This window comes from Nocardiopsis synnemataformans (assembly GCF_965343085.1).
Classification (GTDB): domain Bacteria; phylum Actinomycetota; class Actinomycetes; order Streptosporangiales; family Streptosporangiaceae; genus Nocardiopsis; species Nocardiopsis alborubida.
This window is the reverse complement of sequence record NZ_CBDRFA010000001.1, coordinates 1-56,712: the sequence shown is the minus strand read 5'-3', so window position 1 is coordinate 56,712 and position 56,712 is coordinate 1. Positions and strand designations below refer to the sequence as shown.

Sequence of the window (56,712 nt, the reverse complement as noted above, 5' to 3'; positions counted from 1 at the left end):
GTCGCCGGAACGCCGCTGAGATCTTCCGGAGGAGGCCACGGGGGCCTTCCTCCGGACGCGGACGGGGTTCCCGCCCCGCACGGACGCGGTCGGGCCCGTCCGCGAACCCCCACAGGCGGGGCGTTGAGGCCCCTGGCGCTGCGTCACCGGAGCGGCGATCTGTGGTGGACGTCACCCACCCGGACATCCACCACGGGCTGACGCTCGCCAAAGCAGGCGAGAAGCGGGACGGGGCTGAGCACGTCACGACGGCCCTCAACCCGCTCCCCGCCCCACAACGGTCGTTGACCCTTCGCCGTCTCGCAGCGGAAGTCCGAGCCGTCCAGGGAGTGTTTCTTACAGGCTTTCGGGTGGGTGAGTGGTCGCCAGGCGATCTCTCGCGAGACGGTGTGCGAAGTTCGGCCTGGCCGTGCCGCACGAGTGTGGAAGCGTAGCGAGAGGCGGCCTGGCGCCCGCGAGCCCGAGATGAAGCAGAGAACCCGACCTAGTGTTCTGCGCCTGAAATTCGAAGGCTAAGTTATCACCCTGTTGTCATGTCTCCAGGCCCTCGTGCTGGTGAAGTCGTCCTGTCCGCTGAAGAACGAGCGGAGTTGTCCCGTTGGGCGAGTGGAGCGGTGGCGCCCCGGTTCGCAGAACGGGCGCGCATCGTGCTGGCGTGCGCGGACGGGACACCCCACGCACGTGTGGCGGCTCAGGTCGGCGTCACGGTAGCCACGGTGAGGAAGTGGCGCGGCAAGTTCGCCGCCCAGCGCCTGGAGGGCCTGGCCGACGCCGCCCGTATCGGCCGACCCAAGGCCGACCTGGTCCTGAGCGAGAGCGAGCGGGCCCAACTGTAGCTCTTGCCCGCCGGGCCAAGACCGCGCAGTACCTGGCGCTACGCGCCAAGATCGTGCTGCGCTGCGCTCAGGGCGGGACCAACAAACAGGCCGCGGCCGAGCTGGGGGTGGACACCTCGACGGTGGACCGTTGGCGGGCCCGGTTCATCGCCGATCGTCTGGAGGGCCTGCACGATGAGCCCCGCCCCGGACGGCCGCCCTCGATCCTGCTCGATGCGGTCGAGGACGTGCTCGTGGCGACCCTGGAATCCACACCCGGATTGGACACGCACTGGTCGCGGGCCTCGATGGCCGAGCGCACCGGTCTGTCGAAGTCGACCATCGGGCGGATCTGGGAGCGCTTCGACCTCAAACCGCACCTGCAGGATGCCTTCAAGCTCTCCACCGACCCGCAGTTCGTCGCCAAGGTCGTCGATGTCGTCGGGCTGTACCACAACCCGCCCGAGCGGGCGGTGGTGCTGTGCGTGGACGAGAAGTCCCAGATCCAGGCGCTGGACCGGTCCCAGCCGGTGCTGCCGATGATGCCGGGCCTGCCCGAACGGCGTACCCATGACTACCTGCGGCACGGCATCACCAGCCTGTTCGCCGCGTTCAACATCGCCGACGGCACCGTCATCAGTGCCCTGCACCGCCGCCACCGGGCCATCGAGTTCAAGGAGTTCCTGGTCACGATCGACAAGCAGGTGCCCGCCGGCCTGGACGTGCACCTGGTGTGCGACAACTACGCCACGCACAACACCGCCGAGATCAAGGCGTGGCTGAGCAGGCATCCCCGCTTCCACGTGCACTTCACCCCCACCGGTTCCTCCTGGATGAACCAGGTCGAGCGGTGGTTCGGCCTGTTGACCGACAAGCTCATCCGCCGGGGCGTGCACACCTCCGTGCAGGCTCTGGAGAAGGACATCACCGCGTGGATCGAGACCTGGAACGAGAGCCCGCGGCCCTTCACCTGGACCAAGACCGCCGAGGAGACCCTCAACTCCCTGGCCGACTATCTGACCAAGATCGGGGCGCAACGACAAGAAAAGGAGCAAAACTAACCTGCGGGATTTCAGGCGCAGGACACTAGGTGCATTGGGTAACGCTGTGCTGGGGTCGGTGGGCGTCCGGCTGGCCGCTCAGGCCACCTGTCCTGTGGTCGTGCTCCAGGGCACGCACGGCGAGGACCCCGGCACCGAGCCGAGGCGGATCGTGGTGGGGGTGGACGGTTCCGAGTGCTCCCAACGGGCACTGGTGTTCGCCCTGGAACAGGGGGCCAGGGCCGTGGACGCCTCCCTGGTGGTGGTGAACAGTACGGAGACCCCCACTCCGTTCGCCGTCCAGTCCCTGGTCGCCTTGGGAGAGCGTCCACCGGACGGTTTGCCCGAACGCCTGTCGAAGGACATGATCGCGCGAGCCGAGGAAGGCACCGCCCACGACGTCGACATCACGGTGCTCTGTACGCGAGAGGACCCGGTGCACGCGCTTCTGCCCGAGAGCGCCACGGCGGACCTGGTGGTTCTCGGGTCCCGTAGCCGGGGCGGTATCCGCGGTCTTCTCCTGGGGTCGGTGAGTCAGGGCGTGCTCCACCGGGCCCGCGTCCCCGTTGCCATCGTTCCCCACCACGGCGTCCAAGGGGTGGGCACAGTCGGCCGGGACTGAGGCCCAGTGAAGGCGGAGCGATCCATCCGTGCGTCAACCCGGCCGCACACCCGCCGATGCCCGCGGGTCCCTTCCGGCGCCCGCTCGAATCCAGCCGACAACCGAGGGCGGTGCCTGGACAGGGTTGTGAGAGGCTCTGGTGCCACGGCCCGAACGGGACCCGTGCCAGAGCACTACAGCATCGGAGACGACAGCAGTTATGGAAAGCTACGGGGTTCAACTCGGCCTCGTCCTTGTCCTCGTTCTCGTCAACGCCCTGTTCGCGGGGAGCGAGATCGCCCTGATCACCCTTAGGGAAGGGCAGATCAAACAGTTGGCGGCACGGGGCCCCGGCGGCCGGGCGGTGGCTCGCCTGGCACGGGATCCCAACCGGTTCCTGGCCACCATCCAGATCGGCATCACCCTCGCGGGCTTCCTGGCCTCGGCCACCGCGGCCGTGTCCCTGGCCCAGCCCCTCATCGAGCCCCTGAGCTTCCTGGGCTCGGCCGCCAGCCCGGTGGCGATCGTCCTGGTCACCGTGCTCCTGTCCTTCGTCACACTGGTCTTCGGAGAACTGGCGCCCAAGCGCATCGCCATGCAGCGGGCCGAGACGTGGGCGGTGCTGGTCGCCCGACCATTGGACCTGCTCGCCATGCTCTCCCGCCCTGTGGTGTGGCTGTTGAGCGTCTCCACCAACCTCGTGGTGCGCCTGACGGGCGGTGACCCCTCCGCGGCCAAGGAGGAGATCAGCGAGGAAGAGCTGCGCGACATGCTCGCCACCCAGCGGGGCATGACCCGGGAGCAGCGCACCATCATCTCCGGAGCCTTCGATATCGACGACCGGCGCCTGCGCCAGGTCGTCGTTCCCCGTGGTGAGGTGTTCACCATCCCCGCCCGCACACCCGCGGCCCAGGCGGCGCAGATGCTCGCCGAACACGGGCACTCCCGGGCACCGGTGGTGAACGACGACGACCTGGACGACGTGCTCGGTGTCGTGCACTGGTCCGACCTGGTGCGCGGTGAGGCCGACGCCGGAGAACTGGCCCGCGAACCGCTGCTCCTGCCCGATTCCCTGGTGGTGTCGTTGGCCCTGCGCCGCATGATCGCCGAACACCAGCAGTTGGGCGTGGTCATCAACGAGGTCGGTGGTGTCGACGGCATCGTGAGCCTGGAGGACCTGCTGGAGGAGATCGTCGGGGAGATCTACGACGAGACCGATTCCGACATACGCACCGTGGCCCGCAACGATGACGGGTCCTTCACCCTGCCCGGGACCTATCCCGTGCACGACCTGCCCGACATCGACGTTCATCTGGACGACCTGCCCGAGGGGGACTACGTCACCGTCGCCGGACTGGTCATCGCCCTGCTGGGCCACATCCCCCAGGAGCCAGGGGAAGAGGTGAAACTGAACTCCTGGAAGGCCAGGATCGATCAGGCCAACGGGCGCACCGTCACCCAGGTGACCATGTACCCCGCGACGTAACACCACGCGGCCCGCCCACACGTGCCGCACCGCTGCTGCGGTACCGGTCTGGTGTTTGGCTGAGGCAGAGGAGCGAGCACTGACCTGCCTGTGCTCGCCAACAGTTGTTACTCTCTGTAGTATTCCGCGTGAGGCGAAGGATCGAGGCCTGGCTCTCCATGCCCGTGACTTTTTGCCATCACCCCGCCATCACGGGGTCGCGAAACGATCGGAAGCAACAGGGGCCCACCGGGAACACCGATGGGCCCCTGTTTGGGCGTTATCCGCAGCTCAAAGCGGGTTTCAACCCACAAACCCCTACAGTTGGGGCGTTCGGGCCCTTGGCGCTGCGTCACCGGAGCGGCGATTTGTGCTATCCGCGCACTCCAGGCAGGCTGCGTGACATGGACGAAACGAACAAGAGCCTCGACGACCTGGTCCGCGACGAGCTGGGCGAGGAACCGTCACAGGAGGCCAAGGACTACGCGCGCGAACTCTACGAGCGCTACCGGCTGCCCGCACCCGGCCAGGACGGCGGTGCGGCGGCGTCCCCGAGGACCGGCGCGGAGGAGTAGGCGCGCTCTCCCGGACGCGGCGGCGTACCGGCGCGGTCCCGAGCATTTCGTGCTCCGGGGCTCCGCTCCGCTTCGCTCCGTGTCCGGGGGCTTGGGCGCGCGCCCACGGAGGTGGTCGGCGGCCCGGGAGCCGGGTCAGTCGGAGAGGGCGTCTTCGTCGGCGTCCTCCGCCGAGGTGCCACAGCCGCAGTCCCACACCAGTTCGAACCAGACCTTGCGGCCCATCCCGTCACCGCGGGGCTCGGTACCCCACTTGCTGGAGAGCGCCTCGACCAGATCCAGTCCCCGGCCGTGCTCGGCGGTGTCGTAGGGGTCCCGGTGCTGGGGTTCGGGCGCCTCGGTCACGCTGCCCAGGTCCCGTACCTCCACCCGCGCCCACCCGGGGGCCAGGCGGACACAGACCTCGAACTTGCCGGTGGCCAGGCCCGAGGCGCTGTGCGTGATGGCGTTGGTGGCCAGCTCGCTGGTGAGCAGCGTCGCCGTGGTCAGCTCCGGTGAGGCGACCAGCTGCCGGGCGACGAACCTCCTCGCGTAGGCGATCTGGCTCGGCAGGCCGGGGAAGCGCCGCCGCGCCGGTCTGGAGGCGGTCTCTGTGCTGTACGGGGTGCGCTCTTCCATGGAACTCGCCGGACGTTGAAAGGGACGGGACGAAGACACCGGGACCTGGAGTGCGTCCGGCTGCGAGGAAACGGCCCCGGGGGTGGGGTCGTGCGTGTGGAGCGCGACGGGACGACTGTGGGGTGCTGCGGTTTCACACATTGGGTTCACTCCCCGGGGACGTGTGTTCGCGGCGGGCATGGCAACGAGAGTGCCGGGCCCTCGAAGGCGTCCGTGCCCGTAGGACGGGTCACGGCGCGGGGTGGTCACACGGGCCCGGGCCCCCTGGGACAGGGAGGGGTGCGTCGGTGTGCCACGCGTCACGCGCAAGGGCGGCGACAGGAGGGAGGAGGGAAGCCGCGAGACTTCCTCCGAGGCGGTGGTGGGGCCTGGGAGCGGGCCGGGATGGTGGGTCATGTCGGGTGGCGGATGTGCCCTACGACACTGAAGGGCGTATTCGCGCTTAGCATACGCTCCGTGCCTCCCCGGAAACCCAGCTGACCTGGCTTGGCCAGGATAGCCCCGGCTGAGCTGGAAAAAGGGGGTGTTCGGTCGGATCGCGGGGGCGACCGAGGACGGATATCGGCCGTCTTTCGGAACTGGTGGGGCCTGTGAGCATGGATAACGATTGGGTGAAGCTCTCTGAGAACTTCCGCGTCGTTCGTGAAACCGTCCTGTGACCGGCATCCGGGCCGGGGGAGGGAGGTTTCGACCGTGCTGCGTTATATTACCGTTGAGCGACATTTTTGTGGTCGTATGTCCGAATGTGGAGCCGCCGGAGGCGGGTCTGCTTCGGCCGTGGAGCGCGTTTTCCCAGCTCGCGCGAGTTGTCGATCACTGTGCAGAGCTATTTCATTGCAGTCTGTACAAAACTTGACAAATCGACTGCAATCGGGTGCTTAGTTGGCCACTGTTGTCTTTTCTTGATGCGGTGTTTACCGTCGAGTGTCTAGCTCAGCGCAGACTCTTGACATTCCGGTCACGGATCGTGAACCGGGCGCAAGTGTGTTTCGGCAGTCACCGGGAGCAACCCCCGCCGGTGGTCGCGGGATCGCGAAGGCTTAACGATGCCATCCACCGTTGGCGTCGTCCTCCTGGTGCTTCGGACCCCCGGCCTCGGGCGCCCCCAGTAACGACCGCGCATAACGGGACGAGTGCCGGGCTCGGCTGTGAGGTTCGGAGATAGTTTTGGGCAAGTTCCTGGCCAGGCGGCTGCTGAACTACGTCGTGCTGATCTTTCTCGCGACGAGTTTCGCCTACCTGCTCGCCGCGACGAACCTCTATCCGCGCGGCTACTTCGAGCAGATGCAGCCGCCGCCGACGCCGGAGGCGGTCAACGCCCAACTGGACGCGCTCAACCTCAACGACCAGACTCCGCTCGTCGAGCGGTACGTCACCTGGCTCGGCGGAGTGGTCCAGGGCGACTTCGGCAAGACCATCCAGGGCGGCGACGTCACCGACCAGATGTGGATGAAGGCGGGCGTGACCCTGCGCCTGATCACCGTCGCCACCGTCCTCGGCAGCGTGATCGGCATCGCGGTGGGCGCCTACGCCGCCGTGCGCCAGTACCGGCGCTTCGACAAGGCGGCCACGGCGGCCTCCTTCTTCGTGCTGTCGGTGCCCACGGTCGTCATCGCGATCGTCGTCCAGGTGCTCGCCGTCACGATCAACGACGGACTCGGTTTCCCACTGCTGCGCTACTCCGGCGAGTACGCGGCGGGCTTCGACGGAACGTGGTGGGAACTGCTGCTCAACCGCGTCCACCACGCGATCCTGCCCACGATCGTGCTGGCCGTCGCCCTCTTCGCCTCGTTCGCGCGCTACCAACGCAACATGATGCTGGACGTGCTCAACGCCGACTTCGTGCGCACCGCCATGGCCAAGGGGCTCACGCGCAGGAAGGCCCTGTTCAAGCACGCCCTACGCACCGCGCTGATCCCCACCATCACCTACTTCACCTTCACCTTCGGCGCCTTGGTGTCGGGGGCGACCTTCACCGAGAAGATCTACGGCTGGCACGGCATGGGCGCGTGGCTGATCGACTCCATCTTCCGCCAGGACGTCCACGTGGTCGCGGCTGTCTCCTGGTTCATGGCGATCACGATCATGGCGGCGTCCTTCCTCTCGGACATCCTCTACGCCTGGCTGGACCCGAGAGTGCGGGTTTGACCGTGTCCCCCGCCACCGCCCGCAACGTTCCACCGCGCACGACCGCGCCAGTTCGGCTGGAGAGCACGCCATGAGCACGATCGAGAAAAGCACGGGGCCCGGTAAGGCGACCGTGCCTGCGGCACCCAACCGGCTCAAGGACGTCGTACGCCAGCTCATGGGCACCCGGCGGGTCATCGTCGGTCTCGCCGTGCTCGTGCTGTTGGCGGCCTTCGCCTTCGTCGGCCCCTACGTCAGCGGTTGGGAGGTGGGCCAGCGCGACTTCGGAGCCACACTCGAGGCGCCCTCCGCCGAGCACTGGATGGGAACCAACCGCACCGGCCAGGACATCTTCACCCAGGCCACCGCTGGCTTGCAGAAGTCACTGCTCATCGGCCTGCTGGTCGCGGTGGCCTCGACGGGGGTGGCCGCCCTCGTCGGCGCGTTCGCCGGCTACTTCGGCGGTGTGACGGACCGGGCCCTGATGTGGATCGCCGACCTGGCCCTGGTCCTGCCCAACTTCGTCATCCTGGCCATCCTGTCCAAGCACTTCGTCGGCCAGGGCGGCTGGTTCGTCCTGGTCATCCTGCTGGCGGCGTTCAGCTGGATGGTCACCTCCAAGATGATCCGTGGCCTGAGCATCTCCCTGCGCGAACGCGAGTACATCCACGCGGCCCGGTTCATGGGCGTGCCCTCACACAGGATCATCCTGCGCCACATCCTGCCCAACATGTCGTCCCTGCTCATCGCGGACGCCACGATCACGGTCAGCACCGCCATCATCGGCGAGACCGCCCTGAGCTACTTCGGGCTGGGTGTGCAGTCGCCCGACATCAGCCTCGGCATGGTCATCGCCGAAGGGTCGTCGTTCGCCACCACCGCCCCGTGGATGTTCGCGTTCCCCACGGTTCTGCTGGTGCTGATGGTGCTCGCCGTCAACATGATCGGGGACGGGCTGCGCGACGCCCTCGACCCGCAGTCCAAGTCGCGCCGGTCCTAGGGGGCATTCCATGAGCACTGACACCGTCGCGACCACCGAGACCGTCAGCGGGGCTCCCGTCGGCGACACCCCGGTCCTGGAGGTCACCGACCTCACCGTCACCTTCGGCGGGCTCAACGGCAACCCCGACGTGCGCGCCGTGCGCGGGGTCAGCTACTCCGTCCGCCGCGGCGAGGTGCTGGGCATCGTGGGCGAGTCCGGCTCCGGCAAGTCCGTCTCCTCGATGGCCGCCATGGGACTGCTGCCCGAACACGCCCGGATCACCGGCTCCGTGCGCCTGCACGGCGAGGAGATCCTGGGCCTGGACGACCGCGCCATGGCCCGCAAGCGCGGCAGGGTCATCTCCATGGTCTTCCAGGACCCGCTGTCCGGGCTCACCCCCGTGTACACGGTCGGCGACCAGCTCGCCGAGGCCGTCCTGATCCACGACCCCTCCGCCCCCAAGGCCAGGGCCCGCGCCCGCGCTGTGGAGCTGCTCGAACTGGTCGGCATCCCCAACCCCGCCCAGCGCTACCGCTCCTTCCCGCACGAGTTCTCCGGCGGCATGCGCCAGCGCGTCATGATCGCCATGGCGATGGCCAACAACCCCGACGTCATCATCTGCGACGAGCCCACCACGGCCCTGGACGTCACCATCCAGGCGCAGATCCTCGACCTGCTGCGCACCGCCCGCAGGGAGACCGGCGCGGCCATCGTGATGATCACCCACGACCTCGGCGTCGTCGCCGGGTTCGTCGACCGGGTCCTGGTCATGTACGCGGGCCGCCCGGTGGAGACCGGCCGCGTCGACGACATCTACTACCGCAGCAGGATGCCCTACACCATGGGCCTGCTCGGCGCCGTCCCGCGCATGGACCTGGAGCACCAGGGCGCCCTCGTCCCCATCAAGGGCACCCCGCCGTCGCTGTCGGACCTGCCGCCCGGATGCCCCTTCGCGCCGCGCTGCCCCCTCGCCCGGCCCGAGTGTGACCTGGCCGAGCCCGAACTCCTCACGATCGGCGCCCAGCCCTCGGGCGAGGAGATCCGTGAGGACGGGGCCGCGGCGCGGCCCGGCGCCGGGCGGGAGGCCGACGCCGACGCCCAGCGGGTGGCGTGCGTCCGCTCCGGGGAGATCGCCGCCCAGGGGTGGACCGCCCAGGACATCTACCCGGTGCCGGAGATCCCCGACTCCCCGGCCGCCGCGGGAGACCGTGCGGACCGCGCCGAGATGCTGCGGGTGGAGGACCTGGTCAAGCACCACGCGCTCACCAAGGGCGCGGTGTTCAAGCGCAGGGTGGGCTCGGTGTACGCGGTCGACGGCATCGACTTCGACATCCGCGAGGGGGAGACCCTCGCCCTGGTCGGGGAGTCCGGCTGCGGCAAGTCCTCCACCCTCATGGAGATCATGGACCTGGCCAAGCCCCAGCGCGGCTCCATTTCCATCATGGGCCGGGACGTCGCCACCCTGGGCAGGGCCGACCGGTTCGCGCTGCGTCGGGACATGCAGATCGTCTTCCAGGACCCGATGAGCTCGCTCGACCCGCGCATGACGGTGTTCGACATCATCGCCGAGCCCCTGCGCACCCACGGCAGGCGCACGGACGAGGTCACCCGCCGGGTGTACGAGCTGATCGACCTGGTGGGCCTCAACACCGAGCACGTCACCCGCTTCCCCGCCGAGTTCTCCGGCGGCCAGCGCCAGCGCATCGGCATCGCCCGGGCCCTGGCGCTGGAGCCCAAGCTGCTGGTGCTGGACGAGCCGGTCTCGGCCCTGGACGTGTCCATCCAGGCCGGCGTGGTCAACCTCCTCCAGGAGCTCCAGGCCCGGCTGGGCCTGGCCTACCTGTTCGTGGCGCACGACCTGTCCGTGGTCCGGCACATCGCCGACCGCGTCGCGGTCATGTACCTGGGCCGGATCGTGGAGATCGGCGACACCCGCTCGGTCTACTCCCGGCCCTCCCACCCCTACACCCAGGCGCTGCTGTCCGCCATCCCGATCCCCGACCCGGAGAAGGAGCGCGCGCGCACGCACATCGTCCTGGACGGAGACCTGCCCAGTCCCGCCGACCCGCCCTCGGGATGCCGGTTCCGGACCAGGTGCCAGAAGTTCGCCCTGCTCCCTGAGACCGACCGGGAGCAGTGCCGGAGCGTCGAGCCCCAGATCCTCGCAGTGAACGACGGTGACCAGGCGGCAGCCTGCCACTTCGCGGAGCGCTAGGAGGTCGTCCGACCCCCGACGACCGGCTCGTCACGGCCAGCGCCACCCCGCGCGCTGGCTGCATCACCCCAGAGAGGAAATCCCCATGCGAATCGGGAAGGTGCGCTACCTCGCCCCGGCCGCGGCACTGGTCCTCGTGGCCAGCGCCTGTGGCGGAGGTGGTGACGACCAGGAAGACGCCCAGGAGCAGGTGGCCTCCCTCGCTGCCGAGGACCTGAACCCCGCGCCCCGCGAGGACCTGCGGGAGGGCGGCAGCTTCGTGTGGGCCATCAACGCCTACGACCAGCAGCACAACATGTGGCACACCCAGGGCAACATGGCCAACGTGCGCCGTGTGAGCGCCGCGGTGCTGCCCAATCCGACCCGGTACGACGCCGAGGGACTACCCTCTCCCAACGAGGACTTCGTCCTCGATTTCGGGGTCAGCGACGACGGTCTCGAAGTCTTCTACGAGCTCAACCCCGACGCGGTGTGGTCCGACGGTGAGCCCATCACCTCCGAGGACTACGAGGCCCAGGTCGAGACCGTCAGCGGTTCGCGCGAGGGCGACTGGGAGCTCGGCGGCACCGACGGGTACGACCAGGTCACCGAGTTCGTCCCCGGAGACGACGAGTACTCCTTCACCCTGAGGTTCGACGAGCCCTTCGCCGAGTGGCCGTCCCTGTTCTCCCCGCTGTACCCCAAGGAGTACATGGAGGACGAGGAGCTCTTCAAGGAGGGCTACGTCAAGGACTACCCCGTCACCGCGGGGCCCTTCGGGAACGTGGAGTTCGACGACGTCACCGAGCGCATCACGATCACGAAGAACGAGGACTGGTGGGGCACCGAGCCGCTGCTGGACGAGATCGTCTTCGACGCCATGGGCGCCGACGCCATGGCCGGCGCCTTCAACAACGGTGAGATCGACGGCTTCTACCTCGGTTACGACGCGGCCGGCTACGAGCTGCTCAGAGATCGGGAGGGCACCTACTTCACCCGGGCCGTCAACCACGCCTACCGGTTCGCCTCGCTCAACGGCGCGAGCCCGAACCTGGAGGACGTTCGCGTCCGCCACGCGATCTCCCTGGGCCTGGACACCGGCGCCCTCGCCGAGATCGCCCTGGGTGCGGTCGACTGGCCGATCACCGGTGAGACCAACCGCCTGCTCCGGTCTAGCCAGAACGGCTACCAGGACAACAGCGAGGGGTACGGCGAGTACGACCCCGAGCGTGCGGCGGAGCTGCTCGACGAGGCGGGGTGGACCCTGGAGGAGGGCGCCGAGTTCCGCACCAACGAGAAGGGCGAGACACTGTCCTTGGACTGGGTGGCCTCGGACGACATGGCCATCGCCCAGGACGAGGCTGAGATCGGCCGTGACATGCTCGCTGAGATCGGCATCGAGGTCAAGGTCCAACAGGTGCCGAACAACGCCCTGTTCTCCGAGTACGTCATCCCCGGCAACTACGAGGTCGCCACGTACGTCCTCGCCGGTTCCAACCCCTACGCGGGTGACGCCCAGGAGAACTACGGCATGCCGGACGAGAACGGGGAGTGGGGCAACAACCTCGCTCGTACCTCGACCGAGGAGATCGACCAGAAGTTCGTCGAGATGCGTGCCGAGACCGACCCGGACCGCTACGCCGTACTCGCCAACGAGATCGACCGCCTCCTGTGGGAGGAGGTCGCGACCATCCCCTTCTTCGAGCGTCCCGGCCTCTACGTCATGAACGAGGACCTGCACAACTGGGGGGAGTTCGGTCTGGCCTCCGACTACGTCTACGAGGACATCGGCTGGGCCTCCGAGTAACCCCGTGACGTCACCGCCCGCCGCGTGAGCGGGAGTGTCAGGGCGCCGGCCCCCGTGCGGGGGCCGGCGCCCTTCGCCGTGCGCCGCTCGGGGCTGTCGCGCCTCCCGCGCGGCTCAGCACCGGCCCCGGCCGTGTGCCGCGCCCCGTGCGGATCGGCGCCGTTCCAGCCGTGTGGCCCCCGTGCGGTGTGTCGTCCCCCACACGCCGCGCGTGCGCTGCCTTGGGGCGGGGGCTGGGGTTGGGACCGCGGACCCGGCTGTGGCAAGGTCTAGGCATCGTTTCCGGCCCACCCCGCCCGTCTGTCCGGGTAGGTGGACGACCGGGAACGCCGGGGCCGTCCGCCGGGAGGCCCGTGCTCCCCCCCCCGTGGCCGTGCGACGCCGCCACGGGCCCACGCCGCCGCCCGGCAGCGCCCCAGCCCCCACACCCCCTGTCCCGCTGCGTTGGAAAGCCCTTGATGAGACCTCACCCGATCGCCGCCGCGGCCGCGGCGGCGCTGTTGTGCGCTGCCCTCACCTCGTGTTCACAGGAAGAGGAGGAGGCCGCGACGCAGCCGCAGACCGGTGCCGCCGCCGAGCCGGACACGGAGGCCGACGAGTCCGGATCCCCGGCGGAGCAGGCCCCGGGAGAGACCCCGGACGAAACTCCGGGGGAGACACCGGAGGGGGAACGGGGTGGGCCGGTCGGCTGGGCGGGTGAGCCGCTGGAGCGCGACGGCGAGGAGTACCCGGGCGCGGTCGGCGGTGCGGAGGGGGAGACCGTCACGGCCTCCGACGCCGGGGAGCTGGCCGACCACCTGGCCGCCGAGGAGCCGCTCACCGTCCAGGTCACCGGACCGATCGACCTGGACGGTGCGGTGGAGGTCGGCTCGGACAAGACCCTCGTGGGCGTCGAGGGCGGCGCCGAGCTCACCGGCGGTCGGCTGGTGGTCGACGGGGCCAGCAACGTCATCCTGTCCAACCTGCGGATGGAGGCCGACGGGACCGCGGTGGCCGTGCGCGGCGGGGCCCACCACGTGTGGGTGGACGGCTCCACGTTCTCCGGCGGCGGGGAGGACCCCCTCGTCTCGGTGACCGAAGGCGCCGACCACGTCACCCTGTCCTGGAACCACTTCGCCGACGCCGAGTCGGCGCTCGCCGTCGGCGGCGGGGAGGAGGAGCCGGGCGCGCTGCGGGTCACCGTGCACCACAACTACTTCGACGGGACGGCGGGCCGCCACCCCAGGGCGCGGTTCGCCGAGCACGTGCACGTGTTCAACAACTACTTCCGGGCCAACGAGGAGTACGGGGTGGAGTCGGCCGACGACTCCAACGTCCTGGTGGAGGGCAACTACTTCGAGGGCACCCGGCTCTCGGTGTCCACCGCGGAGGAGGAGCCCGGCAACGTGGTCACCCGCGACAACCTGCTCGTGGACTCCGCGCAGCCCGACCTGCTCGGCGAGGTCGCCGACCCGCCCTACGCCTACGAGATGGACGACACCGCCCGCGTCCCCGACGTGGTCTCGGCGGAGGCCGGGGTCAGTTGAACGAGTGGTACTCGTAGCTCTCCCCGACACCGGTCCCGGTGCGGTAGTCGAACCTGCGCGGGTACCCCTGTTCGTCGATCCACAGCTCGAACTCGGCGTCCCTGACCGTGGTGAGGGTGTTGCGCCCGGTCTCGGGGTCGTAGCCGCCCAGCATCGCCGTGAACGTGCCCGTGTAGTGGTAGGCGCTGTGCGTGCTGCGCAGCTCCGGCCACTCCAGGCTCACCTCCTCCAGTCCCTCCAGCGCGAGGTCGGCGGAGGTGTCGAGTACCTCGCGCAGCTTGGCCGACCCGTACGCGCGCGAGCACAGGTACCGGTCGGCGTGGCTGGGCGGGTCCAGCAGCTCCAGGCCCCGGTCGGCGGTCATCATGAGCTGGCCGCCGCCCACGTCGTAGCGGTACACGCCCAACCCGTCCGCGGTGGAGAAGTAGTGATCGAACTCCGGCTCGGCCCCGGCGTCGTACATGGCCTGCCCGCGGCCCGACGTCGCCGGTCCGGCCGCGGCCGTGGGGTGGGTCGCGGGCGGCTCGGAGAGTGCGTCGGCGGATCCGGCGCCGGGCTCCGGCGCGTCCCGCGGATCGGTCTCCCCGTCGTGCACGGTGAAGGTGAGGTGGAAGGCCGAGGAGTCCTCCACGAGCTCGACGGCGGCCTCCAGGTAGGCCTCGGCGTCCTCGGGGTCCGCCGCGGTACGGGCGAATCCGCTCCGCGGCGGCCGGGACTCGGGGCCCTCCGCGACGTCCAGCGGGGGGAGGGGATCGCCCACGACGAGCCGGGCCGCAGCCCATCCGCTGGCGACCACGGCCAGGCAGACCAGCACCATGAGGAGGGAGACGAGCCAGTTGGGCCGCCCTCCCGGGGAGGGCTGCTCGTCGGGGTCGGAGGGGTGCGGCATCGACGGAACCGACACGGCCTGGGCCTCGTTTCTGCGGATCTTCGCGCGACCGCCGGGGGACGCGGGGGGTTTGCGGATCGTCTTCGTCTGGCATCGGAGGGTGACGGGTGGTACGACGCGGTGACGCAGTGTTTCGTTCGATGGTCCCACGCACGTGCTCACTTCCGACATCCACGAAAGTGAGCACCCAGTCGCGGTGGGGCGACTCCAGGAACGGTTCGAGGAAGCCGAAGGTGCGGGTCCGCGACAGCCGCCGAAGGGTCTCCTCGGCGGCGTGCTCCCACAGCAGCCGGACCGCGGTCCGGGCCGCGGCGGAGGCACCGAAGGACGGGCTGCGGAAGAGTTCGTGCAGATCCTCGCCCTGCAACCGCAGGACGGTGGCCTCCAGCACCCGCGCGTCCAGCAGGCCCAGGAGGGACAGCGCGCAGTCCGTCCGGGCCACCGGCTCGGGGAGGGCACCCGCCCGGGCGCAGCGCAGGACCGCCTCCGCGGCGGCCGCGGGGTCCAGCCTCCAGTTCTCGTCCGGCGCGGGTTCGTGGCCGGTTGTGGCCGTACCGTCACCGGTGTTCGTGCCGTCCGCGGGGCGGGGACCGGGCGCGCCGCCCAGCGCCCGGTGCACGGCTCCCCTCAGCTCCGCGGGGAGCCGTTCCAGCGCTCCGTGCGCGGCGGCCGCCACGAACAGGGACAGCACCGCCAGCAGCAGGGCGGCGTACTCCAGCGGGGTGTTGCCCCGGTCCACGTGTCCACCTCCTGTCGCGTCGTGCCCGGTCGCGGCCCGGGCCCCGCACTGTTGAGCTCCGTAGCGTCTAGAGCGGCCGGGGGTCGAACAGCTGGGGCGGCTCCCTCTCGTAGGCGCGCACGCGACTCCGGATGAGCCGGAGGTGCTCGGGAGGGCACGACCAGCCCTGGCGGGTGAGCGTGTGCAGGATGCGGCGCAGCAGCCGTCCCGGCCGCGACTGGAGGTCGTGCACGCTCGCCGAGACCACCTCCCAGCCCCGTGCCCGCATCGCCGCGTACCGGACCCGGTCGCTCGCCCTGGCCACAGTCGAGGAGGGGAACTCCAGGCTGTCGTACTCCAGTGCCACCCGCTGGTCGGGCCAGCCGAGGTCGGTGTGGAACACGCCCTCCTCGGTGACGACCGGGCACCGCGGGAGGGGAGGGGGCAGGAGCGCCTCCAGGACCAGCACACGCGTCCACGACTCGGCGGGCGACCGGCTCAGCTCCGAGGAGTAGCGCAGGGCGGTGCGCAGCTGCCTCAGCTGCCGCTGGGAGCGGACCCGGTGGGTGGCGCGGACCAGGTCGCCCCTGGTGACCAGCCCCCGGGAGAGGAAGGCGTCGAGGCGGGCCGTGGCCACGAAGACCGAGGGCGCGCGGGCGGCGACGTCGGCGGCCGCGCGCACCGGAGTGGTGACGCGCACGCCCTCCACCACGTCGCGGTCCGCGGCGGGTACGTGCTCCCGGTGGGCGACCACCGGCATGCCGCTGGTGCGCACACCCCGGGGGACCGCCACGTGCGGGCGGGTGCGTGTGGCCCGGGTGCCCGCCGGGTGCAGGTCCACGCCCCAGACGTAGGAGGCGGTGACGTCGCAGACCACCGCGTCGGGGGAGATCGGGCCGACGATCGGCGCGAGCGTGCGCAGGAGGAGGGAACGGTCGGGAAGGGTGTGCTCACGGACTGTCATACCCTCCAGGTTCGGGGGCTGACGCCGCTCCGGCAAGCCCTTCCCGTCACCTGTGGACAACTCCCCGGATCCCCGCGCGGTGCCCGGTCACTGCATCAAACCGACGCCCGCCGCCAGGTGGATGTGGTCGATGTGGTTCTGGGTGTTGCTCTGCCTGTCCTGCATGGGACGGCTCACGCTCGCCCAGGGGCCCACCGGGTCCGGGTTCCCGCCGGTCGCGTTCCAGATGCGCTGCTCGTAGATGATGCCCTTGACCCCGAGCTGGTGGGAGTTCTGGATCACCCAGTCGATCACCGTGATGGCGGTGGCGTGCATCTGCGGAGTGGGGACACTGCCCAGTTCCGCCATCATGTAGTCCACCGCCTCGCCGGTGTGGTGGTCGCTGCCCGGCTCGGTGCGCTGGCCGCCCGCGGAGAGGTAGAAGCCCGGGAACTCCTGCTGGAGGCGCTGGTGCGCCGCGCACATGATGGGGTGCAGCGATCCCAGCGCGGCGCAGTCCACGGTGGGTCCGCCCCCTCCGACGAAGTCGGGGTTGAACCTGTAGCGGCCCTCCTGGTCGACCAGGTGCACGTCGATCAGGCGCTTGGCGGAGGCGAGGTCGTCGACGGTGCCGCCGTCGCAGACCAGCTCGCCCCCGTCGCGCCCGCACTCGTGGGGGATGCGGACGATGGCGATGGCCGAGGCGTTGCCGACGACGGTGCTGGTCTCCTCCTCGCTGCCGTCGCAGACCACGTCGTTCCAGTGCCGGGACCCGTCCTCCTCCAGTTCGCGCTGGCACACGGCGCCGCGCACCTCCACCCGCACGATGTTTCCGCTGCGTCCCATGACGTTGTCGCTGGCGCGGATGTCGGTGAGGACCGCCCCGTTGCTCCGCGCGTACTCCTCGGCACGCGCCTCGGCGGCCTCCTCGTCGAACCAGGGCATGGGGTAGGCGCCGTCGACGATGTCCTGCGCGGCCCGTTCCTGGAGGGCGCCCACCGCCGCCAGCGCGGCGGCGTCGGCCGCGGTCTGGGTCCGCGAGCGCTGGTCGTTGGCGGCGCCCACCCGCACGAACAGCAGGGTCAGCGCGAGCAGGGCCAGGGTGAGCCCGAACAGGAGCAGGACGTTGGCCTGTCCGTCGTCGCCTCTGCCCGGCGTGCGCCGCCCGGTCGGAGGTGCGGTGTGGGGGAGGATCCGTCGCAGTCCCATGCCTTTTCCATCAGGGGAGGGGGCGCCCCCGGGAGGAGGGGAGCGGGGGAGGGGGGAGGACCGGGCCGCGTCGCGCGTGGTGAGCACGCGAACACGCCCGGACAACGTCCCGACCAGCGCAGCTTATCCGGGCATGTCGGGAAGCGGTAGGGCCTGTGGACGACAGTGGCCCCTTCTGGGGCCGGTGTGAGGGGTGTTCGCCCTGTTCGGACGTGAAGTGACGGCGCGACGGGTGGGGAGCCGTCCGCGCCGGACCACGCGGCCGCACGACTTCGTGGGAATTGTCCGGCGTGTTTCTGGCGGGTGTGGGGCCCACGGCGGGTTCCGCACAGGGAGGATGGACACTGTCCGGCGCGTGTCGAGTCGTGGTGCGTGGTCGGATTCGTACCCATCCCACCGCAGAAGAAGCGAAGGCGAGGACATGAGCGCCCGTAAAGCGATGACCCCCGTCGAACAGGACGAGCTCCTCCGCAGGATCGGGACGGACCTGCTCCGGGCGGCCCCCGACGACTGGGTCAAGCTCCGGCTCGTGTACTCCGGACTGGGCGCCTGCGAGACGGCCCTCTTCGAGGTGATGTTCGAGGGCGGGCGCAGCAGCGGCTGGATCCCGCCGCTGTCCACCCTGGAGCGGCTGCGGGAGATCCGCGCGGGGATGTACGCCGAGGGGACGGGTACCTGGTACACCGCCTACTACGAGATCGACCGGCCCGCGAGCTACCGGATCCGCTACGACTACGAGAACGAGCCGCACTTCGACGAGCCGCGGGACGACGCCAGCTACCTGCTCGACCTGGAGCACTTCCCGCGCGACGACGAGCACGTCCCCGCCTGGCTGCGGGACCGGCTCCAGGGCGACCGCGTGCCCGAGGCGCAGGACGGCGGGTCGCCCTGGAGCCTGCTCATCGCCTCGCGTCCCGAGCCGCAGGCGCGGATGTCCCCGGGGGACATGACCCCCGAGGAGATGATGGACACCGTCCAGGAGATCGTGGACCGCACCCTCGACTCGGTCCACGGCCCCTGGAAGGAGGTCGTCGTCGACTACCGGGGCCTGTTCGGGGTCTCCTCGTCACGGGTGAGAGTGCGCAGACCGGACGGCGGCACGGAGTGGGACCTGCTCCTCCCCGAGGTCGGGAGGCTGCTGGACCAGTTGCGCACCGGGATGTACCAGCCGGGCAAGGGCACGTGGTTCACGGCCCGCTTCACGGTGCAGGAGTCGCGGGAGATCGGGGCGCACTTCGACCACGACGCCCCGCCCGAGTTCGACTTCGAACCCGACCCCCGCAACTTCCACCAGGACATCCAGCACTTTCCCCGCGGCGCCGACCACCTGCCCGACTGGCTGCTGGACCGGCTCAGCCTCGCCCAGCGCATGATCCGCACCGGGCAGGCCTGAGGCTCCCCGGGTCAGGGCATCCGTCGCCGGACGGCCTCCCACACGTGGACGTCGGCGACGGTGACCTGGAGGTCACCGGAACCCAGGGGCGTCACGGTCGCCGAGCGCACGTACGGACCGTGGCTCCAGCGGCGCGAGGTGCTGTCCGGGACCGCTGTGGCGCCCAGACGTCCCAGAGCCCCCGACGGCCCCGCCAGCAGCCGCAGCTGCCACGTGGCCCGGATCGCTCCGGGCCCGCCGTACTCCGTCCGCGCCAGCAGCGGCAGGGAGCCCACCAGACGGCCGCCGGAGGCGGAACCGCCCCCGGCGCGGAGCGGGAAGCGCTGGCCCACGTCGGTGCCGCGCACCACCTCCACGGCGTACTCCGCGCCCTCCGGGAGCGGGGAGGCCAGGCGCACCTCGAACCGCAGCCGGCTGCCGCGGCGCCCCGCCGGGCTCGCCCGCACGCCGTCCACATCCAGGGTGGGCGCCAGCGGCGACGTCACGAGCCCCAGGCGGTCGTTGACCGTGTAGTAGGGGCGTACCCGCGAACCGGACCCCTCGTCCCGCTCCACCTTCTGGTCCGGGTACCGGATGATCTTCTGGTAGCCCGCCACACCGGACAGGTGCCGTCCCATGGTGCACTCGGTCCCGTCGGAGAGCACCAGGCGCAGCTCCCACTTCTCCGACTCGCCGTACCGGCCGTGCACCACGACCTCGGGATCCACCACCGCCGTGAAGCGGCCGTCACCGGCCACCGGCGCGGAGAACTCCCGCAGGGCCCCGGGCGAAGTGCGCAGCCGCACCGCCAGGCGCGCGTGGGCGTCCGGGGCGGCGCGGCCCAGCACCCGGCCCTGCACGGTGATCAGCCCGTCGGCCGACTCCACGTGCTCCACCTCGGCGTGGTGTGCCGAGCGCCTCACGTGCAGGACCAGACGGCCCTTCGCCGAACGGGAGGGCAGCACCAGGGACAGGCGTCCGACCCGTTCCGGGTCCAACGGGAAGCCGTGCTGGCGGATCTCCACGTCGTGGACCGGGGTCTCCCGGTCGCCGTCGAGCCGCAGCACCTCCCACGTGCGCGCGGCCAGCCGGGCGCGCGCGGCGTCCACGACCACGTCGCCGCTGCCGTCCGGTTCCAGCTCCACCCGCTTCCCCTCCAGGGTCAGCACCACCCGGTCGGGCAGGTCGGTGAACGACAGCACCGCGACCCCGTCCCCGTCCACGCGCACCCGGCAGGCGGCGGCCGGTTCGGGGCGCGGCGCGGGCACCGACGCCCGCGGCGGAGGCGGTTCGTAGCCGGAGAGGTCGGAGAACAGCTCCTCGTGCATCAGCATGACGTTGGCGGGGTCGAAGCGCTCGGAGCCGGTCAGCGCGGCGGACGACATCCGCTGGCGCAGCTCGTCGTCGGCCATCAGCTGGGCCAGCCCGTCGGCGATCCCCGGGGCGGACCGGTTGGGCACCAGCAGCCCGTCCTCGCGGTCGCGGATGATCGACGCCGGACCGTGCGGGCAGTCGGTGCTCACCACCGGGAGCCCCGAACGCATGGCCTCCACGATCGTCATCCCGAACGGCTCCTCGCTGGAGGTCACCGCCGCGAACGAACCCTGGGCCCAGGCCTCCTCCACGCGGGGGTGCGCGCCCATCAGCCACACACGGTCCTGGAGCCCGAGCGAGTTCACCAGCCGGGCCAGCGCCGCACGCCGGTTGCCGCGCCCGTAGATCCGCAGCGTCCACTCGGGGAAGTCCTCGCTGACCATGGAGAAGGCCTGCACCAGGAGGTCGTGCCGCTTGCTGGGGGCCAGCCGCCCGGCGGACACGATCGTGCGGCTGTTGTGTCCGTTGGCGGTGAACGCGGGCGCGGGCACCGAGTTCGGGATGGACAGCACGCGCACCCGAGGCATCGGCATCCGGTCCCGGTACGTGCGCGCGTCGGCCTCGGTCACGGTCACGAAGGCGTCCAGGTGGGGGTAGGCGTCCTCCATCACCCGGCGCAGCGGCTCGGAGTGCTGGTCGTAGGTCAGGTGCTCCTGGCCGATCTTGACCACCCGACTCGGAGCGGCCCGGGCGATCACCACGTTCAGTCCCGGCCGGGTGCCCACCACCACGTCGGCGTCGGTGGTGGCCAGGTACTCCTCCAACCGGTCGTCGGTCAGGCGGCTGTGTGTGGGACCGCGTGCGTCCTCCGGTGGGAAGAGCAGCGGTGGTACACCGGCCCGTTCCGATCCCTCGTACAGCGGGCGGCCGTCGGTTCCCGTACCGTCAGCGCCGTCGTACCCACGGACGTCCACGAGCGGGCGCAGGCTCACCTGGGCGGGTACGGGCAGAACGGGCTCCGCGCGGTGCCGGAACACCGAGACGATCTCGACCTCGTGCCGTGCGGACAGCGCCGCCGCCTGGTTGGCGACGGTGCGAACGGTTCCGCCGATGCCGTACATGTCGTTGATCAGATAGGCGATCTTCACCGAACCCCCGTGTGGTCAGTGCCGACCCGTGCCCCCACGAGACGGCAGCGGTGCCCGTCTTCCACACCAGAGCCCCCGGCGGGGCGGCGTGGGAACGTTCAGGGTACGAACGCTCCGCAGAGAGAAATGCCCCTTATGTCTGATAAGACCCTGGTATTTACCAATTTCTGTGGGTGTTTTGCGGAACCTTAACATGCCGCGAAGGTGACGCACCCGATTCCGTGAGCGGTGCTCGTGTAAGGGAACGCGGGTGTGAGGAAGCGCGGGCGCAGGGAGAAACGCGGGTGCAAGGAAGCGCGGAGCCTCCGTGCGGAGGTGAGCCGTCCCGCAGGGGAGCGCGTGGGGAGCGCGCGGAGGGTTGACAACCAGAGGCGCGGGCGGCTTAGGGAGACGGGCGGGGGAGGGGGTGGACGGCCCTCAGTAGGTGCCGGTGTCCTCCCAGTACGTCCAGGCGGCGCAGGGCGAACCGTAGGCGTCGTCGATGTGGCTCATCCCCCAGGAGATCTGTGCCGACGGGCTCTCGCGGAAGCCCTCGGGCATGGAGCCGTGCCTGGCCGGGTTGAACCCCGAGATGCCGTGGTCACCGGTCTCGGTGTTGACGAACGTGTGGTCCCAGTGGGAGACGACGTTCCACAGGTTGCTCAGGCACTCCCACTCGTTCTCGGTCCAGCCGCGGTCCGCGGCCATGTCCATCGCGAGCGTCTCGTTCTCCAGGGCGTTGGAGTTGCCCTGGCCCCACTCGTACTCCTCGGGTTCCTCCGGCCGGTCGGCGTCCACCCAGGTCTCGTCACCGCAACCGGGGCCCTCGACCAGGCACACCATCTGCCGGACCCCGCTGTTGAAGGTCTGGCTGAGTTCGAGCTGGTATACCGCGACCATGATCGCCGCGGCCAGCACGGTGACCGCCGCCAGCTCGACGAAAGCCGCGCCCCGGTCGCCCTCCGCTCTCCGGGCAGGGCGGAGCCGTTGCAGGAACCGGCCGCCCCGGTGCCGCCTCGGCGGCCCGTTGCGCTCGCCGGACCGCCCGGGTGGCCCGGTGGGGGAGGGCCGTCGGGTGTCCCCGAGTTCGGGGCGGTGGGGGGTGGGCAACGCCGCCTCCTAGGCGATCTGGGTGGTGGGGGACGTCAGGAGATGGGGATGTCCTCGATGGGGTCGAATCCGGGGATTTCCACGGAGATGGTCTCAAGGTCGCTCGGAACCGAGTACATGGACCAGTATGTCATTTTTTCCTCAGAGTCGACACGCTGCTTGAAATCGTTTGAAACATTGCCCGCGCACAGGCATTCCCCCGCGCCATCCATGATTGGATGATAACGGGTTCCATTTTCTGGAGAAAAGGCGGTGATTCCAGAGAAATAGGCTCCGCCGCTGTATGTATATGACAGATCGGTGAGCCATGTGAGAACTATTGGTTCACTTCCAGAGTTTTCTATGCTCCATGTCACTGCAAGTAGGTTTCCGGACTCGTTTTCTTCCGCGATATTTACCTCTGCGGTCAGGGAAGAGGAGTTTGTTTCGTTTCCGGTGGCTGTGCCGAGGACTTCGAAATCATTTTGGGTGGGTGCTGCTGAGGCGTTTGCACCTATAGAGAAAACGATTGCTGTTATTGAGATGGCCGTGATGGGGCCGAGTTTCCTTGCGGCCTTTCGCATCGATGCCTCCTATTTTTCGAAGGTGACGCTGACTCGTCGGTTGCGCTCGCGGCCCTCTTCGGTATCGTTGTTGGCGATGGGTTCGCTGGCCCCGTGGCCCTCTACCTCAAAACTGATTCCGCTTCTGGTGACCAAATCCGCAAGAACTGATTCGACAGTTTCTGCGCGCTTCTGTGAGAGTGGAAGGTTGATGGACTCGTTGCCGGTGTTGTCTGCGTGTCCATCAATGCTCACTGTGGAGGAGCTTGCGTCATCAATTTCACTGGCGACCTGCTGTATGATTTCCTCTGCGTCGGGGCTGAGGTCCGCGCTGTTTGTCTCGAAGAGTACGTCAGAAGACAGGATGATGCTGACTTCGTCGTTGCTTTCGGTACGTCCGGTTTGGTCCTCGGTATTATCAGAAATCATGGTGAGATCACGGATTTCTGGCTCTGAAATCCCTTGGCTCTCTAAGGTTTCTGATGAAGTGCTTATAGGAATGTCGAGAAAAGGTGGTGTCAGGGGGGTGACTACGGTCATTCTTTCAACTTCAGGTGGGGGTTCGGGGTAAATAACCCAAGTTTCCACGGTTTCCCCACCTTCAATGGAACCTTCAAAGGGAAGGCAAAAGCATGAACCGTCACTCTGGTTGTGACTCAGGTGTCGGGTTTGGTTTTCTGCGTCAATAAGAGTGACCCGGCTGGCTGTGTAGGGATTTTCTGAATCGGCCAGCCCGGCGTAAAGGTAATACTCTTGGTTGGATTTGTTCGTGATTCCCAAGCGAAGTCTGAGTAAGCTGTCTCCGACTCTTTCGAGGGCATAGATATCAACCTGGAGGTTGGATCCTATGTCAGAGGAGCTGCTGGCGCTACTGGCAATTGCCTGCCCTTCATCTTCTTCTTTGGCGGCCGAAGGGCTTGGGTTATTTGGATTTTCTTTCCCCTGGTCGTTTTGGGTAGGGGTTTCTGAGTCAATGACGCAGCCAGAAGTGAGCAAGGCCAGTGAAGTCAGCGCGGCCCCTAAGGGCAGCAAGCTTATAGTTTCTCTTTCCTGGGGGGAGGGTTTTTCCTGATGCATCTATTCCCGACTTTTCTTATGGGAATCCAAGAATCTCTGGTTGATGTGAGTGGCCTTATTCCGCTGGCCCTTGGAGGATTTGGTCAACAGAGGACCCTATGGCCTGCCTGATTTGGTCAGGAATACCCAAAGCCCAGATACCAACCGCGATCGCCGCAACGAGAATGAGGATTGCGGCGTACTCGACGATTCCGGCGCCCTTGTCCTCCTCCTTGGAGGTTGGCACAAGGAAGGTGCTCAGCGTCACCCAGAGTTTGGTCAGGCTGTTCACGGGGCTTAACTCCTTGGGGAGGGGGTCTTACGGCACCACATCTCTGCGGTCCTTGAGCAGGTGGGTCCCCTGCCCGCAGGCCACCGGGGGAGTACGTGGGCGGCGAGTGCTCACGGAGTCCCACTATCCGGCATGAACACCGACGCCATCCCGCCTTCTGACCGGATGTGGCCATCTTCCTTCAGGATGCCCCATGGGCCCTGAAACCACACGTTGTCCACAGGGCTGGATAACGCCCAGGCGGAAGCCGGTGGTCGGGTCGATGCGCGGTCACAGTCCCTCGCCGAGACGGGGTCACGTTTGGTGGTCGGCGGGTCACCATGATGACACGTGTGCTACGGGGGCGCCATGGACGGGCGGGAAATACCAGATCACCGTTGGGTTCTCCGAAGCACCCGGTGTTGGATGGAACCTCGCTTCCGAGCGGAGGCGCCACGGTGACCGGAGAGGGCAGAGGGATCAAAGATGCCTGTGGGAGACACACCGCTCCTCGCTCGGACGCGATCCCCGACCTGCTGGGGCTTCCTCTGGTTTCCGACGGCGCGAGGCAGAACCAGGTGCCTTCGATCAGCATCCCCACAATCAGAACCCCGATCTTCGAAATCCTCGTCTCCTCGTTCCGACTTCGGAACCCCAGTCCAGACCCCGGCTCCGATCCCAGTCCTGGGCCCCATCTCCGCCCCCGATTCTTAGCCCAGCCCACATCCCCGGCCCGGCTCACACACCCCGGCCGGGCACCCTTCCCCGGTCCGTACTTCCTCTCCCCGACTCCCCGATCCCCCCACACCCCCGACCCTCACGATTCCCACCCCCACTTCCACTCCCACCCTCAACCCCCGAGACCGAAGACAAGAGGTGGCGGCTTGGACCCCAGCGTGGCCCTTTCCCTGGTGGCAGCCCTGATCGTGGGACTGGTGATCGGAGGCATTCCGCTCTCCGCGATTCTGAAGGGCAACTCAGCCCTCAGGTCAGCGCTCCGCGCTCCCTCGCCCGCCCACCAGCCCCCGCCCGACCCGGACGAACTCGAACCGAACGAGCTGGCCCTGCTCGCGGGAGGCCCGGTCCGTGTGGGGGAGACCGCGGTCATGGACGCCTTCCTGCACGGCCGTATCCGCCAGCAGTCCACCGGAGGGCTCTTCACCCTCGTCGGCCCCTCCCGCCCCTACACGCACGAGAAAGGCGCCGTCCGCCGAGAGCTGGTGAAGGTCTTTCGCAAGCGCGTCGGCGTCAGCGCCCTGGAGATGCTGCGCCGGATCGTCGCCGGCCAGGGCGTGGAGAAGCTGCGCACCGGCCTCGCCGGGTCCGGCCTGATCGTCGACTCCCCGCGGCTCCGACGGGCGCTGCGGCGTCGCGAGAGGGCCCCGAGGACGATCCGGTGGACGCGGTCCGTCGCGCTCCTGGTCGCCGCCGGGGGCTCGGCCGTGCTCTTCCTCGCGGAGCCCGGTGCCATCGCGCTCGGCCTCCTCGCCGGAGGGCTGAGCGCGTCGGCTGTCCTGGTCGCCTCCCAGGTGGTCATGACGGCGACCGGAGGCCCTTCGCTCAGCCCCAACACCCCCGCCGGGAACGCGGTGCTGGAGCTGGCCCGCCAGAGGTACGGCGCCTCGGCGGCCGGGTCCGCCGGAGCGGACTCCACCGGCACTCACCCCGACGACGGGATGTCCCGTGACCACGCGGTCCGACACACGGCGGTCACGGGCTTTCGCTCGCTGCGCGCGTCCGCGTCCCGCCAGCAGGTCGGCGGGACCCGGTCGGGCCAGGAGTCCGCGCAGCTCCAGCAGGACCCGATCCCCGTCACCGCCCACACGGGAGGCGGGGGAGACCCGAGCGGTGCCGAAGCCACAGGCGGCACGGGCCCCGACTCCGTCAGCCTGGAGACCCTGTGCTCGTTCGCCGATCTGTGCCAGGGACCGGGTGGTTCCGGCGACCGTTCGGGCGGCGGCAGTTCCGGGAGTGAGGGCTGGGGTGGTGACTTCGGTCACTACGGAGACGGCGGAGGTTGGGGAGGTGACGGCGGGTCCGGCGGCAGCGGCTCCGGTGGTGGCTGGGGAGGCGGCGACGGCGGTTCCGGCGGGGGAGACGGCGGCGGTGGTGGCGGGGGAGACTGAACCCCTCCACCCGAACGTCCCAGCCAGGCCCGGAGCCTCACCGCGCTCCGGAACCAGGAGCCGGGCGGGGTTCTGCGCAAACCCCGCCCGGCATCCCCGCACCGGGAAGGCGGCGCCACTGCCTGCCTACAGATTCGGCGCCGCCACCCTTGACCGTCTCCCTGTGCGGGGAGGTGGGGTCAGCCCTGGTCCGGACGCTTGAGGTCGGCCAGTTCCGCCAGCAACTCGAACGAGCGCAGGCGAGCCTTCTGGTCGTAGATCATCGACGACACCATCAGCTCGTCCACGCCCGTGTCAGCGACGAACAGCTCGAGCTTGCGACGGACTGTTTCCGGGGAACCCACGAACGAGTAACGAAGCATGTGGTCCAGTCGTTCCTTCTCCCCCGGGCGCCATGCGGTGTCCAGGTTCTCCACCGGCGGGCGCAGCCGTCCCCGCGCACCGCGCAGGGTGCCGAGGAACGCCTGCTGCATCGTCGTGAACAGGTGCTGGGCCTCCTCGTCGGTGTCGGCGACGAAGGCGTTCACCCCCGCCATGGCGTACGGCTCCTCCAGTTGCTGGGAGGGACGGAAGGTCGTCCGGTAGGCCTTCAGCGCCTCGTACAGCGCGTCCGGGGCGAAGTGCGAGGCGAACGCGTAGGGCAGGCCGAGCTGCGCGGCCAGCTGGGCGCCGAAGAGGCTGGACCCCAGGATCCACAGCGGCACCCGCAGTCCCTCGCCGGGGATGGCGCGTACGGGCTGACCGGGCTCGGCGGGCTCGAAGTAGGCCTGGAGCTCCTGCACGTCGTTGGGGAACGTCGCCGAGGCGCTGTGGTCGCGGCGCAGCGCCATCATCGTGCGGGGGTCGGTGCCCGGCGCGCGGCCCAGGCCGAGGTCCACCCGTCCCGGGTAGAGCGACTCCAGAGTGCCGAACTGCTCGGCGATCACCAGGGGCGAGTGGTTGGGCAGCATGACACCGCCCGCGCCGATCCGGATGGTGGAGGTCCCCTCGGCGATGAAGCCCAGGGAGACGGACGTGGCAGCGCTCGCGATGGCCTGCATGTTGTGGTGCTCGGAGAGCCAGAAGCGCTTGTAGCCCAGCCGCTCCGCGTGCTGGGCGAGTTCCCTGGCGGAACGTAGCGCGTCACCGGGCGTGGACCCCTCGGCGATGCTGGCGTGGTCGAGCACCGACAGCGCGACGTCGGACATGGTGGCTCTTCCCCCTGTTGCGTGGCGGGTCCGGCTGCGAGGCCGTGACGGGAGGATCCGCTTCCCCGGTCGGCCTGCGCGTTCGATATTCGACGAACATCGAATTACGAAGGTACACTTCCGACTGTCCACGAGCCAAATCTCGCCTGGTCCCGGCCGGGCGCCGTACGAGGAGGACCGCCTTGGCTCCCAGGGAGCACGCGCACCCCGCCCTCCACGAGGTGGAACTGGTCACGGTTCTCGCCGCGCTGGCCGAGCCGACCCGGCTGCGGATCGTGCGGATGCTCGCCGACATGGACGGGGAGCACGCCTGGAAGGACATCGACCTGCCCATCGCCCAGTCGACGCTGAGCCACCACCTGAAGATCCTGCGCAACGCCGGTCTGGTGCAGAACCGCACCGAGGGGACGCGGTGCTTCATCTCGCTGCGCGACGAGGAGCTCGAAGGGCGTTTCCCCGGCCTGCTGGAGTCGGTGCTGGCGTGCCGCGACGCCATGGCCCTGCGTTCCGGTGAGGACGGCGCTTCCGTCCGCTAGCGGTTGGGGGCGTAGGCGTGGTCCGTGCCGGAGACGACCACGGGGCGTTGTCCGGTTGCCGGGGCCCGGTCGCCCGGAGCGCGGTTCGCGCCCCGGAACGCTCGTGGATCGGCCCGGCACGGGGTATGCCCGGGAATGTACGGTCGGTACCCAGCAGGTGTACGCAACCATGGGTCGGCGGTCCAGGCAGCGCGCTCCCCCGGCCCAGGAGAGTGGAAGGCGTCCCCCCCATGGCTCCGAACCCGCCAGCCTCCCTTCCGGCGCACGTGCGCCCGCTCACCGGAGGCGATCCCGCCGAGATCGGCGGCCACCGGCTGATCGGTCGCCTCGGCGGCAGCACCATGGGCGTGGTCTACGCCGCCGTGGCCCCGGACGGCGAGGCGGTCGCCCTCAGGGTCGCCCACGCCGAGTGGGTTCCGGCCGCGGACCCCGACCGCAGGATCACCCTCCTGCGCCGGGCCGTCGGGGTGTGTGCCGTGGGCGTCAACGCCAGCGGAACCTTCCACGGGCGGCCGTGGGCATCGGTCCAGTACCTTTCCGGCCCCGACCTGGCCCGCCGTGTGCGCGAGGACGGACCCGTCCCCGAGCCCGCCCTCCTGGTGCTGGCCGCGGGAACCGCCGAGGCGCTGACCTCGGTCCACGCCGCGGGTGTACCGCACGGGGACGTCAAACCCGGAAACGTCGTCCTGACCCCGGAAGGCCCCCGGCTGGTGGACCACGGGATCGCCCGCAGGGTCGACGACGCGGACTCCCTGACCACCGCGGGCAGTGTCGGCTGGCTGGCCCCGGAGCGCTACGCGGGCGCGCGGCCCGACACCGCCTCCGACGTCTTCTCCTGGGCCTGCCTGGTGGTGCTCGCCGCGACCGGGCACGCGCCGTTCGGTACGGACGCCGCACCGCCGGAGGCGGCCCGCCGGGCCAGGGAGGACACCGTCGACCTCGCCGACGTGCCCGACGGGCTGCGTCCCCTGCTGGCTCGGGCGCTGTCGGCGGACCCGGGGCGGCGCCCTCCGGCGGAGGAGGCCTACCTGGAGTGCCTGCTGCTGGCGGGAGTGGAGGACAGCGCCACCCCCGACGTGTGGGCGGACCGCCTGCGAGCGCTCGTCCGCGCCCACTGGCCGCGCGTGGACGCGGACCGCGACCAGCCCGCGGCGTGGATCAGCTCCGCCCTGGACGCCGCCCGGGACGGTGGGACCGGTGAGCACGGAACCGGCGCAAGGGCGACAGGTGGCCAGACGACCGGTGGAAGGGGGACCGGTGGACGGGCGACCGGTGGACGCTCGCGCGGGCGCCGCCGCGCGGGAGTCCGGCGCGGGCTTCCCGTTCTGGTGGTCGCCGCGGCCGTGCTCCTGGCCGTGTCCGTCGGCGGCGGCCACCTGCTCCTGAACGCCCTGTCCGGGGGGTCGGACACCACCACGGCCGACTCCGGCTCCGGGTCGGAGCAGGCCACCGGAGGGAACCCGCCGACCGGACCCCTCAGCGGAGCGGAGCTGGTGGCGGCCTCGCTCGACACCCTGCTGGCCGCGGACTCCTTCGAGCTCACCCTGCTCACCCACGCCGGGAACGGCGGGGGCTACGGCCAGCCGCTTCCCACCGGTACCGACCCCACCCTCTTCGACCGGGTGCTCTACCAGGCGGGACCGCCGGAGGCGCTGCGCTGGACCAGTACCGTCAGCGGCGCGCGCACCAGCGACCTGCTGATGGTCGAGGGCGACCTGCTGCGCGCGGAGAACTCCGCGTGGAACGGAGCGCCGACCTGGTACGGGGCCGAGCCGGGGCTGGCGGAGGAGATGTTCGCGCCGGCGGAGGTCGTCGCACCGCTCGTCCGCGCCGCGGAGGAGGGGACCGTCACCGCGGAGGAGGAGGTGGTCCTCGCCGCGCCCCCGCCCGCCCAGGACGCCTTCGGCCACCTGGGCGGCGCGGCCCCCGACGGCGTGCCCGCGATCCGGGTGGAGGGCACGTTCCCCGCCGCGGGCGGGCCGGGGGAGGCGGACACGTCGTTCGTCCTGGTGGCCACCGAGGACGGGGTCCCGTTGAGCTTCGCCACGGAGGGCGCTGGCGGAGGGGTCCTCAACGGGCGCCCGGTCCCGGAGGAGGTTCCCGCGTCGTTCCTGGGCCCTGCCGCTCCCGAACCGGAGCGGTGGTACACGCGGTACACGTTCGTGGAGCTCGACGGGGCCCCCGACCTGGGTCTCCCCGAGCCCGGACAGGTCCAGCCCGCCGCTCCCGCTCCCGTCGGCGACTGAGCACGGGAGCCGGTCGGCACGGGGACCGGTGGACTCCCGCGCAGGTTGTGACCGTTGACCGTGCTCCGCTTCCCGTTCCCGCGTGTTCGGCCGGAGGCGGGACTCCACACGCTTCGCCGGGGCCGAGGCCCCCGCATGCCGCGCCAGGACCCGGCGCGGGACAGCGGGACGGTCCCCGGGAACCGCTTCCCGGGCCTGCCGGGGGAACGGCCTCCGTCGACCGCGCCTAGGCCCCGTCCCCCAGGGACCCGCGCCACGGCGCGGGCGAGTGCGACGTCCCCGCGTAGGTCAGGCGGCGCAGCAGCGTCTCGGCCGGACCGCGCCGCCCCGACCGGCGCAGCCCCTCCGCCAGGACCACCGTCGCCAGCCACGTGGTGACCGCCACCCCCGCCGCGCCGGTGGTCCCCAGACTCGCCCCCAGCCCCGCGGCGTAGGGGGCGAACACCAGAGTGAACATCACCGACTGCGCCAGATAGCAGGTCAGTGACCGCTGTCCCACCGCCGCGACCGCCGTCACGGCGGTTCCCCGGCGCGTGCCCAGCCGGGCCGCGAACAGCGTGATCAGGGCGGCCCACCCCAGTCCGCCGCCCCACCCGGCCGCCTCGTGCAGGACCGCCAGCAGGCCCTCCGTCAACGGGGAGAGTCCGGTCCAGACCCCGGCGTACACCAGCGCGCTCGGCAGACCGGCGGTGATCCCCAGTCCCAGGCCGAACACGGCCGTGCGGACCAGCAGTACCCGGTGCCCCCCGGGTTCCTCCAGGACGCGCCGGCGCCCGGCCCACACACCCAGGACGATCATGGGCAGTGCCACGGTCAGCATGGTGAACGGCGTGTGCAGCAGCCACTCCTGGAACCGTTCGGCGGTGGCGAGCCAGAAGTCGCCCTCGGCCAGGGACAGCGCGTCGACGGAGGCCTCCCCTTCGGCGTCGGCCAACAGGGCGGTCAGGGTCGTGAGCAGGGCGGTTGAACTCGCGGCCAGCAGGCCCGCCGTCCACAGCAGTGTGGTGTCCCGTGCCCGCACCAGGCCCATGAAGAGCAGCAGCGCCAACCCGTAGGCGCCGACGATGTCCACCGGCAGCAGCAGGACGCCGTGTGCGAAACCGATCACCAGCATCACCCAGCCGCGCCGTCGTAACAGGACCCGCACGTGGATCCACCCGCCCCCGCCCTCGCGCACACGGTGCGCGATCCGCACCATCCCGTACCCGAACAGGAACGCGAACAACGGGATGGCGCGGGCGCTGACCAGTGTCGTCTGGACGACGGTCACCGCCTGGTCGGCGAGGGAGCGCACCGGGTCCGGGCCGACCAGGAAGAACTGGGCGTTGACCAGGGCGATGAACAACAGCATGAAGCCGCGCGCCAGGTCGGGGGCGAGGGCGCGTACGGGGGAGGGCGCCGCAGCGGCGCCCTCGGTGTGGGGACTCACGGTGTCCGACTTCCTCTCAGGTCGTGTGTCCCCGAAACTACGGACCGCGCCGACCCCGTCCCATACGGCTGCTGGGCCTCTTACCCGTGGGGTCTGCCCCACCGCCGGGGTAGGGCTGAGCATGCCCCGGCCGCGGCACGCACGCCCGTACGGCGGGCGTGGGAAGCACACGCGTCCGTGCGACGCACCCGGGTCGCGCCGTACGACGGGCCCGGACAGCCTCCCCGCGTACCTGTGGCGCTCCCTCGCCCGATGGTGTAGGTTCGCCTCCGTGTCGCGTGCCACCGACCACAGAGCAGTGGGCCGGTCGGTAGGTATGGAGGCACCTTGACATCCCGGGAGCGCACTGTGAGCACACACACCGCGGACCGCGTCTAGCCGTTCCGACGGCGCCGGCCCGAGCCGCGCCCGAACGCGCCCAGACCTCTCGCGACCTCCCCGGAGACCTCTTCCGGCCCGGCCATGCCCGGGCTCCCTGTCACGTCCACCCGCCACCCGTGCGCGCACGCGCCTGGGCCGCCGCGGGTGCCTTCGGGGACGGTCGCGCCCATGACCACCACCTCGAAGGAGACCTGTGACCGAAAACCCGCACGTCCGGACCGCTGAACCCCACGTCAGCGACTTCAACATCCCCGTCGTGGCGGAGTTCCGCGCCAACGGAGGCCGCGTCGGCGGCATGTTCGAGGGCGGCGACCTGCTGCTGCTCACCACCGTCGGGGCCCGGTCCGGCCGCGAGCACACCACCCCGCTCGGGTTCGTCCGCGTCGACGGCCGCGTGCTGGTCGTCGGCTCCGCGGGTGGCTCGGACCGCCACCCCGACTGGTACCGCAACGTCCTCGCCCACCCCATGGTGCGCGTGGAACTGGGTACCGAGACCTTCGGTGCCGTCGCCGTCCCCGCCGAGGGCGCCGAACGCGACCGCCTGTTCGCCGAGTTCGTCCGCACGGACTCCGGATACGCCGACTACCAGGCCGGAACCGAGCGGATCCTGCCGGTGGTCGCCCTGGAACGCCCGTACAACGAGGAGAGCGAGGCCGCCAACCTCGCCGACAAGCTCGTCGAGGTCCACACCTGGCTGCGCGATCAGCTCAGGCACGTCCGCGCGGAGGCCGACGCCTACCTCGCCGAACGCGCCTCCGGAACCGGCGGATCCGCGCCGCTGGGGCTCAACCTCCAGCTGCGCCAGCACTGCCTGGCCTTCTGCGAGTCCCTGCACTTCCACCACGACAGTGAGGAGTTCATGTTCCCCCACCTGGGGAGCCAGAACCCGCACCTGGAGGACGTGATCGAGCGGTTGCGGGAAGAACACCGCGCGGTCAACCGCGTCCGCGGTGAACTGGAGGCGCTGCTCGCGGACCTGTCCACGGTCGACCCCGAGCGGTTCGACGCGGAGCTGAACCGGATGACCCGGGAGCTGGAAGCCCACCTGGACTACGAGGAGTCCGAGCTCTTCCCGACCCTGGCCGCCATTCCGTTCCCGCCCACCGCGCCCTGACGCGCTGACCGACACCGTTGACGGCCGGGCACCGGGCGGGCTCCCGCCCGGTGCCCGGCCGCCCTCCGGGAGGGCGCGCCCTACGTATCCCCTCCGCGGTGGAGGAGTTACGTAGTGACCACGTATGGTTCGGTCGCGCTCCGCGACGCATGATGAGTGCCGGGTGGCCACCCGTCCACATCCCCCGTCCCCCAACCCCAGCAAGGCCCCTTCCCCGTCCCCCGGGGAAGGGGCCGTCCGCGTCAGCCGCCCAGGATGAGGCCGAGGTTGACCTCGGTGCCCAGGAACATCGATCCCACGATGAGGATGAGCAGGCCCGGAAGCAGGGTCACCGCGGTCACCATCGTCACCCGGGGGTTCATCCGCTGGGCCTTGCGGCGCATGTACTGGGCGTCGGCGCGCCGCATGTCCTGGCTGATGGCGACCAGGGTGTCGCTGAGCGGGGCGCCCAGCTCCTCCGCCTGCTGGATCGCGGTCACGAACTTGCTCAACGACTCGTTGCGGTTGCGCCGGCGCAGCATCTCGAACGCCTCCCGCCGCGAGGTGCCCAACTCCATCTGCTGGAGCGCCAGCGCGAACTCGTCGGCGAGCACACCCGGCATCGACTCCGCCACCCGGGCCACCGCCGCCCGGAACGACATCCCGGCGCTCACCGTCACCGCCAGCACGTCCAGGAAGTCCGGCAGCTGTGACTGCACCTTGTCACCGCGCTCCTGGCCCTGCACGTACAGGCTCAGGTCGGTCAGCCCCATGAAGGCCAGCACCACCAGCCCGACCAGCGGGTTCCCCGCGGCGAACATCAACAGGCCCAGGACGCCGTACAGCGCCACCTCGCCGACCTTGCGCCGCAGGTAGCGCTCCAGGGTCAGCCCCTCCGGCCGCCCCGCCGCCTCGATGCGCTCGGAGACGGAGACCAGGCGGCGCTGGCTCAGCGACGCGTGCAGCGAACGGGCGAACGGCCGCCCGATCGCCTCGGTGATCCGGTGCAGCACGAACGTGTCGTCGGACCGGGTCCGCGTGGGGCGCGCGGCCGGGTCGGCCACCCGCACCCGGGTCTGAGACATCATCAGGTACAGGCCGTAGCACGCGACCAGCACGACCAGCGCGCTGGCCAGCGCGGCGGCGAGCGGCACCAGCAGGGAGAGGGGGGCGTTCATCGGGGAGCGGTCCTCACAGGTCGAACTTGGTGATGCGGGACACCAGCACGAAGCCGATGGCGAACAGCGCCGCCACCACCAGCAGCACCGTCACCCCCGCCACGGACGTGGTCATGACGCGCATGATGCCCGGCTCGATGGCGTTGATCAGGAACAGGGCGCCCACCGACATGAACCCCAGCGCCCACACGGTGCTCGTGGTCTCGCTGAGGATGGTCTGCACCTCGCGCCGGGTCTCCTTGCGGTTCTCCAGTGTGGTGGAGATGTTGCGCAGCGCCGTGACCAGGGAGCCGCCCGAGCGCGAGGCCACCACCAGTGTGGACAGCAGGACCCCCAGCTCGCGGGAGGGCATGCGCTCGCGCAGCTCCGCGACGGCCTCCTCGAAGCTGGCCCCCAGCTTCATGGACTCGGCCATGCGGCTCAGCTCCTCGCCCGCGGGCCCGTCCAGCTCGTCGGCGGCCATCGCCACGGCCGTGGGCAGGGCCAGGCCCGCCGAGGTCGCGTTGCCCAGCACCCGGGCCAGGTCCGGCAGCTGGGAGGTGAACTCCTCGCGCCGCTTGGCCTCGGCGCGGTTCAGGTAGGAGAAGAACAGGAACGCCACCCCGGCCGCCGCCAGCAGGCCGAAGAAGGGGGCCAGGACCTGCCAGACCACGATCACCGCCAGCAGCGAACCGCCCAGGAGCGCGAGCACGAACGTGGACAGGCGCACCTCCGCGCCCGACCGGGCGATCCTGCGGTACAGCCGCCCGCCCCACTGGGTGCGGTAGATCGCCGCGTCCAGCCGCGCCATGGGCGTGGACGCCTCGTACTCGGCCTGGTTCAGGGCACTGCGGGCGGCGATCATCCGCCGGTGCCGCGCGCTGGCCACGAACTCCCACAGCGCCCACAGCGCCAGGGCCAGCACCACGGCCAGGCCGCCGAGGATCGCCACGAACTGCCAGGTCACCGGAGCTCCATTCCGATCGGGGGACGCGCCAGCCGGGGCGCGGGGGAGGATCTCACCAGCCGTTCCGGGGCCGCTCGTCGGTGACCACCCCGAAGGCCGCCGGAATGGCCTCGCCCACGTGGTAGATCCGCCCGGCGATGTGCCGGGGCAGCGGGAAGTGCCGGAACTCGCCCTCCACGGCCCGGTTGGGGCCCATGGGCAGCGCGGAGAACTGCATCACCGGGTCCAGCCGGAACTCCTCGCGCCGCCGTGAGGAGACCACCGCGATCTCGTTGACCCGCCGCGACCCGTCCGGCCACCGGCCCAGGTGCACGATGGCGTCCACCGCGTTGTTGATCTGGTCGCGGATCGCCTCGTAGGGCACGTTGACGTCGCTCAGGGTGGCCAGGGTCTGCAACCGGTGGATGGCGTCGTCCGCCGAGTTGGCGTGCACGGTCACCAGCGAGCCGTCGTGGCCGGTGTTCATGGCCTGGAGCATGTCGATGGTCTCCGAACCGCGCACCTCGCCGACGATGATGCGGTCCGGGCGCATCCGCAGCGCGTTGCGCACCAGGTCGCGGATGGCGATCTCGCCACGGCCCTCGATGTTGGGCGGTCTGGACTCCAGGCGCACCACGTGGTCCTGCATCAGCTGGAGCTCGGCCGAGTCCTCGATGGTGACGATGCGCTCGTCGGAGGGCACGAACGCCGACATCGCGTTGAGGAAGGTCGTCTTTCCGGTACCGGTACCGCCGGACACCACGATGTTGAAGCGGGCCCGCACCATCGCCGCCAGCAGGATGCCGGTCGGCGAGTCCAGGCTCCCCATCCGCACCAGCTCGTCGATGGGGTAGGGCTTGGGGAAGCGCCGGATGGTCAGCACCGGGCCCGACAGCGACAAGGGCGGGATGATCACGTTGACGCGCTCACCGGTGGGCAGCCGGGCGTCCACCATGGGCGAGGACTCGTCCACGCGGCGGTTGACCAGCGACACGATGCGGTCGATGGTCTGGTAGAGCTGCTCCTCGCCGTTGAAGGTGGCGTCCACCCGCTGCATCCGGCCGCCGCGCTCGATGAACACGTTGTCGGGGCCGTTCACCATGATCTCGGTGACGGTCTCGTCGGCCAGCAGCGGCTCCAGCACGCCCAGCCCCAGGGCCTCGTCCACGACCCGGCGGATGAGCGCCGAACGCTCCCGGTCGGAGAGCACCGGGCCCTCTCGGGTGAGGATGTGTCCCACGACCTTCTCCAGGCGGACCCGGCGCTGGGCCAGGGTCAGCCGGGTGAGGTCCTCCAGGTTGATCTCCTCCAGCAGGCGCCTGCGCCAGTGCGTGACGCTGCTGCGCTCGGAGCGCCCCTCGACGGCGCGGTCCTCCTCCAGACGGTCCTTCAGACCCATGGCCCCGTTCTCCTTCCCCCGGGGGCTGGCGCGGCGGGCACACGCCCCGCCGCGCGGTGCCCCGCCACGACTTCCGCTGCGTTCTCCTCGGGCGCCGGGGCATCGCCCCGACGCGCACGGCGCACCGCTTCGGCCTCACACATCGGGCATCTCCACGCGCCGGGTCAGCGTCAGGTCGAAGCCCGCCGCGGAGAACACGATCGGCAGCGGGTGCGAGACCTCCACGTAGAAACCCTCGTGCTCGTTGGCGCCGCTGGTGACGGTCGCCCCGTCCAGCCACGACGGCAGCGACGCGCGGGCGGCGGCCTCCGCGCCCTCCAGCTGCTCGGCCCCGGCCACCCGCGCCCCGGCGCGGGCCGCGGACTCCAGCCGCTCGACCGCGACGAAGGCCAGGAAGGCCTCGATCGCGATGACCGCGACCAGGAGCAGGATCGGGAAGACCGCGGCGAACTCCAGCAGCGGGCCGCCCCGGTCGCCGTCCCGGCGCGGTCGGCCTCCGAGCAGGAGGCGTCGCGCTCCGCGGTCTGCGGTGCTCCGGCGGGTACCGGCCGAAGCGGTCCGCCCGCCCGACCGCGCGCTCACGGTGTCACTCCCTGCGGCTCGACCTCGGTGACCACACGGGCCTCACCGGTGACGTCCCAGGGCCCCGAGGCCCCGGGCAGGAAGAGCGGCATGGCCATGGTCACCTGGGCGTAGCGCGCGCCGTCGCGCTCCACGATCTCCACGGTCATCACGTCCGCGCCGTCCCACGGAGGTCGTACGCGCTTGCGGGCCTCCTCGTCCACACGCGCCATGTCGTCGGGGGTCACGGCGGCCTGGCGGGCGGCCTCGGCGGCGCCGTGCGAGGCGTACATGGCGGTGATGCCGAGCAGCAGCACCTGCCACACCAGGGCCAGCGCCAGCATCATGAACGGCACCGCCGCGGCGAACTCCACGATGACCCCGCCGCGGTCACCGCGCCGCCGCGGACCGCCGCGCCGCGAGTGCGACCGGACCCCGCGACTCCGCGGGTCCCCGGGTCCTCGCGGCCCTCGTAAGCCCCGTGGGATCCGACGGGGCGGGCGGCCGGCGCGGCCCACACGGCCGCCGTTCCGCGCGGCGCCCTCACTCCGGCCCGGCCCCCGTCGGAGGCCGGACTCAGCTCCCGAAGCCACCGCGGCCCCCTCCGCCCCCGTGCGGACCGGAACCCGGGCGCCCGCCGAAGGGCTGGCCCAGCGGCGGGACGGAGGCCTGCCCGTTGACCGCCGCGCGCGACGGGTTGGGCCCCGACGCGTTGAGGAAGCCGGACACGTCGCGGGTGGACGGTCCGGTGCCGCGCCGCTCGGAGAGGGAGGCGAACCCGCCCAGCCCCGCGGGCGGGGTGGCCGAACCCCCGCCGCCACCGGGCTGCGCGGGCGGGTTCAGCAGGTCCAGCTCTGCGGCCAGCCGCGAGAAGGCCCTGCGCAGACCCTCGTCGGTCACCTTGGTCGGGTCGCCGTTGTTCTCCCCGGGCTCCAGCGCGCGGTAGGCGGCGGGGACCGGTGTGCGCAGCACCCGGGTGCCCAGCAGCTGCTGGAGGAAGTCCGGCTGGATCTCGTTCTTGCGGCTGTGCCGGGTGACCAGCGAGTACACGTCCGTGTGCGCACGCACCTGCAACCGCTCCCACATACTCATCAGCCGCTGGGCGCCACGCATCGCGGGCACGTCCGGGGTGACGGTGACGACCGCGCTGTCGGCCAGCTCGACCGCCATCGCGGTGGCCTCGTTCATGGTGGACCCGCAGTCCACCACCACCAGTTCGTACCGGGACCGGAGCGCGCTCAGCACCCGCCGGGCGGCGCTGGCGCCGACGTCCTCGCCGCGTTCGCCGTGCTCGGGGGCGAGCAGCACGTGCGGACCCCGCGGGTCCACGTACAGGGTCTCCGCGAGCATGCCGGGGGTGATGTTGTCCCCGGCCTCCACGAGGTCGCTGATGGAGCGGCGGTGCCGCAGGTTGAGGAACGCCGGCAGATCGCCGGTCTGTAGGTCCAGGTCGACCAGGCACACCACCCGCCCGGCGGCGGCCGCGGCCATCGCCAGGTGCACCGCGCACGTGGTGGTGCCCACGCCGCCCTTGGCGCCGCTGATCGCCACGACCCGGCCCCGCACGCCCGACGCGGGCAGGTCCATCGACGCCGACTCCAGGTGGCGGCGCAGCGTTCGCGACCACTCGGCGGCCTTGGTGATCCGGCTCTCCAGCTCGGCGATCCCGCAGTCGTCGGGCATCACCCCGCGCGCCCCGGCCTCCATGGCGCCGGTGAACGTGTCGGGGTCCATCGTGGGTGAGACCAGCAGGATCGCCACCTGCGGATGGCGGTGGGACAGGTCGCGTATGGCCTCGAACACCGGTGCGGGGCCCAGATCCTGGTGGATGAGGACCACGTCGATCTCCGGGAACTCCCCGGCGGCGTCGATCAGCGCCGTCGTGGTGGCCCGGGAGGCCACCAGGGCGGCGCTGTCCAGCTCCTCGAAACGCGCGGCGAGCACCATCTCCGACTCCGAGGTCGGCATACCCGCCAGGACACGGAAGTTCAACGCTTACCCCCCATGCGGCACGCGCCGCTCGTCGGCCGCCCCGCCCTCGTCCGGTGTCGTGCTCTCGTCGGCCGTTCCTCCGTCGACGAGGTCGTCGAAGTCCCCGCTACAGAACTCGGTCTCCCCCGGGGTGCCGCCGCCGTCGGCGCTCACCAGGGCCAGCCTGAGCCCGCTGGAGAAGTCCTCGGCGTAGGCGAGCTGGAGCGCCGCCTGCGGGTCCAGGCGGAAGGTCACCGGGACCACCCCGGCCACACCGCCGCCCTCCTCCTCCTGGGTGCGCAGCTCACCGATGTCCAGGACCTCCACCTCGGTGATGACCCGCACCGCGCACGCCTCGCCGTGGTCGCGCGCCGGGAAGGTGCCGTAGATGTCCACGAACGACCCGCGCCGCACCTTGCCCGCCACACCGGTCTCGGCGTTGACCATGATGGCGATCTCCCGCTCCCCGGTGGTGAGGGTGGGCTGGGGCTGCACCATGCCCTGCTGGAGGTAGACGCCCGCCTCCAGGTGGGAGGCGGCGACGAGCTGCTGGTCGGCCGGGGTCTCCACCTCGGACAGGTCACTGAGGAAGACCTCCGGGTCGAAGTACATGCTGGGCACCTCGACCCGTTCCACGGACTCCTCGCCGATGGGCTGGTAGGCGTCCACGGCCTCGGTCAGCCGCAGGACGGTCGCGAACTCGCCGAGGCGCTCCTGCTGGCTGTTGAGGTAGGTGAACACGGAGGCGAACACGGCGACGGCGCCGATAGCGGCAACGACCATGAGCAGGACGCCGCGTCGCTGACGGGGGTTCATAGGGGTTGCTTTTCCGTTTCCAGTGTCGTCGCGGGCCGTCCGCTCGCCTCGGGGGCGCGGTGCCGGTCCCTAACGGGAGTAGGTCCGGGGTGTGTCGGGCCGCGGGGCGCGGCCCGCGAACGGCTGACCCTCCGGTCGGTCGGTGGACGGTGGGGGAGGCGGACCCGGCACACGCCCCCCTTCTACGGGGGGAGGGGCCTGGCCGGGCCCGGCGGTGCTGCCGGGGGAGGGGTTGGCGGTTCTGCCTGGGAGGCCCGGGGAGCCCGGGGCCCTGGGTCCGCCGGGCGGGCGGGTGGCGCCGCCGGGAAGGGGCCCGGCGGCTCTTTCAGCGGAACCCGGAACAGCCGGGGGACCCTGTCCGCCGGACGGCCGGGGGCCGGACCGGGGAGCGGGCTGCCGCGCGGGGGTCCGTGCGGCGGTGGCCGAGCAGAAGGGGCAGGTGCGTGCCGACATGGGCTCGCCGCACCAGGAGCAGGAGGCGGCGCGGATGGAGCTGGCCGCGTAGGCCAGGGCCTGGGGGTGGGCGCTCAGCGCCACGAACTCCACGTACTTGGCGGTTCCCCAGTACAGGGGGCCGAGCGGCTGGGCGGGCAGGGTGCGGGTGGCCACGGGCTGGATGGCCTGCGGGAGGTGGTCGTCGAAGACCCCGGTGATCCCGGGGTCGGGGGTGGAGCACAGCAGCTGGACCGGCTGCACGGGCCGGAAGGGCAGCGTGCGGGAGACGTCGGACGCACGCATGCGTCCCACCTGGTGGGTGGGTGCGCAGTAGGCGAGGAAGGACACGGACGGGGCGTAGGAGCCCATGTGCTGGCGCATCGAGGTCGGGATGGTGGACAGGCCGGAGACGGTCCTGAGCCAGGCACCCGCCAGCAGGTGCCGGGGCAGTTCGTCGCACAGCGCGGCGACCATCCCCGGCGGCAGGTAGGGGGCGAGGTAGGCGAGCTGGTCGGCGACCAGGGACAGGGCCAGGGGCGACAGGTCGACGCCGATCCCGGCGATGTGGTCGGTACGCATCGCGCCGCGGGCGAAGTTGACCGCGCGCTCGGCGTCCGCGGACTGCCACGCGGGGTAGAGCGCCACGACCTTGCGGCCCGCCTCGGTCTGCTCCCTGGCGAAGGCGACGAACGCGGCACTGCGTTCGCCGATGCTCTCGCCGCGCATCGCGAACCGGTGGGCCCCGGCCTCACCCACGTGACCCGTGCTGGGGATGTCCGCCAACAGGGCGACGGTCGTCGCCGACCGAGGTAGGGCTCTGGACACTGGGCAAGCTCCATCGGTTCTGCGCGCTGGGGCGAGACGGCTGAGCGGCTTTGCGAAGGTGGCACTCGGACGCATCGTAACGAATGTGTGGCGGAGCGCGGGAGGCCTCGCGTTTGCCGCCGTGGAACGCGGGGTGCGCGGTGGCGGAGTGGTCGGGGCGCGAGGGCTCGGCGGGGGTGGCGCGGGTGGTGCGGACTCCACGCTGGCCGAAGGGGATCGGATCGTGTCCGTGTGCGCCACCTTCTTCCTGGGCAGACGTGTTTTGTGCTGGCCGCATGTGGCCAACGTGTGGACGGATCGGTATGCGACCGTTTTCGGGTCGTATGGGTTCTGTGTTGGTTCGTGGGGGTTGAGATACCTCCTGGTGACGTTTGATGCCTCTCATCCTTTCTTCTCCAAGGATGCCCTTCCTCTCCCCGTCCCACCAGTCCCCTTCGCGGCCTGTGGACAACCCTCCCGGGACGCGGGCGCTCCGTCCGGGGAGAGGACGGCGGGCGAAGGTGTCGCACCGGTCACGTACGGGATTGGACCCGCGCCACGCGGGAACGAAACAGGAAGGCTTCGCGTCATATCTTGAGAAGCCACGTCCTCACCGAGGAGACCGAACGATGCGTAAGGTAAACCGCGCCGCGGCGGGAGCCGCCGCCTGGCAAGTCGTCCGCAACACCGACAGCGACATGTCCGTCTGGCAGCGGGCCGGAGCCGTCCCGCGGATGATCGGCGCCAAGGTGCGCGGACGCTACCCCGAGCTGAGCAGCGGCAAGCTGCTCGGAATGCTCGCGTTGGTGGCCTACATCCTCTCTCCCGTCGACTTCGTCCCCGAACTGTTCGTTCCGTTGCTCGGACTGGCCGACGACGTCGCCGTCGCCGTGTGGCTGACCACCATGGCGCTCGGCGAGAGCGAGCGTTTCGTGCTCTGGGAGCGCCACAACCAGGCACAGCAGGCCTTCCAGCAGGCCAACCGGCCAGGCGGACACGGCAGCGGCATGTACGACGGTCAGGCGGGACCGGAGCAGGGACACGGCGTCCCCGGCCACGACGGCCACCGCTCCTCCACCGGCCACGCACGCCGCTGACCGGGCGGGCCGCCTCCCCTCCGGAGCGCCCGAGACGGGCTGCCTGAGCTGGGCGCCTCCGATCCGGGGCGCCTCCGATCCGGACCGCCGTCGTCCGGCGGCAACCCGGAATCGCACCCGAGCTGCACACGGGCCCCGCGCGCACCGCGCGGGGCCCGTGGCGTCGGATCCGGTCGAGCCGCGGGGCGTCGGGGGTCACACCGCCGAGCGCGCGACCGGATCCCGCTTGCGCTACCAGCTGGACTTGGTCACCCCGGGCAGCTCGCCGCGGTGGGCCATCTCCCGGAAGCGGATCCGCGAGAGCCCGAACTTGCGCAGATGCCCTCGCGGCCGCCCGTCCACGGCGTCGCGGTTGCGCAGCCGGGTGGCGCTGGCGTCGCGCGGCTGCCGGTTCAGCTCGGCCACCGCCGCCGCGCGCTCCTCCTCGCCGGTGTGCGGGCTGCGGATGATCCGCTTGAGTTCGGCCCTGCGCTCGGCGTAGCGGGCCACCACGCGCCTGCGCTGCTGGTCACGGGCGATCTTGCTCTTCTTGGCCATCAGACCTTCCCTCCGCGGGCGCGGATCTGGGCGACCACCCGTTCGATGCCGCGGGCGTCGATCACCTTCATCCCCTTGGTGCTCACGCGCAGCTTCACGTAACGTCCTTCACTGGGTAGCCAATACCTCTTCGTCTGGATGTTGGGATCGAACCGGCGCTTGGTGCGCCGGTGGGAATGCGAGACCGAGTTTCCGAAGGCCGGAGCCTTTCCGGTCACCTGACAGACACGGGACACGGCGGTCCCTCCTTTCATGCGCGGTCCGGAGCCTGCCGGACCGTTCGGGGCCCCGGTGTTCGGGGCTCCCCCGTCGTGGCGTTCTCCCTCTACAGGGCGTCGGCGAAGGGGTCGGAGCGCAGCGGCCGTCCCGCCTCGTCCTCGGTCATCAGGCACGAGTCCAGCAAGGACACCAGGCGCTGGACGTCCAGGTCCACACCCGTGAACGCCAGGTGCTGGCGGCGGTCGCCCAGCACCGGGTCCCAGTCCAGGAGCGCGGAGACCCGTCGGGTCTCGGAGACCATCTCCACCGCGGCCTCGGGCAGCGCACCCAGCCAGGGGCCGCCGCTCTCCAGCAGCAGGGCGTCGTTGTAGGCGTCCCACACCAGCAGCGTGTCCGGGCGGCTGGCCAGCCAGATCCGGCCCCGGCCGCGCAGGCCCGCGGACACGATCCGCTCCAGTGCCTCGTGCAGCCGCACGGGGTGCAGGGGGCGCCTGCGGGTCCAGGTCACCGTGCTCACCCGCCCGTCCGCGCGGTCGGCGTAGTGCGCCCAGGCCGGGTTGAGCCGGTGCGCGGCCGCCTCGGGGTCGAACCGGCCGTGCGTCAGGTCCGCCAGCCCGCCGCCCGCGGGGACGACCACGGCGGCCGGGTTGAGGTGCTCCACCAGGGCGCGTGCCTCGTCGAGGTGGCGGGCTCCGTGCATGGCGACCGCCGTCGGGTACTCGATCTGGTGGGCGAGCACCTCGGCGACCGTGCGCTCGTCCTCCACCGCGATGTCCAGGTCCCGGTCGCGCAGGTCGTCGTGCCCGGACAGGTCCGGCAGCAGGCGGTCGGCGTCCACCGCCGCGATGACCGCGGCCAGCCGCAGCTCCTCCCGGGCCGCGACGACCTCGGCGACCTGCCGGGGTTCGACCCCGTCCCAGGTCTCCACCACGCACAGGGTGTGCTCGCCCCGCTCAGCCAGCCGCAGCAGTGCGGGCACGAGGTCCTCGCGCAGTGTGCAGGACGCGCACAGGTGGTCCAGGTGAACGCGGCTGTGGTCCACGGGACCCCAGCGGTCACGGGTGACGCGGTGGACGATCCCCTCGGCGATCCCGTCGAGGTCGTGGTGCACGGCCACGGACCCCGGAACCTCCGCCAGCAGGTCGTCCACGCTCCGTCCGCGCGCGTGGCGGTGCAGACCGCAGACCACGGCCACGCGCATGGGGGTTGTCGGCTCCATCGGGGGAGACCCTCCTTTCCAGGAAAACGATAATCATTATCGTATAGCACGCGCACGGCACCCCGAGAGAAAAGCCGGTTGCCACGGTCACTATGCACGTAGTACTTTTCATGGAGTGGTTAAAGGCGATCCCTGGAGGCACCGTGAACATCGAACTCGTCGGCCTGGCCGTGCTCTGCGACGACCCGCGCGCCAGCGCCGCGTGGTTCGCCGAGCACTTCGGCTTCGACGTCAACATCGACCTCGGCTGGTACCTGAACACCCAGCACGAGGACCACCCCAAGCTGTCGATCGACTTCGTGCTGCGCGACCATCCGTCCACGCACGAGGTCCTGCGCTCGGGGAGGGCGGAGTCGCTGATCGCCTTCCTGGTGCCGGACGTGGACGCCGAGGAGAAGCGGCTGCGGGAGGCGGGGGTGGAGGTGATCATGCCGCTGGTCAGCGAACCCTGGGGGCAGCGCCGCTTCCAGGTCTCGGGCCCGGAGGGCCTCTACGTCGAGATCCTCCAGATGGTCGCCCCCGACCCGCAGTGGATGAAGGACAACGGCCTCGCCGAGGAGTGACACCGGGGGCCGCACATGACGCGGGCCGGGACGGAAGCGACTTCCGCCCCGGCCCGCGGTGTTCGCTCAGAAGTGCTCGGCGAGCGGGCCCAGCACCGGGGACCACTCCTTGACGTCCACATCGGAGACCAGGCCCTGGAGGCGGAAGGGATCCTTCTCGGTCAGGGCGATGGCCTCGTCGCGGGAGTCGGCGCGCAAGAGCAGGAGGGCGCCGGGAGCGTCCTCCGGGCCGAAGGGGCCGGAGCAGAGGTTGGCGTCCTGCGCGGCCAGGTACTCGCGGTGCGCGGGGCGGTGCTCGTCGCGCGCGGCGGCGCTGTCGGGGGCGTAGGTGTAGGTGACGGCGAAGATCGCCATGGTTTCCCTCCCAGGGTGTGTGGCGGCTGGCTGGTGCCGCGATCGCCGTCACTGTGCCACAGGCGCAGGTGGGAGGGCGTAGCCGGGGTGGAAGCGTTCCGCCGCGGCCGGGAGGACGGCCGCAGCGGGTGCTGGGGTTCTACCGGGAGCGGGCCACCGAGAGGAAGGTGGACCACTCGGCGGCGGGGAAGGGGAGGTGTCCGGCGGTGGGGTGCTTGGAGTCGCGGACGGCCGCGCCGCAGGGGAGGTCGGCGACCTCCACGCAATCCTGATCCTGGGCGCTGTAGCTGCTCTTGCGGAAGCTGCTGGGGATGTGGGCGACCTCTACGCAGTCTTCGCCGGTGCCGCTGTAGCTGCTCTTCTTGAAGCTGAGAACGGTCATGTAGTGCCCTTCAGCGATGTGATCACGTCCCTGATGAAGCTCACGCTCTGAGCTGCGGTGAGTGCGGCATTGTGAGCCTCGCGCCACAAGGTCTCATAGCGACGAATCTCTTCGTCCTCTTCTGAGAAGATTTTACAGGTTGGTGTCTCCATGTAACCAATGGTGGGGTCCGTTGGTTCTGGGAACTCCAGGATCTGGAAACTTCCGAGGTTCGCTGAGTGCATCCCTGAGGAGAAGGGCAGGACGTGGATGGAGATTCTTGAACGCTTCGCCATGTCTGTGAGGTGGTCCAGTTGCTCCCTCATCACCTCCACTCCTCCCGCGAACCGGCGTAGGGCGGCTTCGTCGATGATCGCCACGTACTCGGGCGGGTAGAGGCGTTCGAGGATCTCCTGCCGTTTCATGCGGCCATCGACATGGCGCTGGATCTGCTCCTCCTGAACCATGCTGGTGCCCGTGAAGACGGCTCGTGTGTAGGCGGTGGTTTGGAGAAGGCCAGGGATCACCTGGGTCTGGTAGGTCCGGATGCACGAGGCCTCAACCTCGAAGGATGGCAGGCCATCAGTGCTGAAGACGTCCTTGTACTTGGACCACCAGCCTCGCTCGCCCGCGTCTTTGGCCAGTTGGTGAAGGCTCTTCCAGGACTCCTCGTCCATGTTGTACAGCCGAGCCAATGCGTCCAGGTGAGCTGTCTGGATGCGTTTCCCTTCGGGGCCTTCGAGTCTCCCGATGGTGCTCCTGGGTACGCCTGACTCCTTAGATGCTGTATCTAGCGTATGTCCGGATTCTTCGCGAAAGTCGCGAAGTATGCGCGCGAGGCGTCGTCGGCGAATTGTGGGGCTGAAGCTGGGTTTCATGGGGCAAGCCTAGCAAAATATAGAGGGATTCTAAGGATCCGCTTGACTTTTGGGATTCTAAGAACTCACCATGGAGATGTGGTCAGTGACCGGTGTATCACCCAGGGTTCATGTCGGTCAGGCTACGCCCTGCCCGTTCCGCGCATCACGGCATCCGTGAGACTCCTCCAACGGGCACCACGAAACCCCTGCTCACGCCAAGGAGTGTGTTCGTCATGCCCGCGAAAGCCCCCGCCCCGATGCCCATGCACGCGCTGGGCGAGGCCACGGTGCCGCTGGCCAGCTTCATCCGGCCGGTCCACCGCCACTACTTCACCCGGCAGCCCGAGCGGCCCAACTACCGGATGCGCCGCTACGACTTCGCCGGAACCCCGGCCGTGATGCCGCTGGTGCGCGCGTTCCTGGACACCTGCGCCGCCGCACGGGACACCGACTACCGCTATCTCTTCACACTGCTGGGATCGGAGCTGGCCAACAACTCGATCCACCACAGCCTCTCCGGCCGACCCGGCGGCAGCTACACCCTTCTCGTCCACCGCCACCGCACCGGACTGCACCTGGCCTGCCGAGACCGGGGCGGCCTGCGCGACAAGGACTCCCACCTGGAACCCAAGGAGAACGGCCTGAACCTGGACGCCGAATCGGGCCGGGGCCTGGCCATGGTGGACGCCTTCGCCACCCAATGGGGCGACAACGGCAACGCCCACTACCGCACGGTGTGGTTCTCACTGGCCTACGACCTGACCGGAAGCCGCTGGAACACCCACACCGACCTCTGACATGTCGCCGACATGAGACGGGCCCAGGAAAGCGTTGCAGCGCTTCTCCCGGGCCCTGAACCCCCAGAAACCAAACAGCTCATATGTAAGGAAAGAGGATCTGATGCAGAACCCTATCCCTTCGCCCCGCCGCTCGGACGACGTTCGCCCCATGCCCCGACCGCTCCCGCGCCGCACCCCGCTCGTCGGCCCGGCCTGCCCGGTCTGCGACCACCCCTCCTGCCGCGTCCGCCGCGCCCAGCGCCTGCCCCGCCTGGGCGGCCACCGCTCCGAGTTCGCCCGCGAGCACACCCAGGCCGCCGAGGTCCAGAAGTGCTACCGCCACCTGATCATCTGGTGGGGTGAGTCCACGCAATCCTTCTGGGCGATCACTCCCACCGGAATGGTCGAAGCCGCTGACGTCGACGCCCTTCTCCTGCTCCTGTGGTCACACAGCACCCAGCGCACCGACCCGCCCGCCGCTCGGGTGAAGTCCACCTCCGAGCGCACCTACGAACCCCTGTCCCTCTCCCAGCGGATTCGCAGGAACACTCACACCGGCCGTCGTCCCTTCTCGCGGCCTCGCGCTTTCGTGCATGTCTGACCAGTAACAAGACGCTGTAGCTGCTCCCAGCGAGACGGGAGCAGCCACAGCTCCCTATCTGCTCGGGGCTTTCTGTCACCAGTCGATCATTCCTGGTCGTACCGGATGAGATGGTCATGGTGCGGTCTTTGTCTCACGCAATGGCTTGTTCGATCGATTCTAGAATCATGGGGACAACACCGCTGCCCATCGGTAGTTCGTGGATAGTGGGCAGGCGCGACGTGCCATCTGAATTCTCTACGAGCAGTTTATCCGGGAATTCCTCAGGCTGCATCACATCCGCCCCCACGAGAAGATTTGCCGCCTGCACCGCAGCGCTTCTGTCTATCGGGTTGTGCCTGCCCACAACAAAGGCTTGGGGGGTCGGATCCCCGTCCGTGTTGGGTGGGAGGAACCAAGACTCCATCCCTTCGACGTTCCACAGGCCGGGTTCGTACGATGCACCAGAACTTTCCCTGAGGTATAGATAATCAGTGCCGAATTCACCATACAGAGCCCTGTGCAAGGGGTCATTCTCTTTGCCCCTATACAAACCGTCGTAATCTGCCACGAGCACCTCAGGTGGAGTTTCGACCCCTGCTGCCGAGAACTCCCGCCTCCACTCAAGGTCGCCTGACTCAGGGTTCAAGGCGAGCAGCACACTCGACTCCGTGCCTGGGCAGAGAATCGAGACAAAGACGTTTTCCGTGGACGTGGTGACCTCAACGTCGTTCCGGGAGAGTTTAGTGCCGTCGCAGTACGCGGCTAGTCCGACCCGCCATATGTCGTCCTCTTCGTCCTCATTAGTCGGCTGCTCGCCAGTCAGAGTCAGCGGGTTCTCTTCGAACGTGAAATTTGTACGATCGTATGCGGCATCTGCCAGAGAGGAAAGGCCTCCTGAAGGCATAGGGATAGGATCGATTGTCGTCTCCTGACGTTGACCAGTCCCGGGGTTCAGTACCGCATAATGCACCTCGTCGGACCGCAATCCGTCTACCCGGTAGGCCACGCGGACCGCGCCACCGTCAGGTGTGAAACTGACGGCCACCTCCTGTCCGGGGACACGGAAGCGCCAGCGTTCCTCTCCCCCGGGATAACCAACCCCGAACACACCGTCCTCGGTGACCGCGACCAAAGAAGTCTCGGCCGCGACGAGCCGCAGGGCATCGGGATGATCCCAACCAGCAACGAACTCATCGAACTGGCCCACACTGTCCAACGTCTGTGGCGCCGTGATTCCCAGATCCCCTGAGGTCTGGTGCTCGATGACGGGTGGATCCGGGGTCACCATCGGTTCGATCACGCGCACCGAACCCCACAGGAGCACGAGCACTCCGGCAATGGCCAGTAGTACCCATCGTGCCCGGACACGCCGTCTTCTTGGTTCTTCTTCATCCATGGAAACTCACAGCACACCGATACATGTTGACAAATATTGATGTCCTCGGGGCGGCACTAGTGACAGAACAGTCAGGTGACCGCAACGGCGGATGTGACCGTGCCAGCGTGAGACGCGTAGACTACGAGTCCGCCTGGGACAACTCGGACTCCCACTCCCTCGTCCGTGGAGATTTCTTGGTTCAGGACGTTCTCCACGGTGCGGGGGTCAGAACCATCCCAGGGATAACTTGGTGGTGTCAATTCGTGGAAGCAACACCCTCGCGTAGGAGTGCCGCCCTGTCTACAATTCGCCGGTGCCGCAGTCGACGTAGTCAGCGATGCTTGTGAGGTACTGCTCCTGAGTTTCGAAGGCATCCTGGTAGGTGTTCACATAGGAGGAGACGAACTCGCGGCCGATGGCCTCGTAGCCGCACCAGGTGACTTCATTCTCCCAAAGGAGCGAGTTCATGGCATTATCCACGTGGCGTGGCAGGAGACCATCATCGCCGAGCCCCTCCGCCACGGTCCATGCCGCGGGGTCGGTCTCAAGCCAATACCGGCCGTCCTCTTCGACAAGGACCCCTCCCTCCAAGAGGTCGTTCTTGGCCCTATCTGAGGCATTTGCGAAGATCTCCTCCGAGTCTTGTTCAGCGAACATTCTCTCCAGAGTAAGCAGCATGGCCTGCCGTCGGACCCACTCCCCATCTGGCCTTGGCAGGGTGCTTCCCTCCGGAGAGGGTTCCGAACTCGCCTCAGGCGCCGTAACCCCGAGATCCTGGCGCGCCGAGAAGAACAGCACAGCGATGAGGACCGCGGCTCCCATGGCGATGGCCAGCAGGACGAACCGCCATTGGCGTCTTCTCGGCTTTCTCTCGATGAGCTTATCGGTCATTTATTTTCCTCTTCCTCCTCTCGTTTTCCTTCTTCCTGGATCAAATCGTAACGGGAATTGTATGGGGTTGAGAACTCGTGGTAGAAGAACTGTGGTCCCTCAGCTGTCCTGCGAACGCTCAGAGGGAGGTCCTCGTAACTGCCGCCGAGGTTCTCGTCGGAAAGCGCGAGGAGCCCGTCGCCCAACACACCGAGGGCGTGCTCGCGTTCCTCATCGGTGAGGTGGCCGCCCTACCGGTTGGGGATAGCCACGGTGGGCGCTCAGGTCAGACCGAGGAGGACATCCCGCCCCTCGTCACCGTCCTCTGAATAGCTGAGGACGACGGCGCCGGGAACAGCGGTGGTGAAGAGTTGTGCTTCAGTGTCTTCGGTGCTGACCTGGCTCACATCGATCACCACGGGGCTGTTTCCTGAGTCCCAGCCGTGGAACCACACCTCCGCGTCCGGTCCGAGAGAGTGCTCACCGGAGTTGACGATGCCTTCTGCCAGGACGATCGAGTCGTCTTCCAACAATCCGTGGACGTCGGAGGTGTCCGGTATCGCCTCAGTGGGGTTGGGCAGGGTGGTCAGTGTCGTTCCTTCGGGGTTCTCACGTCGGTACTCCCCGTCGCGGGCGTACCAGACCACGACCGACCCGTTTTCCTGTGCTCCGATGACTGCGCCCTCCCATTTACCGATGACCTCGCCCGTTGACACGTCGAAGAGAACGTTGGGGGAGTTCAGCGTCCTCATCACCAGGTGCCGGTCGGAGAGGGGATCAAGGCTTCGATGATCAATGGACTGGAAGGCGACGATGCTGAAGTCCTCCTCGAAGCGCCACAGTTCCTCACCTGTCCGCAGATCACGTCCGACCAGACCGGAGATGACGACGTCACCCTCCTCCCGGGTGTAGGTGAAGTCGCGCACCACGCTCGGCGCACAGGTGAACGCCTCCACGACCACGTCGTCGAGGACGACCGCGTCGTCGGTACTGCTGTTCAGGCCGTCGGCGGTGGTGCACTCGGTCGGTTCCTCGCGGATCCACACCGGGTCGCCGGTCTCCAGGGAGAGCGCCGTTAGTGCGGGACCTTTGGAGGAGCGGACGACCATGGTTCCCTCGTCCACGGACCGGTTGAAGGACCCGTCGTCCACTCCGACGTCGTCACTACTCGCCTCGTCGCGGGTGGACTCCTCAAGGATCTCGCCCGTGGACGGGTCGAGTCGGAGCAGCAGAGAACCGGCTTCGGAGTCCTCAACCTCTAGCGCCAGGTACTCTCCACTGCGCGAGCCGTACGCCGCGAGGGCCGTGTCCTGGGCGCGGTACCGCCACAACTCCTCGCCCGTGTCCCCGGCGAGCACGACGTAGCCGTCATCGAGTACGACAGCCACGCCCGTGGGCACTGGAACGGTGTCGATGATCCGAGCGTCCTCAGGGGGCTGCCACTCCCAACCGACCTGCTCGACCCGCTCCGGGTAGTCCAGCTCCCGTACCTCGTCGTTGGTGGTGTGGTCGGAGCCGAAGGGGAGCCCGCACCCTGCCAGCGGCATGAGCACGGCCGCGCATACTGCTGCCAGTGGGAGAAGTCTTCGTGTACCGCACACGCCGTGTCCGTCGGTCTCCTAGAGTTCGCCAGTGCCACAGTCCACGTAGTCCTCAATGCTGGCCACGTATTCTTCGCGCGTGGCGAAGGAATCCTCATAGCGATCAAAGTAATCCATCACGAATTTGTCGCCTCGGATAGATGTCCCACACCACGTGACATTGTTGTGGTTCAGAATGTCGCCCAGGCTTGATTCCACTGCTGTCATGGATGTCTCCGCGGTCACTGGGCCAGACGTTACATTCCATTCGGTGATGTCCGTCTCGACGCGGTAATTTCCTCCGTCGGTGGAGATAACTCCCGTATTTAGAAGTACGCCTTCGGATTCTTCGTTGGCGGCACTGGAGAAAATATCATCGGGGTCTCCCTCTTTCATCATCCTTTCAAAAGTTGCCACATTGGCCACTAGAGTCATCCGCTCCATGTTCACAAACGTTTCTTCCTCTGGCGCGGCTTCGTTCCCTTCGTTTTCCGGGGAGCATGCCTGGGCGAAGAGGAGAAAGAGGGGGGTAAATATTATTAATTTGCCTTTCTTTGTAAGCTTCATTTGCTCTCCTCCTCGGGCTCCTCGGGCTCCTCGTCTTCGATCTCTTCGATATTCCTCGGGGCGTGCTCTTGAATTAGGCCATGGCGGTCGTCATATGGACCTGAGAAGGAGCCAGCCATATCTTCGGCGCTGGTTGTGACCCGGTCGGAAGGTGTGATTTGTGTTCCGTTTAGCACCCCTGCCAGGGCGCTGTCCAAAGCATCTATATTATTGCCTGGAGCGTCACTGATTGACCAGTTTGAGCGCTCCATTTCGACCACAACAGATCCGTCTGATTCTGTTGATAGGACACCGAATTTTTCGAGCTTGTCCATGAACTCTTGAGGTGCGCGCTGGTCGATGTGCACACTCTCTGAGTTTGCGATATGCTCCAGGAAAATGAGCTGATGTTCTCGGTTCCTGGATTCGGGGTTTTCGCTCGTCGGGTAGCGTGGGCTGGTGGATATGTCTTCGTCTGTGAGTTGGCTGGTTATCCACTCCGAGCCGAGCCCAAGTGCATTGCTGATGCCTTCCCCGACCACGGGAACCTTGGCTGAGTATTCCCCGACTTTCTCCAGTGCAAAGGTGTAGATTTGCTCTTTTCTGTCCTCGGCTCCCTGGAGATCCAACCTTCTGTTTTCAGCCTCTGCCTCAAGGGCAACATCAATCAGAGAGTAAAGGGTGGCGGCTCCCCTGGCGGTCGAATACTGGTCTCCCGTTTCTAGGTATGCCTCCATCTCAAGGTGCTGGTAGGTGGAGGCCGAATTGATTACGCTGCTCGCGGTGTCGTCGTTGCCCATCAGGTACTGGAGATACGCTGCTCTTTCCTGGGGTCCAATAGTGAATCCGTTGTAACTCGAATCGTATTCGCCGACCCCTGTGAGAGGAGTGGTATCGTCATCGCTATCCGTAATTTCGCCCCCGGCGAAACTGTAAATGTAAGCATCGAAGACGTCGCCGAGCTCCTCGGCGAGTTCCGTGTTGAACGCTGTGAAACTCGCGTCCGTGTACTCTTCGCCGTCTTCGGTGACGTCCACGCCTGTGTTGGTGAGTGCTTCCTGCATCTCGGCGGTCGTGATCATCTCGACGAAGCCTGCGGCGGCGCGGCCTGCCCGGTCCTGCTCCTGCTGGTCCTCGCTGTGAGCACCCTGGGCGATCCACTCAATCATGTCGCCCACGGTTTCACCGTCGTCCTCCCACTGATGGGTGAAAAGGCCTTCGACGGCGGTGTTGATCATCTCCTCGGGCGAACCCCACTGTTCCGTGTGCGGGCTGAACCTGTGGAACTGCCCGTCCTCGTCCTCGTAGGTCCCCATGAGGTTGGGGTGGACATAGGGTTCGCGTTCGCCGTCCTCGTTCTCGACGCCGGCGAAGAGGTCGTGCATGGCGTCCTTGTTGCGGTTGGCCACGTCGACGAGTGACAGGACGTCGTCCTCAGGGATGAACTGGTCCATGACTTCGGAGTACTCATCCGAGTACATGCCCATGGAAAGGCTCAAGGTCATGGAGAGCCCGTATCCGGGTTCCATCGACTCGTGGGCGCTGCCCAGCATCGCGGCCAGGGACTGGGCATCTTCCGCCCAGGTGTGTGACGAGGGCGGTGTGCTGCCGGTAGGCGTCAGGTGCGGCCCTTCGGCCGCCTCACGCACGCTGGTGGGCAGATCGTCGTAGCCACCCCCGAGGCGATGGTCCGAAAGCGTGAGGAGCCCGTCACCGAGAATGCCAAGTGCGCGGTCACGCTCCTCATCGGACATGTGATCTCCCTCCATCGACGTGGGTATGTCGATGACCCCACCGGGTTGGCGGCGCTCCAGTTCGTCATAGAACGCATCGAGGAAGTCCATCTCCTCGGGTTGGTGGTCCGTACCTTCGTTCTGGGAGTGTCTCGCATTAAGGCTGAGCATGCTCAACACGAGCATGAGTTCTTCATATCGGTGGTCCAGAGGCTTCTCCCCGGACCAGTAATCTGCCAGTTCCTCCGCAGCTTCCTCTGCACTTTCTGGAGTTAGCTCTTGGTCCAGTTCCAGGTACTCTGAGGGGTTGATGCTGGCGAAGCCCCAGTCGGTGTTTCCACCATCAACGAGCTTTTGGACGTTGAGTTCGGTCGGTCCCTCGCTGAACATTCCTGCGATCTCTGCGACGCGCTCCTCGTGGTCCTGCATGTTCTTCTGGGCTCGTTCGTTGAGCTCCGATCTTATTTCCCGCAACTCGTCATACAAATCACGGGCCTTATTGGCATCCCAGTCCAAGAGTCCTCTGTCTGGCCTGAAGAATGTTATGCTACTGTATTTGTCGGGAACCTGATTTTCTTTTGCACTTTTCGATTCTCGCCACACCCTGTAAATTTCATTGTGCTCGTCCCAGAAGGCCTGGATGCACTTGGCCCATCTATCGGCGACTCCGACAAGGAACCTGATGTTTGTGGAGGCCTCAACCCAGAGTTGATAGTCTTCCTGGCTTGCTGAGGAAATGTCCCAGGCGACGATGTCTGTGAACTGCTGGGCGGCAGAGTCAAAGCTCCCACTGAGGTCACCCGCGCGGCCCAGGAGTCTGGACTCAAGGATCTGGAACTCTTCTTTTATTGAGTCTGCTGTGACTCTAAAGTCGTCAATATCGTCCTGTTCGAAGCTTATTAGAATTTCGCCCATGATTCCCTTTTAGTATTTTTCTTCCATTTGCTAGTTAAAATTAATATCTCTGTGGCTACCCCAGGTGTCGCTGAAACCTTCTGCGCTTTCCCAGTCTTCCTGGGCGATGCTTCCTGCGCCGCTTTTAATGTTGTTGGCGAGTTGTAGGCCATGGTTCTGTACGTCGAGGAAGGACTGGTACGTCGAGTTCTTGAAAAGGTTGAAGCCGTTGGCGATATCAGGGTTGCTCGTTTTTGATCTGGCTTCGTCCAGGAGAAAGTCGTACATGTCGGCGATGCCTGCCATCGCGTCGGCGAGCGTCTCGGCGAGTTCGCCGCCTTTCATGGCCTCGATCGGGTTGGCGCCAGCTTCGCCTGCCATGTCGGGGGACTCCTTCGGGGAGGGGTGGGGGCGTATGGGTGGGGATGCTCCGTAAGTTAGCAGTTGTGACCAACGGTGAGATCACCGGTGTCGGATGCCACGTTCGCCGAAAGGGCTGATCAGCTGCGGCTTGTACCGGTGGAGGCCGCTCAGGGGCGGGTGGCCGGATTCGGCCAGGGGCCAGCTGCTGTTGTCACCGGAGGCGGTGGTACGGGTCGGGGCACGTGCGAGGGCTCAGGAACCCTCGGTGATGCGGGACAGGGCGTAGGCCCACACGCCCTGGACGGTGACCACTCCCAACCAGACCGCCGCGAGCGCGGCCACTGTGGTGGTTGAGGAGCATGCTGCTTCGAGTCAGGGGCAGAGATCAGGGGAACGCGTAAAACCCACACACTGTACAACGTGTGCGTTGTAACGTTACTCTGGTGTGGACGATAGAACTGGGGTTGGTGGAACCGTGGCTCGACCAACTCGATCAGAGCTCCTACGAGCAGGTGGTCGCGGCACTGGAGCTCCTTGCCGAGATCGGTCCTCCGCTGGGGCGACCTCTGGTGGACGCGGTGCACGGTTCACGGCACAGGAACATGAAGGAGTTGCGCCCCGGTTCCTCCGGTCGCTCGGAGCTGCGAGTCCTGTTCGCCTTCGACTCCGCGCGCAAGGCGATCCTGCTTGTCGCGGGGGACAAGGCCGGAAACTGGAGCAAGTGGTACAGGAAGAACATCCCTATCGCCGACGACCTGTTCGACGAGCACATCGAGAAGCTGCGAGGAGAGGCCTGATGGGTACGAGCCTTCACGACATGCTGGCCAAGCGCCCTGTCGATCGCGACGCCGTGGAGGCGCACAAGAAGCGCATGCTCGACGAAGTGCGTGCCTACCACCTGCGTGAGCTTCGTGAGCTGTCCGAGCTCACCCAGGTCCAGCTCGCCGAGCGGCTGAACATCAGCCAGAACAGGGTGTCGAGCATCGAACGCGGCGACATCGGCCGCTCACAGGTCGAAACCCTGCGCAGATACGTCGAGGCCCTTGGCGGGGAATTGCGGGTGGAAGTGGAGATCGGCGACCAGCGCTGCCGGATCGCCTGACCATTTCCCATCCCGGGGGCCGTACGAGAACGCGGAAACCAAGGGACACAGGCGTAGCCGGTTCTGCTTGGGGCTGTCCGAGGGGGCCCTGTCCGTGCGAGGGCTCAGGAGCCCTCGGTGACGCGGGACAGGGCGTAGGCCCACACGCCCTGCACGGTGACCACTCCCAGCCAGACCGCCGCCGCGAGCACGGCCACGGTCACCGCGCCCGCGAGCGCGTACGTCACCACGGCCACGGTCCGGCGCGTGCCCCGGTGCCCGGCTCCCCGGTAGGTCATCGGGTCTT

Annotated in this window: 52 protein-coding genes and 2 pseudogenes (1 of these 54 only partly in view); 22 read left to right on the top strand and 32 right to left on the bottom strand. The window is 68.7% G+C overall.

The annotated features are described in order from the left end of the window. The 6 genes and pseudogenes from ACSIH6_RS00270 to ACSIH6_RS00245 all read left to right on the top strand — a co-directional run. Positions 1-19: the end of a SigB/SigF/SigG family RNA polymerase sigma factor gene (locus tag ACSIH6_RS00270; RefSeq protein WP_435105303.1), read on the top strand. The gene continues 839 nt to the left of window position 1, outside the view; 19 of the gene's 858 nt are visible here — the last part of the coding sequence; its start codon lies off the left edge, out of view; the stop codon is at positions 17-19. Positions 20-533: 514 nt separating this feature from the next. Next, positions 534-737: pseudogene (locus ACSIH6_RS00265) on the top strand (helix-turn-helix domain-containing protein); the annotation flags it as partial. A 24-nt stretch (positions 738-761) separates the two neighbouring features. Next, a pseudogene (locus ACSIH6_RS00260) lies at positions 762-1,876 on the top strand (IS630 family transposase). 34 nt (positions 1,877-1,910) lie between these two features. After that, positions 1,911-2,477 carry a universal stress protein gene (locus tag ACSIH6_RS00255; RefSeq protein ID WP_435105300.1) on the top strand — a complete coding sequence of 189 codons (567 nt, stop codon included), beginning with the start codon at positions 1,911-1,913 and terminating at the stop codon, positions 2,475-2,477. 199 nt (positions 2,478-2,676) lie between these two features. Further along, positions 2,677-3,942 (top strand): hemolysin family protein, encoded by a 1,266-nt coding sequence (locus ACSIH6_RS00250; RefSeq protein ID WP_435105298.1) that lies wholly within the window; start codon positions 2,677-2,679, stop codon positions 3,940-3,942. Positions 3,943-4,325: 383 nt separating this feature from the next. Beyond that, on the top strand, positions 4,326-4,496 hold the full coding sequence (locus ACSIH6_RS00245) for a hypothetical protein (protein WP_168444201.1): 171 nt from the start codon (positions 4,326-4,328) through the stop codon (positions 4,494-4,496). Positions 4,497-4,631: 135 nt separating this feature from the next. On the opposite strand, the gene ACSIH6_RS00240 is transcribed toward ACSIH6_RS00245, so the two are convergent. Then, the gene (locus ACSIH6_RS00240; RefSeq protein WP_435105295.1) at positions 4,632-5,114 is read right to left on the bottom strand and encodes an ATP-binding protein; all 483 of its coding nucleotides are present in this window, start codon (positions 5,112-5,114) and stop codon (positions 4,632-4,634) included. Between the two features lie 1,167 nt (positions 5,115-6,281). Here ACSIH6_RS00240 and ACSIH6_RS00235 point away from each other — a divergent pair. The 5 genes from ACSIH6_RS00235 (at position 6,282) to ACSIH6_RS00215 (ending at position 13,750) form a co-directional block, all read left to right on the top strand. Further along, positions 6,282-7,262, top strand: a complete 981-nt coding sequence (locus ACSIH6_RS00235; protein WP_435105293.1) for an ABC transporter permease — start codon at positions 6,282-6,284, stop codon at positions 7,260-7,262. Positions 7,263-7,332: 70 nt separating this feature from the next. Next, positions 7,333-8,241: an ABC transporter permease gene (locus ACSIH6_RS00230; protein ID WP_435105291.1), complete on the top strand. Its 909-nt coding sequence runs from the start codon at positions 7,333-7,335 to the stop codon at positions 8,239-8,241. A 10-nt stretch (positions 8,242-8,251) separates the two neighbouring features. Further along, positions 8,252-10,438 (top strand): ABC transporter ATP-binding protein, encoded by a 2,187-nt coding sequence (locus tag ACSIH6_RS00225; RefSeq protein WP_435105289.1) that lies wholly within the window; start codon positions 8,252-8,254, stop codon positions 10,436-10,438. A gap of 85 nt (positions 10,439-10,523) precedes the next feature. Further along, on the top strand, positions 10,524-12,224 hold the full coding sequence (locus ACSIH6_RS00220; protein ID WP_435105287.1) for an ABC transporter family substrate-binding protein: 1,701 nt from the start codon (positions 10,524-10,526) through the stop codon (positions 12,222-12,224). A 458-nt stretch (positions 12,225-12,682) separates the two neighbouring features. Further along, entirely contained in the window at positions 12,683-13,750 is a 1,068-nt protein-coding gene (locus ACSIH6_RS00215; protein ID WP_435105285.1) for a pectate lyase family protein, read from the top strand. On the opposite strand, the gene ACSIH6_RS00210 is transcribed toward ACSIH6_RS00215, so the two are convergent. The 3 genes from ACSIH6_RS00210 to ACSIH6_RS00200 all read right to left on the bottom strand — a co-directional run bounded on the left by ACSIH6_RS00210 (position 13,743) and on the right by ACSIH6_RS00200 (position 17,509). Beyond that, entirely contained in the window at positions 13,743-14,639 is an 897-nt protein-coding gene (locus ACSIH6_RS00210) for a hypothetical protein (RefSeq protein ID WP_435105283.1), read from the bottom strand. The two genes, ACSIH6_RS00215 and ACSIH6_RS00210, sit on opposite strands and share 8 nt — an antisense overlap. An 806-nt stretch (positions 14,640-15,445) precedes the next feature. Continuing rightward, on the bottom strand, positions 15,446-16,321 hold the full coding sequence (locus ACSIH6_RS00205) for a type IV toxin-antitoxin system AbiEi family antitoxin (protein WP_435105281.1): 876 nt from the start codon (positions 16,319-16,321) through the stop codon (positions 15,446-15,448). Positions 16,322-16,408: 87 nt separating this feature from the next. After that, a complete protein-coding gene (locus ACSIH6_RS00200) occupies positions 16,409-17,509 on the bottom strand; it encodes a VldE C-terminal domain-containing protein (protein WP_435105279.1) in 1,101 nt (366 codons plus the stop codon). A gap of 421 nt (positions 17,510-17,930) precedes the next feature. Here ACSIH6_RS00200 and ACSIH6_RS00195 point away from each other — a divergent pair, with 421 nt between their 5' ends. Beyond that, positions 17,931-18,902 (top strand): hypothetical protein, encoded by a 972-nt coding sequence (locus tag ACSIH6_RS00195; protein ID WP_435105276.1) that lies wholly within the window; start codon positions 17,931-17,933, stop codon positions 18,900-18,902. A gap of 11 nt (positions 18,903-18,913) precedes the next feature. Here ACSIH6_RS00195 and ACSIH6_RS00190 read toward each other — a convergent pair whose 3' ends face one another. The 5 genes from ACSIH6_RS00190 to ACSIH6_RS00170 all read right to left on the bottom strand — a co-directional run bounded on the left by ACSIH6_RS00190 (position 18,914) and on the right by ACSIH6_RS00170 (position 24,322). Continuing rightward, positions 18,914-21,343, bottom strand: coding sequence for a glycosyltransferase family 4 protein (locus ACSIH6_RS00190; RefSeq protein ID WP_435105274.1), 2,430 nt, complete (start codon positions 21,341-21,343; stop codon positions 18,914-18,916). A gap of 417 nt (positions 21,344-21,760) precedes the next feature. Next, positions 21,761-22,432 (bottom strand): aggregation-promoting factor C-terminal-like domain-containing protein, encoded by a 672-nt coding sequence (locus ACSIH6_RS00185; protein ID WP_435105272.1) that lies wholly within the window; start codon positions 22,430-22,432, stop codon positions 21,761-21,763. A 35-nt stretch (positions 22,433-22,467) separates the two neighbouring features. After that, positions 22,468-22,995 (bottom strand): hypothetical protein, encoded by a 528-nt coding sequence (locus ACSIH6_RS00180; protein ID WP_435105270.1) that lies wholly within the window; start codon positions 22,993-22,995, stop codon positions 22,468-22,470. A gap of 9 nt (positions 22,996-23,004) precedes the next feature. Continuing rightward, a complete protein-coding gene (locus ACSIH6_RS00175) occupies positions 23,005-24,051 on the bottom strand; it encodes an OmpA family protein (protein WP_435105268.1) in 1,047 nt (348 codons plus the stop codon). Between the two features lie 55 nt (positions 24,052-24,106). Beyond that, entirely contained in the window at positions 24,107-24,322 is a 216-nt protein-coding gene (locus ACSIH6_RS00170) for a hypothetical protein (RefSeq protein ID WP_435105266.1), read from the bottom strand. 863 nt (positions 24,323-25,185) lie between these two features. Here ACSIH6_RS00170 and ACSIH6_RS00165 point away from each other — a divergent pair. Further along, positions 25,186-26,427, top strand: coding sequence for a TIGR04222 domain-containing membrane protein (locus tag ACSIH6_RS00165; RefSeq protein WP_435105264.1), 1,242 nt, complete (start codon positions 25,186-25,188; stop codon positions 26,425-26,427). A 179-nt stretch (positions 26,428-26,606) separates the two neighbouring features. Here the strand turns inward: ACSIH6_RS00165 and ACSIH6_RS00160 are convergent, their stop codons facing one another. Further along, positions 26,607-27,614: an LLM class flavin-dependent oxidoreductase gene (locus tag ACSIH6_RS00160; RefSeq protein WP_435105262.1), complete on the bottom strand. Its 1,008-nt coding sequence runs from the start codon at positions 27,612-27,614 to the stop codon at positions 26,607-26,609. Positions 27,615-27,796: 182 nt separating this feature from the next. On the opposite strand from ACSIH6_RS00160, the gene ACSIH6_RS00155 reads away from it, so the two are divergent. Beyond that, positions 27,797-28,150: an ArsR/SmtB family transcription factor gene (locus tag ACSIH6_RS00155; protein ID WP_061082265.1), complete on the top strand. Its 354-nt coding sequence runs from the start codon at positions 27,797-27,799 to the stop codon at positions 28,148-28,150. A 230-nt stretch (positions 28,151-28,380) separates the two neighbouring features. Then, the gene (locus tag ACSIH6_RS00150) at positions 28,381-30,396 is read left to right on the top strand and encodes a serine/threonine-protein kinase (protein WP_435105260.1); all 2,016 of its coding nucleotides are present in this window, start codon (positions 28,381-28,383) and stop codon (positions 30,394-30,396) included. A gap of 226 nt (positions 30,397-30,622) precedes the next feature. On the opposite strand, the gene ACSIH6_RS00145 is transcribed toward ACSIH6_RS00150, so the two are convergent. Continuing rightward, complete coding sequence (locus tag ACSIH6_RS00145; protein WP_435105258.1) at positions 30,623-31,825, bottom strand: DUF418 domain-containing protein; 1,203 nt, start codon at positions 31,823-31,825, stop codon at positions 30,623-30,625. A gap of 574 nt (positions 31,826-32,399) precedes the next feature. Here ACSIH6_RS00145 and ACSIH6_RS00140 point away from each other — a divergent pair. Then, positions 32,400-33,320 carry a nitroreductase/quinone reductase family protein gene (locus tag ACSIH6_RS00140; RefSeq protein ID WP_435105256.1) on the top strand — a complete coding sequence of 307 codons (921 nt, stop codon included), beginning with the start codon at positions 32,400-32,402 and terminating at the stop codon, positions 33,318-33,320. A 242-nt stretch (positions 33,321-33,562) separates the two neighbouring features. Here ACSIH6_RS00140 and ACSIH6_RS00135 read toward each other — a convergent pair whose 3' ends face one another. The 8 genes from ACSIH6_RS00135 to ACSIH6_RS00100 all read right to left on the bottom strand — a co-directional run bounded on the left by ACSIH6_RS00135 (position 33,563) and on the right by ACSIH6_RS00100 (position 41,367). Beyond that, a complete protein-coding gene (locus tag ACSIH6_RS00135) occupies positions 33,563-34,477 on the bottom strand; it encodes a type II secretion system F family protein (RefSeq protein ID WP_435105253.1) in 915 nt (304 codons plus the stop codon). Positions 34,478-34,490: 13 nt separating this feature from the next. After that, positions 34,491-35,423, bottom strand: a complete 933-nt coding sequence (locus ACSIH6_RS00130; RefSeq protein WP_435105251.1) for a type II secretion system F family protein — start codon at positions 35,421-35,423, stop codon at positions 34,491-34,493. Positions 35,424-35,475: 52 nt separating this feature from the next. Next, positions 35,476-36,801 (bottom strand): TadA family conjugal transfer-associated ATPase, encoded by a 1,326-nt coding sequence (locus ACSIH6_RS00125; RefSeq protein ID WP_017565392.1) that lies wholly within the window; start codon positions 36,799-36,801, stop codon positions 35,476-35,478. A gap of 135 nt (positions 36,802-36,936) precedes the next feature. After that, the gene (locus ACSIH6_RS00120; RefSeq protein WP_435105578.1) at positions 36,937-37,305 is read right to left on the bottom strand and encodes a TadE/TadG family type IV pilus assembly protein; all 369 of its coding nucleotides are present in this window, start codon (positions 37,303-37,305) and stop codon (positions 36,937-36,939) included. A 74-nt stretch (positions 37,306-37,379) separates the two neighbouring features. Then, positions 37,380-37,736 carry a pilus assembly protein gene (locus ACSIH6_RS00115; RefSeq protein WP_435105249.1) on the bottom strand — a complete coding sequence of 119 codons (357 nt, stop codon included), beginning with the start codon at positions 37,734-37,736 and terminating at the stop codon, positions 37,380-37,382. Between the two features lie 202 nt (positions 37,737-37,938). Beyond that, the gene (locus tag ACSIH6_RS00110; protein ID WP_435105247.1) at positions 37,939-39,354 is read right to left on the bottom strand and encodes a CpaE/TadZ family protein; all 1,416 of its coding nucleotides are present in this window, start codon (positions 39,352-39,354) and stop codon (positions 37,939-37,941) included. A 3-nt stretch (positions 39,355-39,357) separates the two neighbouring features. After that, positions 39,358-40,149 (bottom strand): Flp pilus assembly protein CpaB, encoded by a 792-nt coding sequence (gene cpaB, locus ACSIH6_RS00105; RefSeq protein ID WP_435105245.1) that lies wholly within the window; start codon positions 40,147-40,149, stop codon positions 39,358-39,360. Positions 40,150-40,218: 69 nt separating this feature from the next. Next, on the bottom strand, positions 40,219-41,367 hold the full coding sequence (locus tag ACSIH6_RS00100) for a hypothetical protein (protein WP_435105243.1): 1,149 nt from the start codon (positions 41,365-41,367) through the stop codon (positions 40,219-40,221). A 650-nt stretch (positions 41,368-42,017) separates the two neighbouring features. On the opposite strand from ACSIH6_RS00100, the gene ACSIH6_RS00095 reads away from it, so the two are divergent. Next, positions 42,018-42,485 (top strand): YkvA family protein, encoded by a 468-nt coding sequence (locus tag ACSIH6_RS00095; protein ID WP_435105241.1) that lies wholly within the window; start codon positions 42,018-42,020, stop codon positions 42,483-42,485. A 231-nt stretch (positions 42,486-42,716) separates the two neighbouring features. Here ACSIH6_RS00095 and rpsN read toward each other — a convergent pair whose 3' ends face one another. From rpsN to ACSIH6_RS00080, 3 genes are all read right to left on the bottom strand, one after another. Continuing rightward, complete coding sequence (gene rpsN, locus ACSIH6_RS00090) at positions 42,717-43,022, bottom strand: 30S ribosomal protein S14 (RefSeq protein ID WP_435105239.1); 306 nt, start codon at positions 43,020-43,022, stop codon at positions 42,717-42,719. After that, a complete protein-coding gene (rpmB, locus tag ACSIH6_RS00085; RefSeq protein WP_435105237.1) occupies positions 43,022-43,258 on the bottom strand; it encodes a 50S ribosomal protein L28 in 237 nt (78 codons plus the stop codon). The genes rpsN and rpmB overlap by 1 nt, the downstream gene beginning before the upstream one ends. A gap of 89 nt (positions 43,259-43,347) precedes the next feature. Further along, on the bottom strand, positions 43,348-44,442 hold the full coding sequence (locus ACSIH6_RS00080; protein WP_435105576.1) for a GTP-binding protein: 1,095 nt from the start codon (positions 44,440-44,442) through the stop codon (positions 43,348-43,350). 161 nt (positions 44,443-44,603) lie between these two features. Between ACSIH6_RS00080 and ACSIH6_RS00075 the strand changes: the two genes are divergently transcribed. Then, complete coding sequence (locus ACSIH6_RS00075; RefSeq protein ID WP_435105235.1) at positions 44,604-45,023, top strand: VOC family protein; 420 nt, start codon at positions 44,604-44,606, stop codon at positions 45,021-45,023. Between the two features lie 66 nt (positions 45,024-45,089). Here the strand turns inward: ACSIH6_RS00075 and ACSIH6_RS00070 are convergent, their stop codons facing one another. From ACSIH6_RS00070 to ACSIH6_RS00060, 3 genes are all read right to left on the bottom strand, one after another. Beyond that, positions 45,090-45,377 (bottom strand): YciI family protein, encoded by a 288-nt coding sequence (locus tag ACSIH6_RS00070; RefSeq protein ID WP_435105233.1) that lies wholly within the window; start codon positions 45,375-45,377, stop codon positions 45,090-45,092. A gap of 139 nt (positions 45,378-45,516) precedes the next feature. Continuing rightward, complete coding sequence (locus tag ACSIH6_RS00065) at positions 45,517-45,759, bottom strand: DUF397 domain-containing protein (RefSeq protein WP_435105231.1); 243 nt, start codon at positions 45,757-45,759, stop codon at positions 45,517-45,519. Further along, positions 45,756-46,616, bottom strand: a complete 861-nt coding sequence (locus ACSIH6_RS00060) for a helix-turn-helix domain-containing protein (RefSeq protein WP_435105229.1) — start codon at positions 46,614-46,616, stop codon at positions 45,756-45,758. Before ACSIH6_RS00060 ends, ACSIH6_RS00065 begins: the two co-directional genes overlap by 4 nt. Positions 46,617-46,831: 215 nt before the next feature. On the opposite strand from ACSIH6_RS00060, the gene ACSIH6_RS00055 reads away from it, so the two are divergent. Together ACSIH6_RS00055 and ACSIH6_RS00050 are read left to right on the top strand one after the other, a co-directional pair. Then, positions 46,832-47,395 (top strand): ATP-binding protein, encoded by a 564-nt coding sequence (locus tag ACSIH6_RS00055; protein ID WP_435105227.1) that lies wholly within the window; start codon positions 46,832-46,834, stop codon positions 47,393-47,395. Between the two features lie 151 nt (positions 47,396-47,546). Further along, a complete protein-coding gene (locus ACSIH6_RS00050) occupies positions 47,547-47,978 on the top strand; it encodes a hypothetical protein (protein WP_435105225.1) in 432 nt (143 codons plus the stop codon). Between the two features lie 133 nt (positions 47,979-48,111). Here ACSIH6_RS00050 and ACSIH6_RS00045 read toward each other — a convergent pair whose 3' ends face one another. The 6 genes from ACSIH6_RS00045 to ACSIH6_RS00020 all read right to left on the bottom strand — a co-directional run bounded on the left by ACSIH6_RS00045 (position 48,112) and on the right by ACSIH6_RS00020 (position 55,342). After that, positions 48,112-49,260: a PQQ-binding-like beta-propeller repeat protein gene (locus tag ACSIH6_RS00045; protein WP_435105223.1), complete on the bottom strand. Its 1,149-nt coding sequence runs from the start codon at positions 49,258-49,260 to the stop codon at positions 48,112-48,114. Between the two features lie 378 nt (positions 49,261-49,638). Further along, a complete protein-coding gene (locus tag ACSIH6_RS00040; RefSeq protein WP_435105220.1) occupies positions 49,639-50,229 on the bottom strand; it encodes a hypothetical protein in 591 nt (196 codons plus the stop codon). 260 nt (positions 50,230-50,489) lie between these two features. Then, positions 50,490-51,755 (bottom strand): outer membrane protein assembly factor BamB family protein, encoded by a 1,266-nt coding sequence (locus tag ACSIH6_RS00035; protein ID WP_435105217.1) that lies wholly within the window; start codon positions 51,753-51,755, stop codon positions 50,490-50,492. A gap of 72 nt (positions 51,756-51,827) precedes the next feature. Then, positions 51,828-52,355 carry a hypothetical protein gene (locus tag ACSIH6_RS00030; RefSeq protein ID WP_435105215.1) on the bottom strand — a complete coding sequence of 176 codons (528 nt, stop codon included), beginning with the start codon at positions 52,353-52,355 and terminating at the stop codon, positions 51,828-51,830. Beyond that, positions 52,352-54,982 carry a TPR repeat domain-containing protein gene (locus ACSIH6_RS00025; RefSeq protein WP_435105213.1) on the bottom strand — a complete coding sequence of 877 codons (2,631 nt, stop codon included), beginning with the start codon at positions 54,980-54,982 and terminating at the stop codon, positions 52,352-52,354. The genes ACSIH6_RS00030 and ACSIH6_RS00025 overlap by 4 nt, the downstream gene beginning before the upstream one ends. A gap of 30 nt (positions 54,983-55,012) precedes the next feature. Then, a complete protein-coding gene (locus ACSIH6_RS00020; RefSeq protein WP_435105211.1) occupies positions 55,013-55,342 on the bottom strand; it encodes a hypothetical protein in 330 nt (109 codons plus the stop codon). Positions 55,343-55,767: 425 nt separating this feature from the next. Between ACSIH6_RS00020 and ACSIH6_RS00015 the strand changes: the two genes are divergently transcribed. Further along, entirely contained in the window at positions 55,768-56,121 is a 354-nt protein-coding gene (locus ACSIH6_RS00015) for a type II toxin-antitoxin system RelE/ParE family toxin (RefSeq protein ID WP_435105209.1), read from the top strand. After that, entirely contained in the window at positions 56,121-56,426 is a 306-nt protein-coding gene (locus tag ACSIH6_RS00010; RefSeq protein WP_435105207.1) for a helix-turn-helix domain-containing protein, read from the top strand. The genes ACSIH6_RS00015 and ACSIH6_RS00010 overlap by 1 nt, the downstream gene beginning before the upstream one ends. A 104-nt stretch (positions 56,427-56,530) precedes the next feature. Here the strand turns inward: ACSIH6_RS00010 and ACSIH6_RS00005 are convergent. After that, positions 56,531-56,712, bottom strand: a 182-nt coding sequence (locus ACSIH6_RS00005) for a hypothetical protein (protein ID WP_435105205.1), incomplete at its 5' end; no start/stop codon positions are given.

Excerpts from the sequence above, each read along its gene's own strand:
- ACSIH6_RS00035 (WP_435105217.1), bottom strand. The coding sequence starts at position 51,755 with ATGCCGCTGGCAGGGTGCGGGCTCCCCTTCGGCTCCGACCACACCACC.
- ACSIH6_RS00245 (WP_168444201.1), top strand. The coding sequence starts at position 4,326 with ATGGACGAAACGAACAAGAGCCTCGACGACCTGGTCCGCGACGAGCTG.
- ACSIH6_RS00210 (WP_435105283.1), bottom strand. The coding sequence starts at position 14,639 with ATGCCGCACCCCTCCGACCCCGACGAGCAGCCCTCCCCGGGAGGGCGG.
- ACSIH6_RS00025 (WP_435105213.1), bottom strand. The coding sequence starts at position 54,982 with ATGGGCGAAATTCTAATAAGCTTCGAACAGGACGATATTGACGACTTT.
- ACSIH6_RS00180 (WP_435105270.1), bottom strand. The coding sequence starts at position 22,995 with ATGCGAAAGGCCGCAAGGAAACTCGGCCCCATCACGGCCATCTCAATA.
- ACSIH6_RS00240 (WP_435105295.1), bottom strand. The coding sequence starts at position 5,114 with ATGGAAGAGCGCACCCCGTACAGCACAGAGACCGCCTCCAGACCGGCG.
- ACSIH6_RS00010 (WP_435105207.1), top strand. The coding sequence starts at position 56,121 with ATGGGTACGAGCCTTCACGACATGCTGGCCAAGCGCCCTGTCGATCGC.
- cpaB (WP_435105245.1), bottom strand. The coding sequence starts at position 40,149 with ATGAACCCCCGTCAGCGACGCGGCGTCCTGCTCATGGTCGTTGCCGCT.
- ACSIH6_RS00135 (WP_435105253.1), bottom strand. The coding sequence starts at position 34,477 with ATGAACGCCCCCCTCTCCCTGCTGGTGCCGCTCGCCGCCGCGCTGGCC.
- ACSIH6_RS00050 (WP_435105225.1), top strand. The coding sequence starts at position 47,547 with ATGCCCCGACCGCTCCCGCGCCGCACCCCGCTCGTCGGCCCGGCCTGC.
- ACSIH6_RS00060 (WP_435105229.1), bottom strand. The coding sequence starts at position 46,616 with ATGAAACCCAGCTTCAGCCCCACAATTCGCCGACGACGCCTCGCGCGC.
- ACSIH6_RS00225 (WP_435105289.1), top strand. The coding sequence starts at position 8,252 with ATGAGCACTGACACCGTCGCGACCACCGAGACCGTCAGCGGGGCTCCC.
- ACSIH6_RS00230 (WP_435105291.1), top strand. The coding sequence starts at position 7,333 with ATGAGCACGATCGAGAAAAGCACGGGGCCCGGTAAGGCGACCGTGCCT.
- ACSIH6_RS00175 (WP_435105268.1), bottom strand. The coding sequence starts at position 24,051 with ATGCATCAGGAAAAACCCTCCCCCCAGGAAAGAGAAACTATAAGCTTG.
- ACSIH6_RS00020 (WP_435105211.1), bottom strand. The coding sequence starts at position 55,342 with ATGGCAGGCGAAGCTGGCGCCAACCCGATCGAGGCCATGAAAGGCGGC.
- ACSIH6_RS00215 (WP_435105285.1), top strand. The coding sequence starts at position 12,683 with ATGAGACCTCACCCGATCGCCGCCGCGGCCGCGGCGGCGCTGTTGTGC.
- ACSIH6_RS00125 (WP_017565392.1), bottom strand. The coding sequence starts at position 36,801 with ATGGGTCTGAAGGACCGTCTGGAGGAGGACCGCGCCGTCGAGGGGCGC.
- ACSIH6_RS00200 (WP_435105279.1), bottom strand. The coding sequence starts at position 17,509 with ATGGGACTGCGACGGATCCTCCCCCACACCGCACCTCCGACCGGGCGG.
- ACSIH6_RS00095 (WP_435105241.1), top strand. The coding sequence starts at position 42,018 with ATGCGTAAGGTAAACCGCGCCGCGGCGGGAGCCGCCGCCTGGCAAGTC.
- ACSIH6_RS00220 (WP_435105287.1), top strand. The coding sequence starts at position 10,524 with ATGCGAATCGGGAAGGTGCGCTACCTCGCCCCGGCCGCGGCACTGGTC.
- ACSIH6_RS00205 (WP_435105281.1), bottom strand. The coding sequence starts at position 16,321 with ATGACAGTCCGTGAGCACACCCTTCCCGACCGTTCCCTCCTCCTGCGC.
- ACSIH6_RS00160 (WP_435105262.1), bottom strand. The coding sequence starts at position 27,614 with ATGTCCGACGTCGCGCTGTCGGTGCTCGACCACGCCAGCATCGCCGAG.
- ACSIH6_RS00030 (WP_435105215.1), bottom strand. The coding sequence starts at position 52,355 with ATGAAGCTTACAAAGAAAGGCAAATTAATAATATTTACCCCCCTCTTT.
- ACSIH6_RS00080 (WP_435105576.1), bottom strand. The coding sequence starts at position 44,442 with ATGCGCGTGGCCGTGGTCTGCGGTCTGCACCGCCACGCGCGCGGACGG.
- ACSIH6_RS00065 (WP_435105231.1), bottom strand. The coding sequence starts at position 45,759 with ATGACCGTTCTCAGCTTCAAGAAGAGCAGCTACAGCGGCACCGGCGAA.
- ACSIH6_RS00055 (WP_435105227.1), top strand. The coding sequence starts at position 46,832 with ATGCCCGCGAAAGCCCCCGCCCCGATGCCCATGCACGCGCTGGGCGAG.
- ACSIH6_RS00070 (WP_435105233.1), bottom strand. The coding sequence starts at position 45,377 with ATGGCGATCTTCGCCGTCACCTACACCTACGCCCCCGACAGCGCCGCC.
- ACSIH6_RS00195 (WP_435105276.1), top strand. The coding sequence starts at position 17,931 with ATGAGCGCCCGTAAAGCGATGACCCCCGTCGAACAGGACGAGCTCCTC.
- ACSIH6_RS00150 (WP_435105260.1), top strand. The coding sequence starts at position 28,381 with ATGGCTCCGAACCCGCCAGCCTCCCTTCCGGCGCACGTGCGCCCGCTC.
- ACSIH6_RS00250 (WP_435105298.1), top strand. The coding sequence starts at position 2,677 with ATGGAAAGCTACGGGGTTCAACTCGGCCTCGTCCTTGTCCTCGTTCTC.
- ACSIH6_RS00040 (WP_435105220.1), bottom strand. The coding sequence starts at position 50,229 with ATGACCGATAAGCTCATCGAGAGAAAGCCGAGAAGACGCCAATGGCGG.
- rpsN (WP_435105239.1), bottom strand. The coding sequence starts at position 43,022 with ATGGCCAAGAAGAGCAAGATCGCCCGTGACCAGCAGCGCAGGCGCGTG.